The 55,534-nt window shown below is 63.8% G+C and carries 29 protein-coding genes; 18 read left to right on the plus strand and 11 right to left on the minus strand.

Annotated features, from left to right (window positions below; genetic code table 11):
• Window position 1: 1 nt before the first annotated feature.
• The 4 genes from IFO71_RS08490 to IFO71_RS08505 form a co-directional block, all read right to left on the minus strand.
• The gene (locus tag IFO71_RS08490) at window positions 2-2,512 is read right to left on the minus strand and encodes a putative peptide modification system cyclase (RefSeq protein ID WP_192029160.1); all 2,511 of its coding nucleotides are present in this window, start codon (window positions 2,510-2,512) and stop codon (window positions 2-4) included.
• A gap of 127 nt (window positions 2,513-2,639) precedes the next feature.
• Window positions 2,640-5,132, minus strand: coding sequence for a putative peptide modification system cyclase (locus IFO71_RS08495; RefSeq protein ID WP_225444493.1), 2,493 nt, complete (start codon window positions 5,130-5,132; stop codon window positions 2,640-2,642).
• A 63-nt stretch (window positions 5,133-5,195) separates the two neighbouring features.
• Complete coding sequence (locus IFO71_RS08500) at window positions 5,196-5,666, minus strand: acyl-CoA thioesterase (RefSeq protein ID WP_225444499.1); 471 nt, start codon at window positions 5,664-5,666, stop codon at window positions 5,196-5,198.
• Between the two features lie 35 nt (window positions 5,667-5,701).
• Window positions 5,702-6,469: a cupredoxin domain-containing protein gene (locus IFO71_RS08505; RefSeq protein WP_192029166.1), complete on the minus strand. Its 768-nt coding sequence runs from the start codon at window positions 6,467-6,469 to the stop codon at window positions 5,702-5,704.
• 166 nt (window positions 6,470-6,635) lie between these two features.
• Here IFO71_RS08505 and IFO71_RS08510 point away from each other — a divergent pair, with 166 nt between their 5' ends.
• Both IFO71_RS08510 and IFO71_RS08515 read left to right on the plus strand, forming a co-directional pair.
• A complete protein-coding gene (locus IFO71_RS08510; RefSeq protein WP_192029168.1) occupies window positions 6,636-7,301 on the plus strand; it encodes an MBL fold metallo-hydrolase in 666 nt (221 codons plus the stop codon).
• Between the two features lie 23 nt (window positions 7,302-7,324).
• Window positions 7,325-7,714 (plus strand): YchJ family protein, encoded by a 390-nt coding sequence (locus IFO71_RS08515; protein WP_192029169.1) that lies wholly within the window; start codon window positions 7,325-7,327, stop codon window positions 7,712-7,714.
• A 274-nt stretch (window positions 7,715-7,988) separates the two neighbouring features.
• Here IFO71_RS08515 and IFO71_RS08520 read toward each other — a convergent pair whose 3' ends face one another.
• Window positions 7,989-10,502, minus strand: a complete 2,514-nt coding sequence (locus IFO71_RS08520; RefSeq protein WP_192029171.1) for a DUF1631 family protein — start codon at window positions 10,500-10,502, stop codon at window positions 7,989-7,991.
• Window positions 10,503-10,712: 210 nt separating this feature from the next.
• Between IFO71_RS08520 and IFO71_RS08525 the strand changes: the two genes are divergently transcribed.
• From IFO71_RS08525 to IFO71_RS08535, 3 genes are all read left to right on the plus strand, one after another.
• On the plus strand, window positions 10,713-11,630 hold the full coding sequence (locus IFO71_RS08525; RefSeq protein WP_192029173.1) for a DUF808 domain-containing protein: 918 nt from the start codon (window positions 10,713-10,715) through the stop codon (window positions 11,628-11,630).
• 11 nt (window positions 11,631-11,641) lie between these two features.
• Window positions 11,642-12,412, plus strand: a complete 771-nt coding sequence (locus IFO71_RS08530; protein WP_192029175.1) for a hypothetical protein — start codon at window positions 11,642-11,644, stop codon at window positions 12,410-12,412.
• 150 nt (window positions 12,413-12,562) lie between these two features.
• Window positions 12,563-13,582: a phosphatase PAP2 family protein gene (locus IFO71_RS08535; RefSeq protein ID WP_192029177.1), complete on the plus strand. Its 1,020-nt coding sequence runs from the start codon at window positions 12,563-12,565 to the stop codon at window positions 13,580-13,582.
• Between the two features lie 435 nt (window positions 13,583-14,017).
• Here the strand turns inward: IFO71_RS08535 and IFO71_RS08540 are convergent, their stop codons facing one another.
• Complete coding sequence (locus IFO71_RS08540) at window positions 14,018-14,503, minus strand: hypothetical protein (RefSeq protein ID WP_192029178.1); 486 nt, start codon at window positions 14,501-14,503, stop codon at window positions 14,018-14,020.
• 297 nt (window positions 14,504-14,800) lie between these two features.
• Window positions 14,801-18,310: an indolepyruvate ferredoxin oxidoreductase family protein gene (locus tag IFO71_RS08545; protein ID WP_192029180.1), complete on the minus strand. Its 3,510-nt coding sequence runs from the start codon at window positions 18,308-18,310 to the stop codon at window positions 14,801-14,803.
• A gap of 139 nt (window positions 18,311-18,449) precedes the next feature.
• On the opposite strand from IFO71_RS08545, the gene IFO71_RS08550 reads away from it, so the two are divergent.
• The 3 genes from IFO71_RS08550 (at window position 18,450) to IFO71_RS08560 (ending at window position 22,015) form a co-directional block, all read left to right on the plus strand.
• On the plus strand, window positions 18,450-19,361 hold the full coding sequence (locus tag IFO71_RS08550; protein WP_192029182.1) for an AEC family transporter: 912 nt from the start codon (window positions 18,450-18,452) through the stop codon (window positions 19,359-19,361).
• Between the two features lie 10 nt (window positions 19,362-19,371).
• A complete protein-coding gene (ggt, locus tag IFO71_RS08555; RefSeq protein WP_425502885.1) occupies window positions 19,372-21,084 on the plus strand; it encodes a gamma-glutamyltransferase in 1,713 nt (570 codons plus the stop codon).
• 496 nt (window positions 21,085-21,580) lie between these two features.
• Window positions 21,581-22,015: a VanZ family protein gene (locus IFO71_RS08560; protein ID WP_484573325.1), complete on the plus strand. Its 435-nt coding sequence runs from the start codon at window positions 21,581-21,583 to the stop codon at window positions 22,013-22,015.
• 117 nt (window positions 22,016-22,132) lie between these two features.
• On the opposite strand, the gene IFO71_RS08565 is transcribed toward IFO71_RS08560, so the two are convergent.
• Window positions 22,133-23,842: a cyanophycinase gene (locus IFO71_RS08565; protein WP_192029185.1), complete on the minus strand. Its 1,710-nt coding sequence runs from the start codon at window positions 23,840-23,842 to the stop codon at window positions 22,133-22,135.
• A gap of 388 nt (window positions 23,843-24,230) precedes the next feature.
• Here IFO71_RS08565 and IFO71_RS08570 point away from each other — a divergent pair, with 388 nt between their 5' ends.
• The 3 genes from IFO71_RS08570 (at window position 24,231) to iadA (ending at window position 30,180) form a co-directional block, all read left to right on the plus strand.
• The gene (locus tag IFO71_RS08570; RefSeq protein WP_192029187.1) at window positions 24,231-27,020 is read left to right on the plus strand and encodes a TonB-dependent receptor plug domain-containing protein; all 2,790 of its coding nucleotides are present in this window, start codon (window positions 24,231-24,233) and stop codon (window positions 27,018-27,020) included.
• A gap of 595 nt (window positions 27,021-27,615) precedes the next feature.
• Window positions 27,616-29,031, plus strand: coding sequence for a putative basic amino acid antiporter YfcC (gene yfcC, locus IFO71_RS08575; protein WP_192029189.1), 1,416 nt, complete (start codon window positions 27,616-27,618; stop codon window positions 29,029-29,031).
• A gap of 12 nt (window positions 29,032-29,043) precedes the next feature.
• Window positions 29,044-30,180: a beta-aspartyl-peptidase gene (gene iadA / locus IFO71_RS08580; protein WP_192029191.1), complete on the plus strand. Its 1,137-nt coding sequence runs from the start codon at window positions 29,044-29,046 to the stop codon at window positions 30,178-30,180.
• Window positions 30,181-30,294: 114 nt separating this feature from the next.
• Here iadA and IFO71_RS08585 read toward each other — a convergent pair whose 3' ends face one another.
• Window positions 30,295-31,560 carry a cation:proton antiporter gene (locus IFO71_RS08585; protein ID WP_192029192.1) on the minus strand — a complete coding sequence of 422 codons (1,266 nt, stop codon included), beginning with the start codon at window positions 31,558-31,560 and terminating at the stop codon, window positions 30,295-30,297.
• A gap of 118 nt (window positions 31,561-31,678) precedes the next feature.
• On the opposite strand from IFO71_RS08585, the gene IFO71_RS08590 reads away from it, so the two are divergent.
• Genes IFO71_RS08590 through IFO71_RS08605 form a run of 4 tightly spaced genes read left to right on the plus strand, consistent with a single transcriptional unit; the run spans window position 31,679 to window position 38,506 of the window.
• Window positions 31,679-35,011: a sensor histidine kinase gene (locus IFO71_RS08590; protein WP_192029194.1), complete on the plus strand. Its 3,333-nt coding sequence runs from the start codon at window positions 31,679-31,681 to the stop codon at window positions 35,009-35,011.
• The gene (locus IFO71_RS08595; protein ID WP_192029196.1) at window positions 35,004-36,251 is read left to right on the plus strand and encodes an HD-GYP domain-containing protein; all 1,248 of its coding nucleotides are present in this window, start codon (window positions 35,004-35,006) and stop codon (window positions 36,249-36,251) included. The genes IFO71_RS08590 and IFO71_RS08595 overlap by 8 nt, the downstream gene beginning before the upstream one ends.
• Complete coding sequence (locus tag IFO71_RS08600) at window positions 36,251-37,579, plus strand: putative bifunctional diguanylate cyclase/phosphodiesterase (RefSeq protein ID WP_192029198.1); 1,329 nt, start codon at window positions 36,251-36,253, stop codon at window positions 37,577-37,579. Before IFO71_RS08595 ends, IFO71_RS08600 begins: the two co-directional genes overlap by 1 nt.
• Window positions 37,580-37,582: 3 nt before the next feature.
• A complete protein-coding gene (locus tag IFO71_RS08605; RefSeq protein WP_192029200.1) occupies window positions 37,583-38,506 on the plus strand; it encodes a glutaminase in 924 nt (307 codons plus the stop codon).
• 7 nt (window positions 38,507-38,513) lie between these two features.
• On the opposite strand, the gene IFO71_RS08610 is transcribed toward IFO71_RS08605, so the two are convergent.
• Window positions 38,514-40,217, minus strand: a complete 1,704-nt coding sequence (locus tag IFO71_RS08610) for a SulP family inorganic anion transporter (RefSeq protein WP_192029202.1) — start codon at window positions 40,215-40,217, stop codon at window positions 38,514-38,516.
• Between the two features lie 196 nt (window positions 40,218-40,413).
• On the minus strand, window positions 40,414-42,162 hold the full coding sequence (locus IFO71_RS08615; RefSeq protein WP_192029204.1) for an ABC transporter ATP-binding protein: 1,749 nt from the start codon (window positions 42,160-42,162) through the stop codon (window positions 40,414-40,416).
• A 262-nt stretch (window positions 42,163-42,424) separates the two neighbouring features.
• Here IFO71_RS08615 and IFO71_RS08620 point away from each other — a divergent pair, with 262 nt between their 5' ends.
• The 3 genes from IFO71_RS08620 to IFO71_RS08630 all read left to right on the plus strand — a co-directional run bounded on the left by IFO71_RS08620 (window position 42,425) and on the right by IFO71_RS08630 (window position 55,361).
• On the plus strand, window positions 42,425-42,985 hold the full coding sequence (locus IFO71_RS08620; protein WP_192029218.1) for a pseudouridine synthase: 561 nt from the start codon (window positions 42,425-42,427) through the stop codon (window positions 42,983-42,985).
• A 266-nt stretch (window positions 42,986-43,251) separates the two neighbouring features.
• Entirely contained in the window at window positions 43,252-51,510 is an 8,259-nt protein-coding gene (locus IFO71_RS08625) for a GEVED domain-containing protein (RefSeq protein WP_192029206.1), read from the plus strand.
• Window positions 51,511-51,863: 353 nt separating this feature from the next.
• Window positions 51,864-55,361 carry a Calx-beta domain-containing protein gene (locus IFO71_RS08630; protein ID WP_192029208.1) on the plus strand — a complete coding sequence of 1,166 codons (3,498 nt, stop codon included), beginning with the start codon at window positions 51,864-51,866 and terminating at the stop codon, window positions 55,359-55,361.
• The last annotated feature ends 173 nt before the right edge of the window (window positions 55,362-55,534 follow it).

The following is a 55,534-nucleotide window of genomic DNA, read 5'->3' on the forward strand; positions in this document are numbered from 1 at the left end:
GTCAAGGCGCCGGCATTGCCGTGGCTACCGGCGTCGCGCTTTCCAGTGTCGGCAGAACGCGCAGGGCGGCGTTAAGCACCGCCAAGCTATGCAGTCGTTCGTTGTACTCGACCAGGGATCGCCCGTGATGTCGACGCAGCCAGTCCGCTTCCACGGCGGCCGCGTCGCTATCTCCGGTAGCGAGAAGGGCGCGACGCCGCAGATCGCGTAGCAGGTACGGTTCTGCGTTGGCCTTGTCTGCATCGGTGCTTGATGCGCTCAGTGCCGCAGCGGCCTTGCCCTGTGCCAGCAGCTTTTCGCCTTCGTACCATTGGCGGAAATGCGTTGCCATCGGCGAATCGCCCGGCGGGGCCGCTGGTACTTCCACCTCCGCTTGGCCACAGCGAGTCGCAATGCCCGCTGCCAGCAGCCATCGGGTAGCGAGAATCTGCTGAGCGGCTGGGTTATCGGCGCTGGCGCGGAACGCAAGGTTGTGCCAGTCCGGCGCGTTCGGCTGGCCGCGCAGCAAGCATTGCACGGCGAAGCTCGACAGGCGGATATCGTCGCGCAGACCGTCGGACAGGCGCGGTGCCTGCTGCAAGGCCTGCAGTCGCGATAGCGCCTGATCCACCGCGCCAGCTTCAAGATCCAGCACTGCCAGACCAAGCAGATTCAGCGCCGCCAGCTCGGCTGGGAGTTCTTCCTGCTTGTCGGATAGCAGGTCGATGGCCGCTTGCCGTTGACCGGACAGCCAGCGGGCAAAGGCGGCGGCTCGCAGATCACCACCCGTGCCCTGGGCCATGGCTTGTTCAAACCGCTCATTGGCGGTCGATAGGTCGCCGAGCCCCAGTTCGAGCAATCCGGCTTGATAGTTGGCGCTGTTCAGTCCCGGATGCAGGGGGTTGAGCGCCGGCTCAAGCGCACGCCGAGCTTCCTGGTATAGGTTGTCCCGTGCCAGCACCACGGCGAGCAAGTGGTGGGCATAGTGTCGGTCCGGGTACTGGGTGACCAGGGCCAGCCACTTGTTGGCGGCATCGTCGTCGCCACGATAGAAGGCCAGCACAGCGGCAAGATGTGCGCGTTCAACGGCGCTCAAACGATCGCGCAATCGCAGTGCATCGGCTACCGTACTTGCTGCTGCGGCAGAATCTCCTTCCATATAGTTCAACGCAGCCATCAGCGACATGGCCATCGCAAACTCGGGATCCAGATCCAGTGCATGGCGAAGCAGCTCGCGGGCCAGGGGAATCTCTGAGCGGTTCTTTGCCTTCAGGGCCAGGGCATAGCCGCGCAGGGCATCGACGTTGTTGCTGGTGATTTTTCCGAGCGGCTCGGAGGCAGCGGTAATGGCGCTCATCGATTCGCCCAGCCGCGAACGAACGTTGTTCAGGCTGCTGTTGACAGCGGCCAGAATCTGCGATTCGTCTCTGGCATCGGCAAACTCCGCATACACTGTGGTGCCGGTGCGTGGATCGATCAGCTCAGCGGTGAAGCGCCAACGCCCGCCCAGCTCGACCAGATTCGGCAGCAGCAATGCACGTGCCCCTAGTCGCTGCGCGACTTCGCTGCCGTTGCTGCGTTGCACCGGCACATCCGCGGGCTGGCGCATCAGGCGCAAGGTGTCGCGCACCTTGGTGTGATTCACCAGGTTGACATGGCGGGACTGCTCCAGACCGAGTCGGATGGCGGTGTCCAGGGATTCGTTGAAGCGCGGGTCGCCGCTGTGATTGTTGAGATCAGCCACCACGATCCAGTCGCGCTCGGCAAACGCAATCGCCGGCTCTGGCTGCAGAAACACATAGGTCATGGCCGAAGCGATGGCGCCGAACAGCAGCAGATACAGGGGCTTCCACTGCCACCATGGAACAATGCGTTTGGCCTTGGCCTTGCTCTTCGGTGGGCTCAGTGGCGCAATCGGCGGAACGCCGACCTCGAACACCGACATTCGCCGGCTGACCCCATGCAATCGATACTCGCCGTGGCTGATCCAGCGCAGCGAACCCACCTCGGCCAGCTCTTCCCGGGCGCGGAAGGCCAACGAATAGGCCGATTCGGAGAGCAGGATCTGCCCCGACTTGGCCAGACCCATCAGTCGCGCGGCGATCGCCTTGGCCAGGCCTTCGATCTCGATCGGCTTGGCACCCTGAGCAATGTCTTCGGCCGAGTTGCGCCAACTGAGAATTTCACCGACATGGATGCCGACCCTGGCGGCAAGCGGATAGCCGGCTTCCTGACCCAACTCGCGCAGCAGGTTCTGGTAGGCCAGCGCAAACGACACCGCCTCGATCGGACGATCGAACAGCACCAGGAAACCGTCGGTCTTGTCGATTTCCTGGCCGTGAAAGCGATGCAAGGTGTCGCGCGCCAGCTGATCATGCCGGCGGATCAGCTGCGCCGCCCGCGAGTCGCCCAGCTGCTCGATCAGTCGGGTCGAGTTGGCCAGATCGCACAGCAGCAGACAGCCGAGGTGTGGAGTGGCCTTGATTGCCTTGGGTTCGGCGGCGGCCGGTGGCGAGGCGAGGCGGCTGTCCATGGCGTCTATTCTGTCGGGCCCACGATTGTCCTGCCAGCCGCTGCGCTTGGCAACCGCCTGAATTCTGCTGCAATTGGCGTCAAACGCCGGGTGGCGGCTCAGGCCGTTCGCGACTTAACGCTCTGATTCACTGCGGAGGTCCGCTGGTTTGCTCGTTGCTGTGTAATGCCATGCGGGGCTGGTGATCGCGTTGCAGGAACAGGCCATTGATCAGATCAAGCGCGGCATAGTGTTCGCTGAACTCGACCAGGCTGCGCGCAGCGTGCTGTTCAAGCCAGCGCGCTTCACGCTCGACGCCGGCCGGGTCGCCGAGCAGCTCAAACGCACGTCGGCGGGCATGACGAAGCAGCCATAGCTCGTTGCGGTCGAGCTTGGCGGCGCTTTCATCCAGCATCTGTCTGGCCTGCCCGGCCTGCAATCGTTGTTCGGCCTGCAGCCAATCCAGGGCAAGAACGGTGGCAAGACTGTCGTCGTCGGCTCGGGCGAGGGCAGGCGACGGCGCCGAGTCAGCGCAGTGCAGGGCGACGGCCTGCCGCAGCGCCTGTCGAAATCGCCAGCGTTGCTGTTCGCCGCGGTTGCTCGCGCCCGGCTCGGCCCGCGCCGGAGGCAGCGGCTTGCGCGCGATCAGACAGTCGTAGCTGGCCAGGGCCAGGGCGATCTCAACATTGAGTTCAGCCGACAGGTCGGCATGCTGTGCACTCAGCGCCGACAGGCCGGCACGTGCCGCAGCGAGCTCGCCGCGTTGAATCTGAATGCTGACTTCGGCCAGCGCATTGCGGGCGGCATGCTCGGCGGACTCGGCCTGCTTGCCGGCCTGCAGCAGTTGCAGGCCGCGCTCGGCATTGCCGGAGGCCAGTTCGGCCAGCGCATAGGCGGAGATATCGCCAGCCACACCGGCTTCTTCAGCGCTGCGAAAAAGGGCCAGTGCGGCCTCTACTCGACCGCGCCAGAGTTCGAATACCGCGGCCTGATACTGGCTGTTGCGATAGCCATGACTGATCGGATCGAGTGCCGGCTGGATCGCCTGCAAGGCCGATTCGATGGCGTTGTCTGCAGCCAGCGCCATCGACAGGGTGTGATGCGCCGAATGGCGATCGGGAAAACGGGCCGCCAGAGCGCGCCACTTGGTCACCGTGTCGGCACTGCCGGAGTACAGCGCGCTCACTGCATCGAGATGGTTCTGTTCCCATGGGCTGAGACGGCTGCTCAAGGATTTTGCCTCGTCTACCTTGGCCGCCGCGCCGGTCAGGTCGCCCTCCATGAAGCGCAACACCGCCTGCAGTGACATCGCCATGGCGAATTCCGGATCGAGTTTCAACGCCTGATTGAGCAGCTCACCGGCCAGCGCCATCTGCGATCGGCTCTTGGCCTCCTGGGCCAGCGCGTAGTCGCGTAGCGCATCGATGTTGCCACTGGTCAGCCGGTCCAGCGTCAGCGTGTCGCGTTCGATCGACTCGATCGATTCGCCAAGATCGCTGCGTACGCGATCCAGGGCGCTGTCGATGCCGCGCAGCAGCTGCGCTTCGTCGCTAGCGTCGACGAAATGGCTGTACACCGTGGTGCCGCTCAGTGGATCGACCAGTTCGGTGGTATAGCGCAGTTGTCCGCTCACCTCGGCCAAGGTCGGCAGCAGCAAGGCGCGGGCACCGCTGCGTCGGGTCAGCTGGCTGCCAAGTTCACGGTCGATCCTGGCATCGGCGGGCTGTCGCATCAGCTGCAGGGTCTGCCGCAGCTTGTGCGGCGAGACCAGGTTGATGTGGGGCGATTGCTCCAGACCGATTCGCACTGCGGTATCGAGCGCACGGTCAAAGCGCGGATCGCCGCTCTGGTTGTTGAGGTCGGCCAGCACCAGCCAGTCGCGTTCGGCAAACGCGATCGCCGGCTCGGGCCGCACGCTCCAGTACAGCAGGGCGATGCCGCAGATCGCCAGCAGGACCAGCGAGAGCGGCTGTCGCCAGCGACGCACCGGCCGTGCCTTCAGTGCAGCGATGGGCGCGCCCAGGGCCGTGCCGCTCCGGCGGCTGACTTCGAAAACGCACTGCGGGCGGGAAACGCCTTGCAGACGATAGTCGCCATGCCGAACCCAGCGCAGCTCATCGCTGCCACCGAGTTCAGTCGCTGCACGCATGGCCGGATGGTAGGCCGCTTCCGACAGCAGCACCTGCCCGGCGCGGGCCAGGCTCATCAATCGCGCGGCGATCGCCTTGGTCAGACCCTCGACCTCGAACGGCTTGGCGCCCTTGGCCACGTCGTTGGCGAGATTGCTCCAGGTCAGCACTTCGCCGACATGGATGCCGACGCGGGCGGCCAGAGTCTCTCCGACCTCCTGCCCGAGAGCGGTCAGCAGACCTTGGTACTCGAGCGCAAAGGCCACTGCTTGGATCGGGCGCTCGAACAGCAACAGGAAACCGTCGGTCTTGTCGATTTCCCGGCCCTGGTGCCTGTGCAGGGTGTCGCGGGCCAGCTGGTCGTGGCGGCGGATCAGCTCGGTGGCGCGGTGATCGCCAAGTCGCTCGATGAGGGCGGTGGACTCGGCCAGATCGCAGATCAACAAGCAGCCGAGCCGCGCCGTCGCGCAGGGTCTGAACGTTGTTTTCGCTGCGGACGCTTCGAGCGACATGGCACCTCACTGTCTGCCTCGATTGTCAGCCGGCGGTCTCGCGCTTGGCAACTCGGATCGTGCTCAGTCCGACTGAGCGGTCGACTCGGCGCGAATGGCGGCAAAGCGCGCCGGCAGTTCCTGGCGGAGCTGGCGGCGCAGCTGGGCGGCCTGGTAGCGGCGTTGTTCATCCTCGGTCTGCGGCTCAAGCGGCGGCACCGCGGTCGAGTGGCCGTGTGCGTCCACCGCCACCATGGTGAAGAAACAGCTGTTGACGTGACGTACACTCTGCTGGCGAATATCTTCGGCCAGCACCTTGATGCCGATCTCCATCGAGGTCGAGCCGGTGTAATTCACTGCCGCCAGGAAGGTGACCAACTCACCGACTTCCACCGGCTCGCGGAACATCACCTGATCGACCGACAGGGTGACGACATACAGTCCGGCGTAGCGACTGGCGCAGGCGTAGGCCACCTGGTCGAGCAGCTTGAGGATGGTGCCGCCGTGAACGTGGCCGGAGAAGTTGGCCATGTCCGGCGTCATCAGCACGGTCATGCTGAGCTGATGGCGTCGGCGTTCCAGCTGCTCGTTCACGGGTTTGGCTCGGGGTCTTGGCATTCTGGTCCCGACGGCAGAATGCGAGTGAGTTCGATCGTGCCGCTGCGCTGCGGATCGAACAGATCAAAGCTGAACAGGGCGGTGGTGCAGCTGGTTAAGGTGAAACTGCCCTGACCGGCCGCCGTAGTGTTGACGGGTGAGTTGGGGTCGTTGAAGCGACCTCCGCGGCTGCGGAACATCTCCAGCGTGGCCACATTGCCCTGAAACACTCCGCTGCCGGTCATCCAGTCGTAGTCCTGTTGATCGCTGTCGGCGTCATCCAGCCAGGTAAACCAGGCGAAGGTGAAGATGTTCTGCTCTGGATAGACCTCGACAAGCAGTCCCTGGCCATTGGTCGCTGGGTTGAACCAGGCGCCTGAGCTGCTGCGGGTCAGGGCGGGCCCAGCCGGAGGCGCGCTGCCTTCCACACTGATGGTGCCCGCCATGCCGATACCGCCGGCTGAGCCATGCACCGAACAGAAGTAGCCGAACTCGCCTGGGCTGTTGAAGGTGTGCTCGAAGACAAAGGCAGCCGAGCTCGGCGGGCCGGAGCTAAAGCTGTTGTCGTCGGCGACCACGTCGTGAAAGCCGCCCTGGTTGGTCCAGCGCACCTTATCGCCGACTTCGATCAGCAGGTCTCTGGGGCTGAAGCTGACACCCGACAGGGTCACGTCGTGGGTGGCTGCTGTTGCTGCGGCGCAGCCGATCAGCAGGGTGAATGCGCAACTCCATTGGCGACAGCGGATCGAGATTCCACGCATGGTGCTCTCCCGTTTGGCCGGTCCGGCGCCTATGGCACTGATGCTCGTGTTGGGGCGCGCCAGCGGATCACTATGCGCGCAACCGCTTGCCTCGGCAACAAGCGCTGTGGCGTGCCTGCTGCCAAGTCGGCAAAATGTGCCAGATCAAGCAGCCAGCAGCTCAATGATGTCACTTAGCTATGAAATCCATCCGGTTACCCCATTCCAGCAAAACTGCAGCCTGATATGGTGCAACGAAACTCAGCGCGCCGCCCTGGTTGACCCAGGTGGCGAGGTGGACAGGCTGCTGGCCGCGGTCGCTGCGCGTGGACTCATTCTCGAGAAGGTGCTGGTCACCCACGGCCATCTGGATCACGCCAGCGGCGTTCGCGACCTGCAGGAAGGGCAGGGGGTGACGGTGGAAGGCCCACATCCGGATGATCAATTCTGGATCGAGGCGCTGCCGCCGGTGGCGGCGCAGTACGGGTTTCCGCCGGCGCGCAGCTTCGTGCCCGAACGTTGGTTGGCGCAGGGCGACAGCGTGACGCTGGGCAATCAGCTGCTTGAGGTGTTGCACTGCCCTGGACACACGCCCGGGCACGTCGTGTTCTTTCACCGGCCGAGCAAGCTGGCCATGGTCGGCGACGTGCTGTTCCAGGGCTCGATTGGCCGCAGCGATTTTCCGCGCGGCAATCATGCTGACCTGATTCGTTCGATTCGCGGTCGGCTGTTTGCACTCGGCGATGAGGTTCAGTTCATTCCCGGTCATGGCCCGATGTCGACCCTGGGTCGCGAGCGGCGCAGCAATCCGTTCGTCTCCGATGCCGCAGTGGCGACGATGCGGCTCGATTGAAACCCGACATTGATGGGAGTGTCATGAGATCCAGCGAAGCCTGCCCGTGTGGCAATCCTTGGCCGTATGCGCAATGCTGTGGCCGCTACCACGATGGTGAGCCGGCGCCGAATGCCGAAGCCCTGATGCGCTCACGCTACAGCGCCTACGTGTTGCGCGATGCCGACTATCTGCTCGCCACCTGGCATCCGACCACCCGCCCCGACGCGATCGACTTTGACGCCGGCGTGAAGTGGCTGGGACTCGATGTTAAGCAGCGCTGGCAGGACGGCGCCGACCGCGCCGGGGTCGAGTTTGTGGCTCGCTACAAGGCCGGCGGAGAGCCAGCGCAGCGCCTGCACGAAAAGAGTCGCTTTGCGCTGGAAGAGGGGCGCTGGTACTACCTTGACGATGAGTTGGCAGAGCAGCGCTGAGCGTTGCTTCTCGCTCAAGTGGGGCCCACCACTTGGGCTCGTCGCGCCTTGCACTCGACGCAAAGTCCTCGGTGATCATCCGCGCCCCCTCAGGAAATATCCGGGCTGAGCCGCTCTTCTCGTGCGGCAGGGAAGTGTCATGCCGGCATGGGCGCGCGTAGCGGGAATGCAGAACTTGCGAAGGTCGAACGATGGCGGGTGACCCGAGCGCTGGCCCCCTGTCTGCGCGGGGGGTGACGAGCAAAGGGTCTCGTGCGGATGTCTCAGGCAGCCGCTACTCCTTGGGATGGGCCAGTTCGACGTTTTCGCGGATGCGTGCCATCACATTGACCAGGGCGCGATCGAACGGCTGGTCGGCGGTTTGCGAGCGCAGCTTGCCCTGGGTGATCAGGGCTGCCGCTTCCGGCGGCGATAACAGGCACAGGCGGGTGCCGCCGCGGTTCACAAACAGGATGCGTTGTGACAGCGGACTGATCCAGCTCAATTTCGCCGCGTGTTGCACGCCGTGAGCATCAATCAGATCGACCCACTGTCCCGGCTTCAAGCGGTTGACCCGCTCGATATCCGCAGGAGATACCTGGGTGGCGTCGATTTCCAGTGCCAGATCACCGTTCAATTCGGGGCTGCCACCGGCCACGACGGTGGCCGTTTCGACGATCTCAAAGGCAGGGTCTTGCGCACTGGCGGCTACCTGCTGGTCGATCGTGTTGACATTGCTTGAAGCCGCGACGGGCGCGGTCGGCTCGGCGCCTGCGCGGGCCGCTGGTGCGGCGGAGTCTGTTGTCGGCGCCCGCGGTGCCAGCCCGGCCGCTTTGGCACGTTGTTCGCGCATCGCCAGAAGGCGTCGCTGAATGGCCTGCTGATCGGCCGGGCTATCGCCACCGACCCGATCGATATTGGCCACGGTCGACGGTGGTGCGCCGTGCAGTGTCTGCATGGCCTGCAGAATATCGTCGACGCTATGACGGCCGGTGCTCTGCATGACCGGCTTGAGCTTGGCGCCCAGCTCCTGCGGTATTGGCGCGCCCAGGGCGCAGGCATGCACGGCGATCATCAGGTCGACCCCGATTCGCCGTGCATTGCGGAAGGCCTGGCTGTCCTCGCCCTCGCGCAGCAATACCATGGCCAGATGGTGACTCCAGTCGCGGCGGACGAATTGTTCGATCGCTTCCGGCACCTGATGTCCGCCCATCAGGCTGGAGACCTCCAGCGAGGCGGTCAGGCGGGCGTCTTCCAGTCGCTCGCGGCCCTGCAGGCTCTCTGCGGTTCGCCGCTCGACCAGCCGGCTGCGCTGCACCCGCTGTTCCATCACGCGGGCGAAGCGTTGTTCCAGCTCATTGAAGATCTCGGTGTCGCGATCAAATTCCTTGTTCAAGCGCTTGATCACCGCCTCGACGCGCATCAGCAGCTCGCGCTCGGTGCGGGTTTCGCCCTGGTTGCCGTCGCAGGCGTCGGCCAGCATGTTCAGCAGCCGCCGCGCCGGATGGGTGCGATGCGCGAACATCTGCTGATCGAGCAGGGCCACCTTGGTGTAGGGCACCGACACGGCGATCAGCTGGCGCCGTACAGCGTCGGAAAAATCGCCCTGATCGAGCAGGACATCGAACAGCATGCCGACCAGGGTCAGGCCCTGGGCATCGGCCTGACGCAGGCCGCCAGCGATCGACAGGCCGAGGGTGTCGCGGGCGCAGTGCAGCAGTTCGAACTTCAGCAGGTCGCCAAGCTCGGCGCTGCGGTCGTCAACCGCGCGGAACAGACCGGCGGGCGGGTGCTGCTGCATATAGGCCAGGGCGGCCAGCACCTGTTCGGCGGCCAGCGCTGCCGGACGATGGTCGAGCTGGGCGCCGCCGGGTGTCGAGCGTGCAGCTGCCGAGGTGGCCTCGCCCATGCGCGTCGTGGCGGCTGACACCGCTGCCGTTGCTTCGCCCTGCAGATGGCCGTTGCCATTGCTCTTGTCCGAGCCGCCGAAGTAGCTGGAGAACATATCGCGCAGGGCATGCAGGAGCATGATCGAACCGCTGGCCGCGACGTCCTCGGCAAGCTCGTTCTGATCACGACGTTCCACCGTCTCCGGGGTCCAGCTGTCGTCCTCGGATTCGCTATCCGCCGTGGTGGACACTGGGTCGGCCGACTCAGCGTCTGCTCTCGCGGCGGGTCGGCTGGCCGGGCGAACTGGCTGGCCGGCGCGCACGCCGTCGCGTGGCAGCTCTATCCCGTGTTCGCTCAGCTTCTTGATCAGCTGGTTAAGCAGGTTGCCAAACTCGCTGCCCAGCTGCCGCTCAAACAGCTTGAGGATCACCAGTTGTCCGGTGAGCGGGATGTGCAGACTGGACAATGCCCCGGTCAATCCCTTGGCCAGGGCCAGCGGGCTGAGCGGCGGGCGTGCCTGGCCGCTCACTTTCAGCATGGCCTGTGCCAGCCCATGCAGGCTGCGGCCATACTGCCGCTCGAGCGTCGCGGCCAGCCGCTCGCCAGCCAGCTGTAGCTCAAGGTCATCGACCGCCACCAGACTGAGCTGGTCGGGTGGCTGCTCGGCTGCCACCGGCTCGCTGGGGCCGCTGTCGAAATCGGCCAGCAAGCTTTCGCGCAAGCGCTGCGTCACCGCAGCACGCTCGCGGCGCAACTCGCGCATGGCGTCGAGGTAGTCCTGCTGATCGCGGCTGGCCGACGAGCGCGAGGCTAGATCGAACAAGGCGTCGTCGGCTTGATCGAGCAGGGCGGCGTGGATGCCGGCCATGCGCTGCGTTACCAGGGCTCGCAGTTCTGCGAGGACGGCAGGCAAAGTCATTGCACGTACCAAAGGAAGTTAGCTCCGATGATCGCAGAATTGCGGGCATAAGGCCCGTCCCAGGCTGCGAAGGGCTTGGCGGTTTCAGATCAGTCAGCGACGATCGGTGCCGCCGCGCGGCTCAGCGGTGTCGGCGTCGTGCCGGCAGCCCCCCGCACAATCCGGGTCACTGGGCATACAATCGAGCTCCCTTTCGCGGAACCCGATCACATGGCCGGCTCCAGCCTGTTCGCGCTGCTCGACGACATCGCCACCCTGCTCGATGACGTTTCGGTCATGACCAAGGTGGCGGCGAAGAAAACCGCCGGGGTACTGGGTGACGATCTGGCGCTGAATGCTCAGCAGGTGGCCGGGGTGAAGGCCGACCGCGAATTGCCGGTGGTGTGGGCGGTGGCCAAGGGCTCGATGATCAACAAGGCGATCCTGGTGCCGGCAGCACTGGCGATCAGCGTGTTTGCGCCGTTCCTGATTACCCCATTGCTGATGCTCGGTGGCCTGTTCCTGTGCTTCGAAGGCGTGGAGAAACTGGCTCATCGTTGGCTGCACTCGAAGAGCGAGGATCAGGCCCATCACGCCGAACTGGTGGAGGCGGTCGCCGATGAGAATGTCGATATCGTGGCCTTCGAGCGCGACAAGATCAAAGGCGCGATACGCACCGACTTCATTCTCTCGGCCGAGATCATCGTGATCAGTCTGGGTACCGTGGCGGCAGCGACATTCACCCAACAGCTCGGCGTGTTGGTCGGCATTTCCGTGCTGATGACCGTGGGTGTGTACGGTCTGGTGGCCGGTATCGTCAAACTGGATGACTTCGGCCTGTGGTTGCATGGTCGGCCGGGGGCGTTGAGCAAGCGCACGGGGCGGATGATCCTGTGGGCCGCTCCACTGCTGATGAAATTCCTCTCGGTGGCCGGCACTGCCGCCATGTTCCTGGTCGGCGGCGGCATTCTGATGCACGGGTTGCCAGCCCTGCATCACGCCGTTGAGCCGCTGCTGCAGGCGGCGGGCGGACTGAGCCTGCTGGTATCGCTGCTGGCCGATGCGCTGCTCGGCATTGTTGCCGGCATACTGGTGCTGCTCTTGGTGCAGCTGGGCGTCAAGATGCGCCGCAAGCAAGCGGTGGCCTGAGGAGGATCATCGTGACGCTGGATCTGCGCACCTTGCTGATTGATTGCCGCATCGCGCTGCGCACCCATCCGGGCGAACAAGTGGTCGACGCCCTGTCGCAGCGCCTGGAGGCGGCTATTCACGAAGTCACCCGCTCCGGCATGCCGGTGGCAACCGGCGAGATCAAGAGCAGTGCTACCCAGGTCGCCCTGGCCTGGCAGACGGCTTGTCGCGGCCTCAAGCTGACCCATCCCCAGCTGTACGCCGAGCTCAATCAGAAGGTAATGGACCTGCTGGATGAGCGTGAGCTGCACGAGCCGGTGGAAGAACTGCTCCACCTGCAAGGCGAAGTCGAGCGCCTGAAATCCGAGCAGGCGCCGATGCGAACCCGCATGGATCAGTTCCGCAGCAAGGCCGTGGAAGCGATCAGCTCGGTCACTGCCCTGCGCGAGGCCTTGGCCAAAGCAGTGCCCTACATGCACGAGCCAAGGGATCCGCAGCAGCTGGCCCTGGCGCAGATTGCCGAGCTGGAAAGCAAGGCGCAGGCTGTAGTCGACCAGCGCGCCACCGGCAATGCACCTGCCGCAGCAAAGCCGGCAGCGGAGGATCCAATACCCGGCGAAGCGGTGCTGAACGGCGTCGTCGCCGGCGAGCGCGGCTTTACCGAAGCTCAACGCGAGTGGGTGGTCGGCGAGGCGCTGGGTCTGACCGGCTGGAAATACACCCCGGTGGAGTTGCTGGCTAAGGGCGACGCCTGGCTCGCGCGCTGCATGCAGCTCAAGCGCGAGCCGCCGGGGGCGTAGGGCGGGCCCTGGCCCGCCATGCTGCATTCAAACTCGCTCGCCTAAGTTGCCGTTACCTCAGCAAGCCAGGGCCGGACCTACCGAGCCGGTCACGCTGTGCCGCCATCGGCGTCTGCCAATGTCTGAATCTGTTTCCTACTCGGAGCGCCCATGTTCCAGGTCGAACCCATACTGTGGTTGCAGCAGTTCTCCGGCACCTGGTTTGCCGATTTCATGTGGCTGATGAGTGAGATCGGGCGTGAGTGGGTTTACATGCCGGTGGTGTTGCTGTTGATGTTTGCCATTCGCCTTCGGCCCGGCCTTGGCGTTGTCCTGGCCTTGGTGTTATGTGGACTGCTGACGGCCAGCCTCAAGCACGGATTCGCCTTGCCGCGACCGGCCGACGTTGACCTGCGGGTGGTCGACAAGGGCGAAGAAGTGCGCGCCCTGGTAGCTGACGGCGCTGGCAAGGCCTTCTGGGACCTGCCCAGCAATGAGGCGATCGCTGCCGTGCGCGCCGAACCGGATCCCAGTTTCGGATTCGTCAGCGGTCACGTGGCCTCGGCCCTGACCCTGGTGCTGTCCCTGGCCCTGTTCTTCGGCGTGCGCAGTCGATGGGTCTGGGGCTTTGTGGTGATCTGGCCGTTGCTGATGGGTCTCTCGCGAATGTTTCTCGGCCGCCATTTTCTCGCCGATGTGCTGGGTGGGCTGCTGATCGGCACCCTGGCCTCGCTGCTGGCCTGGTGGCTGCTGCCGCGCCTGCAGCGCGTTGATGCCCAGGGCCGATGGCTGACGGCCGCGCTGGTCGGCGCTTGCGCGATCGGCGCTGGGTTAGGCACCCAGATCAGCTGGCTCAGCCCGGGCGGTCTGGGTCAGGTGGCCGGGGTCGTGCTGTGCATCGCCGTGCTGGCGCTTCGCGGCATGCCGCTCGATGCGGTCAGCCTGCCGCGTCGCATCGGCAGGCTGTTGTTGGCCCTGTTGATCGCGACATCGGTGGATATAGGTGTTAAATGGGTCTACGCTGGCACTGGCCTGGGTGATGATCACTTCGGCGCCTTTCTGGCTGCTGTCGTGGGCTACCTGCTGGGGTTGGGCGGTGCAGTGATGGCAGCGCAGGGCCTGCGCTTGTATGCGCCAGGAGACCAGGCATTGCACGTGCGTGGCGCGCCCGCCCCGTTGGCAGGGCGCTGAAATGAGTCTCAACAGTGGACGGGCCCTGGCCTGAGGTCTCCCCAGAAAACCATTAACAGTTTCAATCGTTTGCTGCAAGCAACAACGAAGAGCAGGATCTAGTGTCCTGTCGCAGAAATACGTTTCGCAAGGCGCGCGATCATTTGCAAGATTGAGTCGGCGGTGGCGATCCACTGGAGAGGGGTTGCGTCAGCGTTGTATCGGGTTACGAAGAGCTCAATCTCACCATCCGCGCGCAATCGGCCCATCAGCGTTTCCCGCAACCAAGCCCGGAAAAGTATACGTCATTTATGAGTGTTATTTATGCGACATGACACTAGCCCGGATATTTCATGAGGGGGCGCGGATGATCACCGAGGACTTTGTGCCGGTGGTATGGGAGCCCTGAGCGGCGCAATCCGCTCAGGGCGACCCGATCTCGATGGGGCGATGTGCTCAGTCGAAATCGGCTGAGAACACGTAGCTCCAATCAGCCGCGTTCAGTGACGGGCAGTCGGCGCGTCGAGCGAATGGAAAGCCAAGCCGCATTTGGCAATTGAGATCGCCATCGACACTGCGCACGAACATCACCACGGTGTCGTCGCAGGTAGCCAATCGCAGTTGCGCTGGTGTGCTGGCTTCTGCCGGTAGCAGCGGGGGGCTGCCGGTAGGGGGTTCGGGTTGCTGGTCGGCCGGCAAGTCGGACACGCTGAGCGCCGACTGGCCGATCAGCAGGGGGCTGGGCGGCAGACCGGATCCGCGCTCGCAGCCGCCGATATCCAGCACGGTCTTGAGATGAAAGCCACGTGCGCCCAGCGGGCTGAGCGTGGCTTCGGTCGCAGGATCGCCATCTCGTACGCCAAACCCGTACCAGGCATCGTCGATCACCAGATACCCTGGCTCTGGTATCTGCACCGAACTGGCCGGCAGCAATCCCGGCAAGCTTATCAGCAACGCGACTAGCGCGACTCGAACACAACACTTCACTCTGCAGCACCTCACGAACTGGTATTCGTTGGGCGGCAGGCCGCTCAACGCTTGTCACACGTCAATGGCCAAGGCCATGACGCGGTGCGCGGATAAGTCGACCCGGCGGCGAAACTGCTGCTGCCGAGCGACGAATCCGCACAGGTCTGCTGCCTGTGCGGAGCACGGTCACTAATCTAGAACGAAAAACCGCCGGGCGCACGCCGGCTGTCTGCCGACGGTGCCCGTTGATTCCCTGCGCTAACCCATCGTTCAGGCGGCAGCGCGGCCTGGTTCACGATCCTTCCAGCGCGCCAGCAGCTTGTCCTGCTCGGCGAGCGCGCTCTTCAGGTGCGCTTCCTTGACGTGGCCATAGCCGCGAATCTGCCCCGGAATCGAGGCGATCTCCGCCGCCAGCTCGATCCTGTCGGCGCTGAGCTCGCCCAGCAGCGAACGGATCGTCTTCTGGTAGTCGCTGATCAGCTGCCGCTCCATCTTGCGCTCGGCGGCGTAGCCGAACACATCGAAGGCGCTGCCGCGCAGGCCCTTGAACTTGGCCAGCAGTTGGAACGCGCGGTACACCCAGCCGCCGTATTCGGCCTTGACCAGATGGCCTTCGCTGTCCTTCTTGGCCAGCAACGGCGGTGCCAGATGGAAGTGCAGCTGGTACTTGCCCTCGAAGGTCGACTCCAACTGGCGGCGGAATTCCTTGCTGGTGTGCAGTCGGGCGACTTCGTACTCGTCCTTGTAGGCCATCAGCTTGAAGTAGTAGCGGGCCACCGCCTCGGTCAACTCCGTGGAGCCGGGCGCCTTGGCCTGCTCGGCGCGGCGCACCTCGTCGACCAGGGTCTGGTACTGCGCGGCATAGGCAGCGTTCTGGTAGTCGGTGAGGAAGGCCATCCGGCGCTGGATGATTTCGTCCAGCGACTTCGACAGCCGCTCGTCATCCAGCGGCATGGCCACCACCTTGCCGTCATCGGCCTGCTTCATGCCGGCCGCATCCAGCACCGCATCGAGGTTGTCCGCGGCCAGTCGACCCCAGGCGAAAGCCTGCTGGTTCATCTTCACCGCGGCGCCATTCAGTTCGATCGCGCGGTGGATCGATTCCAGACTCAGCGGCACCAGGCCTTTCTGCCAGGCATAGCCGAGCATGAACAGGTTGCTGGCGATCGAGTCACCGAGCAGGGCGGTGGCAATCTCGGTGGCGTCGACCTGCATCGGCTCGCGCCCGCCCAGGGCCAATTTGACCGCATTGACGATGCCTTCATGCGGGAACTGCATGTTCGGCTGGGTGGTGAAGGTGCCGGGCATCGCCTCGTAGCCGTTCAACACCACCTGGGTGCGCTCGGCGCGGATCTTCGACAGCGCCCAGTAGTCATTCACCACCACCATGTCGCAGCCCAGCACCAGATCGGCTTCACCGGCGGCGATACGCACGGCATGGATGTCGCTGGGCTGGGCGGAAATGCGGATATGAGTGGTGACCGCACCGCCCTTCTGTGCCAGACCGGTTTGATCCAGCACAGTGGCACCCTTGCCTTCGAGATGGCCAGCCATGCCGAGCAGGGCGCCGATGGTGACCACGCCGGTGCCGCCGACGCCGGTGATCAGAATGTTCCAGGGCTGCTGCAGCGACGGCAGGCTCGGCTGCGGCAGATTGGCGATCAGGGTTTGCGGGTCGGTGGCCTTGCGCTTCTTCAGCTGACCACCGTGGACAGTGACAAAGCTGGGGCAGAAGCCCTTGACGCAGCTGTAATCCTTGTTGCAACTGGATTGATCGATATCGCGCTTGCGGCCAAACTCGGTGTCTTTCGGCAGCACCGAGACGCAGAAGCTCTTCTTGCCGCAGTCGCCACAGCCTTCGCAGACCAGGGAGTTGATCATCACCCGCTTCTGCGGATCGACCATCTTGCCGCGCTTGCGTCGACGGCGCTTCTCGGTGGCGCAGGTCTGATCGAAGATCAGCACCGAGGTGCCCTTCACTTCGCGCAATTGCTTCTGCACCGCATCGAGTTCGTCGCGGTCGCGGAACTGCACGCCTTCCGGGAAGATCTCCGGCTTCGACCACTTCTCGATATCGTCACTTAACACGAAGATCGTATCGACGCCCTCGGAGCGCACCTGCCAGGCGATGTCCGGTACCGTGAGGGTGCCGTCGACCGGTTGGCCGCCGGTCATGGCGACGGCATCGTTGTAGAGAATCTTGTAGGTGATATTCACCTTGGCCGCGATCGCCTGGCGAATGGCCAGCGAACCGGAATGGAAATAGGTGCCATCGCCGAGGTTCTGGAACACGTGTTCGGTATCGGTAAACGGCGCCTGGCCGCACCAGGTCACGCCTTCGCCGCCCATCTGGGTGAAGGTGTCGGTGCTGCGATTCATCCAGGTGACCATGTAGTGGCAGCCGATGCCACCCAGGGCGCGTGAGCCCTCCGGCACCTTGGTCGAGGTGTTGTGCGGGCAGCCCGAGCAGTAATGCGGCACGCGCGGGAAATTGGCCCGCGGCACGGTCAGCTCTTGCTCCTTGGCGGCGATCCACTTCAGCCGGTCGTCAATCTTCTCGCTGTTGAAGAATTTCTGTACCCGCGAGGCGATCACCTGGGCGATCATCGCCGGGGTCAGCTCGGCAGTGCTGGGCAGAATCCAGTCGCCCTGCTCGTTGTACTTGCCGACGATGCTCGGCCGGGTGTGATGATCCCAGTTGTACATCAGCTCCTTCATCTGCGATTCGATGAACGAGCGCTTTTCTTCCACCACGATGATGTCTTCCAGCCCACGCGCGAACTCGCGCATGCCGATCGGCTCCAGCGGCCAGGTCATGCCGACCTTGTACACTCGGATGCCGATGTCCTCACAGGCTTTGCGATCGAGGCCGAGGTATTCCAGTGCCTGCAGCACATCGAGATAGCTCTTGCCGGTGGTAATGATGCCGAGCCGTGCGCGTGGCGAGTCGATCACCGTCTTGTCGATCTTGTTGGCCCGGGCGAATGCCGTCGCGGCGCGCACCGCATACTGGTGCAGGCGCATCTCCTGGTTAAGGGGCGGATCGGGCCAGCGAATATTCAAGCCGCCCGGCGGCACTTCAAAGTCCTCCGGCAGGATGATGTCGAGCTGGTGCGGATTGACATTCACCGAGGCCGAGCTTTCCACCGTTTCGGCAATCGTCTTGAAGCCCACCCAGCGACCGGTGAAGCGGCTCATCGCCCAACCGAGCATGCCCATGTCGAGGATGTCCTGCACCCCGGCCGGATTGAGGATCGGCATCATCGCCGAGACGAACTCCAGCTCCGAGCCGTGCGGCAGGGTGGAACTGCGGCAGGCATGATCGTCGGCCGCCAGGGCCAGCACGCCGCCATGCTTATGGGTGCCGGCGGCATTGCCGTGCTTGAACACGTCGCCGCAGCGATCGACACCGGGACCCTTGCCGTACCACATGGCGAACACACCATCCTGCTTGGCCCCCGGCCACAGCCCGACCTGCTGGGTGCCCCAGACCATGGTGGCGCCCAGATCCTCATTCAGGCCCGGGGTGAACTTGATCTGGCTGCCTTCCAGGTGCTTGCGCGCCTTCCACAGCTCCAGATCGAAGCCGCCCAGCGGGCTGCCGCGATAGCCGGAGATGAAGCCGGCGGTATTCAGGCCGGCCGCGCGGTCGCGCATCTGCTGCATCAGCGGCAGGCGCACCAGGGCCTGAACCCCGGACAGGTAGATCCGCCCTTCTGAGCGGGTGTACTTGTCTTCCAGGGTGTAGGTGGCGTCGAAGGCGGTCGCGGGCACGGCCATGCGAGGAGCTTCCTTAGCTAGAGCAAAGACTCGGAATTGTAGCAGGGGCGCGGTTTCACCTCGCTGACGGATGGTTCAGGATGGGGGCGCCGGGCCTCGGTTGTTATAGTCAACCGCCCTCCCACCGACGATCGACGACGTGGCCATCGACGCCTTCTTCCTGATTGGTCTGATGATGGCGCTCGGCTATGCCTTCGGTCGCTGGCGCCTGCTGCCTGCCAACAGTGCAGAGGCGCTGAACCAGTTCGCCTTGAACGTCTGCCTGCCGGCGGCGGTGTTGCGCTTTGCCTCCCAGCTCAGTCTGGATAGCAGCTTGCTGGCCCTGATTGCGGTGCCCTGGTTGTTGTTGCTGGCCAGTGTGCCCCTGGTGGCCCTGATCGCACGCTGCTTGAAGCTGGATGACAGCGAGCGCGCGGTCCTGCTGCTCTGCGTTCCGCTCGGCAATACGTCCTTTCTCGGCTATCCCCTGGTCGAGGCCTTTCTCGGCAAGCAGGGGCTGCCGTTTGCCGTGGCCTATGACCAGTTCGGTAGCTTCATTGCGCTCAGTACCTATGGGCTGTGGATACTGGCGCGCTACGCCGGCAGTGAGCGTCCAAGCACCGCCCTGGTGCTGGGCAAGATGCTGCGTTTTCCGCCCTTTCTGACCTTGATTGTCGCGCTGACCGTGATGCCGGCCGAGCCGCCGTCCATGGTGGCTAATCTGCTGGAGCGGCTGAGTGACGCTCTGTTGCCGATCGTCACCTTGGCGATCGGCCTGCAGCTGCGCTTTCGGGTGCCGGCGCGCGAACGCGCGCCACTGCTGCTTGGCCTCACAGCCAAACTGCTGGTGTTGCCCTTGCTGGCCCTGCTGTTGGCTGCCCTGTTCGGCATGGACAGCCTGATGCGCAATGCCGTGGTGCTGGAAGCAGCGATGGCGCCGATGATCACGGCCAGTGCACTGGCCATCTCGCATCGTTTGGCACCGGGCCTGGCAGCGGCTATGGTGGGTTTTGGCATTCCGGCCTCGCTGGTCACCTTGCTCGGCTGGCGGGCCCTGCTCAACGTGTTGTAGGAGATCTGCGATGAAACCGACTGTGTTGGGTGCGAGCCTGCTGGTATTGGCCGCTACCATCAGCTTCAGCGTGGAGGGAGTCGCCATGGATCGTGTTACCGGCCGTGAGTTTGCTACCCGCTCGGAAGTGATTGCGCCGCATGCCATGGCGGCCACTTCGCACCCGCTCGCCACCCAGATCGCCCTCGATGTACTGAAGGCCGGCGGCAGCGCAGTGGATGCGGCGATTGCCGCCAATGCGGCCCTGGGTCTGATGGAGCCGACCGGCAATGGCATCGGCGGTGATCTGTTTGCCATCGTCTGGGATCCGAAAACCCAGAAGCTGCATGCTTATAACGGCTCCGGGCGCTCGCCGCAGGCGCTTAGCCTGCAGTGGTTTCAGGACAACGGCTATCAGGACATTCCGCCACATGGTCCGCTGCCGGTCACCGTGCCCGGTGCGGTCGATGGCTGGTTTGCCCTGCACGACAAGTTCGGCAAGCGCAAGATGTCCGACAACCTGGCGCCGACCATCCGCTATGCCCGCGAAGGACATCCGGTGCACGAGTTGATCGCCTACTACTGGAATCGCTCGGTGCCGGTGCTGTCGAAGTGGCCGGGCTTTGCCGAGCAATTCACCGTCGACGGCCGCGCCCCGCGCAAGGGTGAGCTGTGGAAGAACCCGAATCTGGCCCGCACTCTGGAGAAGATTGCCAAGGGCGGCCGCGATGCCTTCTACAAGGGCGAGATTGCCAGGCAGATCGATGCCTACTTCAAGGCCAATGATGGATTTCTGAGTTATGAGGATCTGGCCGCTCACCAGGGCGAATGGGTGGCGCCGGTCAGCGTCAACTACCGCGGGGTCGACGTCTGGGAGCTGCCGCCGAACGGGCAGGGCATCGCTGCGCTGCAGATGCTGAACATTCTTGAAGGCTTCGATTTCAGCCGGATTGCCTTTGGCAGTGCCGAGCACGTGCATCTGTTCGTTGAGGCAAAGAAGCTGGCTTTCGCCGATCGGGCGCGCTGGTATGCCGATCCGGCTTTTGCTCCGGCGCCGCTGGAACAGCTGTTAAGTGAACGCTACGCCAGTGAGCGCCGTGCATTGATCAATCCGACTCGGGCCGCCAAGGCGGTGGATGCCGGAGCTAAGTTGAATCAGGGCGACACCATCTACCTGACCGTCGCCGATGGCGAGGGCATGATGGTGAGTCTGATCCAATCCAACTACCGCGGCATGGGCTCGGGCATGGCGGTGCCGGGACTTGGCTTTATCTTTCAGGATCGCGGCGAACAATTCGTGCTGAAGGCAGGTCACCCGAACAGCTTCGCGCCCGGCAAGCGGCCCTTCCACACCATCATCCCCGCCTTTATTACCAAGGACGGCAAGCCTTGGGTGAGCTTTGGCCTGATGGGCGGTGCGATGCAGCCGCAGGGCCATGTGCAGATCGTGATGAACCTGGTCGATTTCGGCATGAACCTGCAGGAGGCCGGCGACGCCCCGCGCATCCACCACGACGGCAGCACCGAGCCGGCCGGCCAGTTGGCCGAAATGCAGGACGGCGGCGTGCTCAACCTCGAAACCGGCTTTGGCTGGGAAGTGATTCGCGACCTGCAGCGTCGCGGCCATAACATCGAGTTTGCCGACGGCGTGTTCGGCGGCTATCAGGCCATCATGCGCGGCGACAATGGGGTGTACTACGGTGCCTCGGAGAGCCGTAAGGATGGACAGGCGGCGGGGTATTGAGTAGCCGGGGTTCGGGATTCGGAGAAGCGTGCTTGCGTCCGCCGATGCAAAGCTGACTCTGAGCAAATCGACCTTCAGCAAGGGGCATCGTGGGGCAAAGCCGCGCCACCCATGCCGGAAATCAACCACTTGCGTGTTCGTTTTCCGCGCGCGCCGTCCGTGGCGCGCAAAATCAGGCTGCTGAAATGAGTCTCAGCAGTCTGCTAACCCGGATATTTCATCAGGGGCGCGGATGATCACCGAGGACTTTGCGTCGAGTGCAAGGCGCGACGAGCCGCGCAGCGGCCGAATGAGGGCCGTGCCAGCGCCGAAAGATCGCCAACACTCTGTTATCTCAACACCATCGGTCGAAACTCTCGCCCCGCTTGGAATTGCCGGATCTTTCGGCGCGACCTCATGAAATATCCCGGCTAGACCTGTGTCGCCGCGGCAGGGCCGGAGCGCTGCAGCCTACTGACACAATCCCTGGTCGAAATCGGCGAATTCCGGCAGGCTTGTGCCGATGAATTCAGTCCCTGACACCCGCCCTGGTCTTCATTTTGCTCGCCTGTGGCAATCACTTGGTCTGCTATGGCTGCTCAGCGGCCTGGTGCTGGCCCTCGTCAAGATGCCGGAGATCGAGTGGACGCCGAACTACTTCGACAAGATCGAACATGCGCTCGGCTTCTGCCTGATGATGCTGTATGCCGGCATGCTGTTTCCGCAGGGACGTCGCTGGGCAGCGCTGGGCCTGCTGTTGTACGGAATCAAGATCGAGTTGCTGCAGATGCTGGTGCCCTGGCGCGGCGCGGAATGGCTCGACCTGGCGGCGGATGTGCTCGGCATTCTGGCGGCATGGTTGCTTCTTAGCACGCCATTGCAGCGGGCGTTGGCGCTGCTGGACGCTGGTTTGGCTCTGCTGTGGCATAGGGTGCTTCGGTCGGGGCGTTAGTCGGCTGGCGTGCGGCGCGAAGGCTGCGCTGTAGGGTTATCCAGAACAATCAATAGGCTCAGCCGGTCGAAGCCCTACAGGCCGGTTGGATGCGTTATAGCTTCCGCTACATGCGCCCTACTGTCCGACCTGCACCTGTTCCTCATCGCACATCGCCGCGAAACTCAGTTCCGCGCCGAGTCGCAGCAGGGTGGGTGGCCGACCCGGTGAATCCCTATGTTGAGTGTCGGCTCGCTGGCTGAAGCTCAGCAGGGCGCCTTCGGCGCGCCAGCTCCAGGCGCGGGCGCCGCTGGCCAGGGGTTGCAGAGCAAGGCGGATGGCGCCTTCGCCAAAGGACGGGTGATCGTTGGCCGGTAGCGGGGCAGCGCTGCTGGGCGGCAGCGGCTGAGTGATGTCGGTCGGCTGCAGGCTGACCGAGTCGGCGGTCCAGCGCAGGCGGGTTCCGGCAGAGAGGTAGTGAGCGCGGCCCTGCCAACGGCCGCAACTGGTGGCTTCGGTTTCGAACAGCCAGGCGCCGGAGCGACCCAATGCGTTCAGCGTCCACGACTGATCAGCGTGTTGAGTCATGGCCACAGCGCTGGTTTCATCGACGCCTATCGCGGCTCGCGCCGGGCCATCGGCCAACGCGCGCATCAGTCGCCATTCGCGTGCGCGTTCGGAGAAGTGGGTGTCCATCAGGAACGGGGCGGCCAGGCCGAGTCCGCCGGCCGGCCAGACCGTAAAGGAATCCTCGTGGAGATCGCCGCAGGCCTTGCTGCGACTGCATCCTGGCTTTGGTGGACGCGCCTGTTGTGGGCCGCGGATCAGGGCCTGCTGCGGGCTGCCGTTGCTGAGCATGCCAGGGCCGGCTTGCACCGCGGTGCCGGCGCTGGTGCCGGCGATCACCAGCTCGCCGCTGGCATGCCGGCGGCGCAGCTCCCTTAGCCATGCGTTTGGTTGGTCGCCTGGTCCAAAGAATGCCGAGCGTAGCTTCCACTGATCGCCGCCGGCGAAGAATACTCCGTGAATATTGGCCGGCACCGAAGCGGCCTGTTCAGATCTGCACCAGGCGTGCTGTTCGGCGACGCGGTCAGGAAACACCGCCGAACGATCCGGCAAACCCAGCAGAGCGGCATGCCGAAGGCCGAGTTGGTCGCAGTCGCGGTCACCGAACACCCGTTCGGCCAGCGCTGCGTCGATCGGCCACCACATCGGTTCGGCGCCGGCTTGAGCCAGGGCGCCCAGGTAGTAGTCGACGGCATCAAACGGGTCGAAGCCGGATGCGGTGACCACCGCGACCCGCGGCGCCTGCTCACCACTGCGCTGTCCTGCGCGGGCGACGAAATCGCGCAGGATTGCCGCTCCCGAGGGGTCGCGGCTGGCCGCCAGCGAAACCCTCTCGGGGATGCGTTTGCCAGCAGCGTCGAACTGACCAAGTTCCAGGCTGGCCAGTACCGCGGCCCGCTGATCGTCATTCATGCGCCGCCAGGCGCAGCGCGGTTCGCGGCAGGCCTGCCACAGCGCCTCATCCAAGGCGGTTGCGTCATGCGGGCCGACGCCGATCGATTGTCGAACGCGGCTCAGCTCCGATTCTAGCGCGCGGTATTGGGTCTCATTGAGTATGGACTTCAGTGCACTTAGCGATGACTTGCGTTGTGTTCTGCTCAGCGAGTAGAGCGAGGCGACGCGACCTGCTGGAGTACTTTTGTCAGCGCAATGGCGTGTTGAGAGGCTGCTGCACAGGTTGAGTGAGCCGCCGGCCAGCACCAGCTCGGGCGGATGCGCCTGTGCATAGGTGAACCAGATAGCTAAGAAGGAACAGTACAGGGTGATTCTTGACGGCGACATGGCAGGCAGGGGTCAGGGGCTCTTTTTCAGGGTTGCCGGAAAACCGCCGAAATTGCCAGTGCCGCTTCGAACAGGCACAAGCGGTCGGTTTCGAGTGCAAGCTCACGAACCGATGACCGGCACTTGACAGGCGACATGGCTCGTTGCAGCTTGTTTACCGCCTCAGTCAGGCACCGTGCTCGACTGGGTTCTCAATCTCGCAAGCCAAAAAGCATGAGCCTTTTCAACGCCAACGAGAACTTCGCGGAGAGCTTCTACCTCTCCGAGTGGTGGGACGAATAAGCCTCCCGCGCTGAGCATTCGCTCGGCTTGCCGGCGTCCGCCGGTTTCCACAACACCTGTTTTCGTTCTCGCCCTCGCGGGTGGGTGCTTGGTATTGGAGTCTCTCATGCGCACCGTGCTTCGTCGCCGGCCGTTGGCCGCTGCCCTTGTGTTTTGTCTTTCCTCTCCACTCCTGCTCGGCTCGGCGCTGGCGCAGTCTTCGTCCGAATCGGATCAGGACAACGCCGCCGAGCTGGACACCATCGTCGTCACCGGCTCGAACCTGAAAGGCATCGATCTGCAGGACGCCCAGCCGGTCAAGGTGTTCGATATCGAAGACATCAAGGCCAGCGGCGCCGTCACCGTGGCTGATCTGCTGGCCGAGGTCAGCCAGGCCGGCGGCGGCACCGGCAATTTTTCCACCGCCAACTCCGGTGCCAAGCAAGGCGATTCACCGGCCGGATTCGCAGGCGTGTCGCTACGCGGTCTGGGTACCGCCAGCACCCTGACCCTGGTCAATGGACGGCGCGTGGCGGTTGCTTCATTCGCCAATGGCTCGGAGAACTTTGTCGACATCAATGCCATTCCACTGGCCGCGGTCGACCGGGTCGAAGTGCTCACCACCGGCGCATCAGCGGTGTACGGCGCCGATGCCGTGGCCGGGGTGGTGAACTTCGTGCTGCGCAAGGATTTCGAGGGGCTGCGTCTGTCCGGCAGCTATGCCGACTCGGCGGCCAGCAGCGATGAAGGTCGCTACAACGCCAACCTGGTCTGGGGTCGCAGCGGCGAACAGAGTCGTGCGATGTTGATCGTCGATGCCTACAAGCGCAACGCGTTGTACGACCGCGATCGGCCGATTTCCGCGGTCGAGCCGCGACCCTCACAGCAGGGCATCTACCCCAGCTTTAACGATCTGTTTGCCCAGGATATCGATTTTGTCGAGGCCAGCTGCCCCGATGGGCAGCGCTACGACGGCCGTCCCGGCTTTCCCGCCAGCCGTTTCGGCGAGTATTGCGAGCTGAATCGCAATGCCTTTACTGCCAGCAATCCGGAGGAGGAGCGGTTGGGTCTGTATGCCACCTTTGGTTATCACTTCAATGAGCAACTGGAGTGGTTCGGCGAGTTGGCCGTGCAACGCAATGAGTCGCGGGCCAACTCAGAGCCGGCGCCGTGGAGCCAGGAAGAAATCGATTTCCATCACCCGGGCATGCCCACGGCCCTGCGTCAGCGCCTGCTCGATGCCGGTGTCGACCCGGATTTCAGCATCTTTGGATGGGGGCGCTTTCCCGATCCGCGCACGATTGAAGTCGAGACCCGCAACTGGCGACTGGTCAGTGGCCTATCCGGTGTGGTCGGCGATTGGACCTGGGACAGCGCGCTGAATGTCGCCCGCAGCGATTCCGAGCAGCGGGCGATCGCCGGCATCTACAATGTCGAGCGCTTCCGCGCCGCCCTGCTTGGCCAGCTCTGCGCCGATGGCTCGATAAATTGTTCGCCGGACAATGGCGGCGTGTACTACAACCCGTTCAATGGCCAGACCGAGAACAGCGCCGAGGTTCTGGGCCTGCTACGCGAGCGGGTGCCGCGCGCGGGTGAGTCCAAGCTCTATGGTTGGGATATGAAGTTCGCCGGTGATCTGGGTGAAGCGCCGGCCGGCCCGATCGCCTGGGCCTTCGGTGCCGAGCTGCGACGCGAGGAAGTGCGCGACGACCCCTCGCCGCTGGCCACCGCTGACCCGATCAGCGGCGAGGTGCCGGTGTACGGATTCGGCTCGACCGCCGTGGCGGCCAGCCGCAATCAATGGGCGGTGTTTGCCGAAACCCTGATTCCCCTGCATGACAGCTTCGATCTGCGCCTGGCCGGGCGCTACGACCACTACGATGATTTCGGCGGTGACTTCAATCCAGCCGCCAGTTTCCGCTGGCAGGCGCATGAGTCGATCGTGGTGCGCGGTGGCTGGAACAGTTCGTTCCGCGCTCCCTCGCTGGCGCAGAGCGGCGCCGGCACCACCCTCAGTTCCGGCGCCTTGCCCTGTGCTGACGGCAGCGAATTCTTCGACAGTTTCTGCGATGGCTTTGCCGAGGATGATTTCTACCTCAGCGAGATCTATGGCAATCCGGATCTCAAGGCGGAAACCTCGGAGGCCTGGAATCTGGGCGCGGTATTCCAGTTGGGTGACTCCACCACCCTGACCTTCGATTGGTTCAACTTCGAGCACGAAAATCTGGTCGATATCGACGCCAATGAGCTGTTCCGCCGGGCCCTGCTCGACCCTTCCCTGGTCGTGGCGCGTGGAGAGCTCGGGCCCGGCCAGATCGGTATCGAAACCCGCAACGGCACGATCGGTAGCCCGATCGAGGAAATCCATCTCAATCTGATCAATGTCGGCGTACAGAAGACCGATGGCCTCGACATTTCGCTGGAGCACCGCCTGGAACCTGCCGAGCTCGGCGCTTTCACCCTGTTCTTCGACGCCACCTGGACACACAGCTTCCAGCGCTCGGAAAGCTGCGGTGATGATGTCAGCGGCGGCCGACGTGGCGTGGGCCTCTGCCGCAACGGTGTTCGCCTGGTGGAACGGGTAGATGAGTTCCGTTATCCCGAATGGCTGGCGGTGGCCGGAATCAAGTGGCGCTATCAGGATTACACCACGCGCCTGTGGGCCGACTACACCGATAGTTACTACGATGACGATCAGCGTGACGGCGTGCCGGCAGGGCGGCGGATTTCCTCCTGGACCGTGCTGCATGCCAGCCTGACCTGGGATATTGGCGAGAATGCGTTCACCAGCCTCACCGTGCGCAATCTGGCTGATCGCGATCCGCCGCGGGCGCTGGGCTCGGCGACCAACTTCGACGAGTTCAACCACGACAGCCTGGGGCGCTGGTTCCAACTCAGCTATACGCATCGGTTCTGATGGGTGAGTCCTTCATCAGTGGATGGGTGACCTATCGATTCGCCGAGGCCGCGCCTTGCTCCCCTGCCCAGGGGCCTCGCATAGCGAGGTTCCTGGGTAGATCGATGCGCACTGATTTTCGCGCGCCGGCGGGTGCCCCGGAACTCCCTCCCCGATGTTCGGGGAGGGCCGGGGTGGGGTTAGGGAGCCGATCTTCTACTGCCCAGGGGCCTCGCATGGCGAGGTTCCTGGGTAGATCGATTCGCACTGGTTTTCGCGCGCCGACTGGTGCCCCGGAACTCCCTCCCCGATGTTCGGGGAGGGCCGGGGTGGGGTTAGGGAGCCAGTCTTTGCCTGCCCAGGGGCCTCGCATAGCGAGGTTCCTGGGTAGATCGATGCGCACTGATTTTCGCGCGCCGGCTGGTGCCCCGGAACTCCCTCCCCGATGTTCGGGGAGGGCCGGGGTGGGGTTAGGGAGCCGATCTTCTACTGCCCAGGGGCCTCGCATGGCGAGGTTCCTGGGTAGGGGCTTCAAATCGCTATTCCACCGACATCGGGCTGTCGCCATGCGTCACCATTGTGTCGAACTCCGTGTTCGACCACCGAGGACTAGTTGATGAATACGTCCGACCAAGCCTCCAAGACGCCGCACACCTTGCTGATTCTGCTGGCAGGCTGTCTGCTGGTGGCCTTGCTAGCGCCGTGGCTTCCGGCCGGTGAGTTCTTGCCCGATCAGCCGATTGCGCTGGAGAGTTATCGCCACAGCGGGCAGCGCGTTGCCACCACCCTGTTTGCCGCCGACGACAGCCAGGCCGGCCTGATCAATGCCCTGTTTGAGGGTTTCACCTCGGGCGACCGCTCCAGCGCCGCGATCGGGGTAATTGCCTTTGTGCTGCTGGTCGGTGGCGCGTTTGGCGTGGTCCGTGCCAGTGGCGCGATGGATCGCGCGGTGTTGCGGCTGGCTGATCGCGCCGAGCGTTCGCCGCGCCTGCTGCTGGCCGCCTTGTTCATTGCCTTTTCCCTTGGCGGTGCGGTGTTTGGCATGGGCGAGGAAACGATTGCGTTTCTTGCGCTGCTATTGCCCCTGTTGCTGCGCCTTGGCCTTCCGGCGGAAGTCGGTGTCATGGTGACCTATATGGCGAGTCAGATCGGCTTTGCCACCTCCTGGATGAACCCGTTCAGCGTCGCTGTGGCGCAGGGCATTGCCGGACTGCCGCTGCTCTCCGGTGCGCCGCTGCGGATAGTCATGTATGTCTGCTTCGTCGCCATCTCACTCGGCTTTGTACTGTGGTATGCCAGTCGGCACCGCCAGACGATTGCAAGTGCGCAGCAGGAGATCAGCGAACAGCGGGGCTTGCCGCTTCAGGGCTGCGACTGGATCATCCTGTTAAGTGTGCTGGCCACCGTGATCTGGATCATCTGGGGTGTGGTGGCGGGTGGCTACTATATCCCGCAGATTGCCAGCCAGTTCGTCGCACTCGGCCTGGTGGCCGGTCTGGTGGCGGTGCTGAGTGGACGGATTCGCGCCAACGAGGCGGCCGAGGCCTTCGTGCGTGGAGTGCAGGATCTGATCCCCGCCGCCCTGGTGATCGCCATGGCCAAGGGCCTGCTGTATCTGCTTGGCGGCAGCGATCCGCATCAGCCCTCCCTGCTTAACAGTCTGCTTCACAGCATGGGCAGCCTGCTGCAGGGCTGGCCAGAGCTGGCCGCTGCCGAGGGCATGCTGCTGGTGCAGAGCATATTCAATTTCTTCGTCACCTCGGGCAGTGCTCAGGCGGCGATCACCATGCCCTTGATGGCCGGGTTGGGTGATCTGGTCGGGGTCAGTCGTCAGGTATCGGTGCTGGCCTTTCAGCTCGGCGACGGCCTGACCAACCTGGTGGTGCCGACCTCGGCGGCGTTGATGGGCGCGCTCGGCGTAGCCGGCGTGCCCTGGCCGCGCTGGGTTGCGCTGATCTGGCGTTTTCAACTGCTGTTGATGGGCCTGGCCGCCAGCGCCGTGGCGATCGCCGTACTGACTGGATTTCAATGAATGGACGCAAGCATGCATCTGATTCGTGGCGCCGAGCTGTTCGCGCCCGGACCCTTGGGGAAACGCGATGTGTTGATCGGCGGCGGCAAGATCCTGGCCATCGACCAGCGGTTGGATAGCGCTGCCCTGGGTCGGCGAGTGGCGCTGATCGAGGCCGAAGGCCTGCGCCTCCTGCCCGGTCTGGTCGACAGCCTGGTGCATATCTCCGGCGGCGGAGGTGAGGGCGGCTTTGCCAGTCGCAGCCGGCCACTGCAGGCCGAGCATGCCTTGCGCGGCGGCGTTACCAGCTTGATCGGCGCGCTGGGCACCGATGATGTGACCCGCAGTCTGGCTGATCTGCTGGCCTGTTGCCGCAGCCTCACCGAGCACGGGCTGAGTGCCTATGCCCTGAGCGGTTCCTATCATCTGCCCTTGCGCACATTGACCGGACGTTTGCGCGACGATCTGGTGCTGATTCCGGATCTGATCGGGGTCGGCGAGATCGCCATTGCTGATCATCGTGGCTCGCAGCCCACGGTGGCCGAACTGGCGCGGATTGCCGCCGAAGCCCGGGTCGGCGGCATGCTGGCCGGCAAAGCCGGCACGGTGTTGATCCACCTCGGTGATGCCGAGGATCGGCTGACCCTGCTCGAGGCGGTGGTGGAACAGCATGCGGTGAGCCGTACACAGTTTCTGCCGACCCACTGCAATCGATCGCGCGCACTGCTGGATCACAGCAAGGACTGGCTGTGTGCCGGCGGCTACGTCGACCTGACCTGCTCGACCACCGAGCAATTGCTGGCTGACGGTGAAGTGCCGGCCGCGCAGGCCTTGTTGGAACTGCTGGATCAGTGCGACGGCGCCGGGCAGGTTAGTCTCAGTTCGGACGCCCAGGCCAGTCTGCCGCAGTTCGACGCCGAAGGTCGCCTGCTGCATATGGCCGAGGCCGACATCGGCAGTCTGCTGGCGACGCTGCAGCACGCCTGGCAGCTACGACCGGAACGGTTCAGTGAGATCCTGGCTGCAGCCACCTCAACGCCGGCGACGATCTGGGGTCTGTCGAGCAAGGGCAGGATTCGGGTGGGCGGCGATGCCGATCTGCTCTTGCTCGATGGAAGGGACAATACGCTGCGCGCGGTGGTTGCCGGCGGGCGTTATTCTCGGTTCTAGCCCGGATATTTCCTGCGGTCGCGCCGAAAGACACCGCCGGCCCAGGCACAGCAACGACAGGCTGCATGCTGGGTTGTGGGCGCACCCTATGGTTAAGTACGCGCCCGCGCGTCTTCAATGCGTTCGCTGGCCGTCGTCGCTGGCCTTCGCGGCCCCACTCATCGCCACCACCTTGCCCAGTGTCAGGCCCTGCACCAGGATCGAGAACACCACCACGCAATAGGTCACGGTGACGATCAGGTTGCGTTCCGGGCCGGGCGGCAGGCTGAGGGCGAGGGCAACCGAAATGCCGCCGCGCAGGCCACCCCAGACCAGCACCTTGAGCGTGCCGGGAGGGAAACTACGAGTTAGCGCCAGCAACTTGATCGCCGGGCCGACGCTGAGCAGGCGGCCGAGCAGGACGATCGGGATGGCCAGCAGGCCGGCGGCAAGATAGCCGGGTTCGGCGGTGATCAGCAGGATCTCGACGCCGATCAGCACGAACAATACCGCGTTGAGGATCTCGTCGATCAACTCCCAGAATTTGTCGACATGCTCTTCGGTGACCTTGCTCATGGCGCTGGCGCGGCCCTGGTTGCCGATCAACAGGCCGGCAATCACAATGGCGATCGGTGCCGACAGATGCAGGGCCGCCGCCGCGGCATAGCCGCCCATGGCCGCGGCCAAGGTGAGCAGCACTTCGACCTGATAATTGTCGACCTGGCGCATCATCCAGTTCACCAGCAGGCCAAGGGCAAACCCGAACAGAGCGCCGCCGATTGCCTCCTTGGCAAACAGGCCGAGCGCATGGCCGACACTGAGCTCCTCGCCACCTGCATAGACGCCGAGCAGGAGTAGGAATACCACCACGCCGACTCCGTCGTTGAACAGCGATTCGCCGGTGATCTTGGTTTCCACCTCTTTGTCGATACCGGCCTTGCGCAGAATGGCCAGCACCGCGATCGGATCGGTGGGCGAGATCAGCGCACCGAACAGCAGGGCCGCCATCCACGGCAGTTCCAGACCGAACAGGCCAAAGCCAAACTTGGTCAGGCAGCCGATGATCAGGGTCGATGCGATCACCCCAATGGTGGCCAGGGTGCCGATCACCCAGCGCTGCTTGGCCAGATCATCCAGTTTCACGTGCAGGGCGCCGGCAAACAACAGCACGCTGAGCATGCCCTGCATCAACAAGGTGTTGAAGTCGATCCCGGCCAGCGCACGCTCGACTCGGAAGGCCATGTCGACGCCAAGTTTTTCCAGCCCGATCAGCAGCAGCGAGGCCAGCATGCCCATCACCATGACGCCGATCGTGGTCGGCAGCTTGAAGAAGCGCAGGTTGATCCAGGCGAACACCGCGGTCAGGGTGATCAGCAGGGCGAGCAGGTCGAGTACGAGCATGGGCTGGCCTTTGCGGAATGAGGGCCTGAGCATACCCGAGTCGTGGCGGGGCGCCGCGACTCCCCAATGGCGGGCGATCGCGCTAGCATGAGTTGGCTGTTGGGGGAGCGTCATCGACGTGATCAGAGCCGGTGGATTGGCCGCCAAGATGTGCCGTGCCTTGCTGGGCTGCCTGCTTCTGGCCCCGGCATGGCTGTTGGCCGCTGAGGTGGCTGGTCCGAGCATGGCGCGTTTCATCCGCCTCGATTCACGCAGCGGCCTGAGCCAGGACACGCCGCTGGCCCTGGTGCAGGATCGCCACGGCTTTGTCTGGATCGGCACCCAGGACGGCCTGAATCGCTTTGATGGTCAGCAGGTGCGCGTGCTGCGCGCCGAGCCGGACCAGCCCGGTGGACTGAAATCGAGCTGGATCACTGCGCTGGTCTACGATCGGCAACAACGGCTATGGGTTGGCAGTCATCGCGGTGTGCATCGCTACGACGAAGCGCAGGACCGTTTTCAGCACTACGATCTGGCACCCGGCCATTCGGGCGGCGACACCATCTATACGCTGTACCTTGATGTTCAGGGCGAACTGTGGGTGGGCAGTGACGCTGGGCTGTCGCGCTATCAAAGGGATAGCGATACCTTCACCACCTATTCCGCCACAGGTGAAACGCTGGCCGACTTTGGTGCGGGTCAGGTTCGCGCCATTGTTCGTCATGGCGAAGACCTGTGGGTGGGCACCACCGCTGGATTGTTCCGCTTTAACATAGAGCTTGAGCAGTTCAATGCGGTCGATTCGCTGGGCTCGCTGGTGATCAATGCGCTGAGCGTGGATCGGTCCGGTGTGTTGTGGGTTGGCTCAGACCAGCAAGGCCTGTTGCGCTTTGCGCCGGATCGCGCCGAGGCGCAGAAGGTGGAACTCGAACACCCGCGGGTGCATGCCCTGTTACTCGATAGTTCGGGGAGTCTATGGGTGGGGGGCGAGCAGGCGGCCTATCGGCTGCGGCCTGAGCGGCCGCTGACTCAGCCAATAGAGCGCTATGCCCACCGCGAGCGCGACCCCTTCAGTATCGGCCGCGGACGGGTACCTAGTTTTCTCGAAGCCAGGGACGGCAGCTTCTGGATCGGCGCCTGGGAGGGCGGGGTCAGTTGGACCGATGCGCGTTTCAATACGGTACGCAGCCTGACGCTGGAGAACCAAGGGCTGGGCGCACTGAGCGATCCGCGGGTGCTTGCCGTGGCCAGCGAAGGCGAGAATTTCTGGCTCGGCACCGCCGATGCGGTGGCACGCTACGAGCCCGGCAGCGGCGAACTGCAGCCCCTGCCGTCGACCCGTGGCATGTTCACCTTCACCCTCTTGGTAAGGCCTGATGCGCTGTGGATCGGCAGTGGTCTTGGCGTGTACCGCTTCGATCGCCAGACCGAACAATTGAGCCGGCAGGATCTTCACCCGGACGTCAATCAGGCACGTATTCGCCGCATGATGCTGGACGGCGATCGCTTGTGGGTTTTTGCCGAGCTGGCCGGTCTGTACGTATTCGATCTGAGCAGTGGCGAGCTGATCCAGCGGCATCGCTTTGTTGGCAACGTCTACTACATCAATCGGCTCGATCAGGAGCGAGTACTGGCCACCGCCAGCGATGGGCTGCACTGGTTCAGTCGCGATGGCAGGCAGCGCCTGCATCAACAGGAGATCGGCAATGGCTCGGGGCTGCAGCGGCTGCCGGCGCCGATCAGCGGTTATGTGCGGGATTCGCGCGGCCGACTGTGGCTGGCGAGCTATGGCGCCGGTGGTTTCGAGATGCGTGAACCACGCGCGGGCGATGCCGCCAGCGCTGAGTTTCATCCGATCCCGGCACTGCAGAGCCTCAGCAACCAGGGTGTCAACAGCCTGCAGGTTGACGCTCAGGATCGTCTCTGGCTGGCCACCGACCGGGGCATCTCCCTGTTCGATCCGGCGCTGGATGAGGTGCGCAATCTAGATGATGTGGATGGTGCCCTGGTGCGCGGTTACTACTTCTCCGCATCAGCGCAGGCCCCGGCGGGACTGCTGGCCTTTGGCAGCAAGGAAGGGCTCAGCTTGCTCGACACCCGCGACTCGATTGAACATGTACGTCCACCGTCACCCTTGCTCACCGGGGTATCGATCAGCAATCAGTGGCAGCAGGTGCAATCGCGCATGCCGGAATCGGTGCTGCCGCAGGCGCCGTTCCTGCTCGATCAGATCGGGCTCAGGCCCGGCATGGGCCGTAGCATTGGCTTTCGCTTTGCCAGCCCGGCCTATACCGAAGGCCGTCGACTTCGCTACCTGTATCGGCTCGATGGCTTCGACACCGAGTGGGTCAAGCTGGAGGTCGGGCGGCGCGAAACCGGCTACACCAATCTGCCGCCCGGCGACTATCGCTTGCGCATCAAGGCTGAAAGCGGGTGGGGCGAGCGCAGCGCCGAAACCGCCGTGTCGTTCAACATCGCCCCGTATTGGTGGCAGACCTGGTGGAGCCGGGTGTTGTGGGTCTTGCTATCGGTTGGCGTGATACTCGGCCTGCTGCGCTGGCGCATGGCCCGATTGCGGGCGGTGCGCGTCCTGCTCGAACAGCAGGTCAGGGAACGCACGTTGGATCTGGAACGCGCTCGTCAGCAGGCCGAACGTTCCCTGCGTGATCTGGAGGTTACGCAGGAGGAGCTGGTGCGTTCAGAAAAGCTCTCCGCCCTGGGCGGCCTGGTGGCCAGCGTGGCGCATGAGGTCAATACGCCGCTGGGCGTGGCCCTGACCGCCAACAGCCATCTGGGCGACCGCGTGCGGCAGCTGGAAAAGGCCTACCTCGGCGGTCAAATGGCGCGTAGCGATCTGTCGCGCTACATCGATGCGGCAAAGGAAGGCGCGGATATGATCCAGCGAAACCTGGAGCGTGCCGCCGGTCTGATCAGCAGTTTCAAACGGGTGTCGGCCGACCGCAGTTCTGATGAGCGGCGCCGCTTTGATCTGGCTCAGGTGCTCGATGAGCTGCTGCAAAGCCTGAAGCTGCTGTGGAAGCGGCGTTCCATCGTGTTGGAGATCGACTGTCCGCCGGGCATCCAGATGGACAGTTTTCCCGGCGCACTGGGGCAGATTCTGACCAATCTGGCGCAAAACGCGGTACTGCATGCGTTTTCCGGGCGTGACGCCGGCCTGATGCAGATCAAGGTGGTGAAGGTAGATGATAAGAACATCGAGCTGCGCTTCAGCGACAACGGCATCGGCATCGCCGACGAGCACCTGAAGCACATCTTCGAGCCGTTCTATACCACCCGCCGCGATCAAGGTGGCACCGGCCTTGGACTGCACATCGTGCACAATCTGGTCAAGCAGGTGCTGGCCGGGCGTGTCACGGTGTCGAGCGAGCTCGGCAAGGGCACCGAGTTCGTGATCGAGTTGCCGACCGTTGCCCCGCACAGCGAGTCCCTTTCGGAGCCGAGCCATGGCTGAGGGATTGCATGAAATCAGAGTCAGCGTGCAGGGCTTGAAGCTGGGCATGTTCGTCTGTCGACTCGATCGCCCCTGGCTGGAGGCCAAGGTGCTGATGCAGGGTCTGATGGTTGCCGACGAGGCAACCCTGCGCCATCTGCAGCAGGTCTGCCGCTATGTCTATGTCGATATCTTGCGCGGCGAGGCGCCGGATCTGCGCTACGTTGAGTACGGCGAGTCCGACCTGGTGCAGAACGAGCGCGGCAAGCAGGAGGTGGCGGCGCTACGCAAGACCACCTGGGAAGTGCAACAAAGTGTTGCGCAGGAGCAGAAGCAGGCCGAACAGGCGTTTGTCGATGCCCAATCCAGTGTCGATCAGATGATGCTCGATCTGCAGCAGGGCAATCGGCTCGATCTGAAGAAGTTGCGGCATGGTGTCACCGCCATGGTCGATTCCATTCTGCGCAATCCTTCGGCCTTGATCTGGGTGCGCGAGATTCGGCGCAGCAACGAGTACGCCTATCAACACGCCATGGGCTGCGCGATCTGGGCCGCCAGCTTTGGCCGCCACCTCGGCCTTGAGCGTGAAGAGCTGCATAACCTGGCCTTGGGTGGCTTGCTGTCTGATGTCGGCAAGACCCGCCTGCCGATGGACCTGCTCTCCAAGCCGCCACCGCTGACCGAGCAGGAGGCCAAATTGGTGCGTGCCCATGTACGGCACAGCCTGGATATCGTGGAATCGATCCCCGGCCTGCATCCGAAAGTGATCGAGATGGTCGCCACCCACCATGAGCGTCACGACGGCAGCGGCTATCCGACCGGCTTGCGGGCCAGCGAAATTCCGATCTTTGGCCGCATCATGGGTATCGTCGACAGTTATGACGCGATGACCTGCGTGCGGCCCTATGCCGAAAGCCGCGCCCCGCATCAGGCCGTGGCTGAGCTGTATACCCACCGCGGCAGTCTGTTCCAGTCCGAACTGGTCGAACAGTTCATACAGAACTGCGGCATTTATCCCACCGGATCCCTGGTCGAGCTAAGCAATGGCGAGGTCGGTGTGATCACTGCGGTACACAGTCTCAAGCGGTTGCGCCCCTGCGTGATGGTGTTGCTGGACAGCGGCAAGCGTCCGCTGGCCAAGTTTCGTTCGGTTGATCTTGAGAAGGTGGAGCTCGATGCTGAGGGGCAGCCGCTTTCGATCCGAAGCGGACTGGCCGCCGGTGCCTATGGCATCGATCCGCACGAGTTGTTTCTCGACTGATGGCCGAACTGGGGCTGCAGGATGAACTGACCGGACTGGCCGCGCGGCGCAGCTTCATTGCCACCGTGCGTCGCCAGGTCACCCTGGCCAATGAGCACCAGCTAGTGCTCGGGCTACTGGTGATCGATATCGACGGATTCGCGTTGATCAACAGCGCCTATGGTTTTGAATTCGGCGATGCGGTGCTGCGGCATGTCGCCGAGCAATTGCGCAAGGTGACACGCAAGCGCGACTACGTCGCGCGCATCGGCGACAACCGCTTCGCGCTGTTGCTGACCCAACTGATGAACCAGGGACACGCCGAGCTGGCGGCGCAGAAAGTGCAGCGTCTGCTTGACCTGCCGTTCGAGCGTGGTGGACAGCGTTTGCGTATCGCCGTCACTGTCGGCGCTGCCCTGTGCCCCGGTCATGCCACCGAATCCGAGCACCTGCTGCGCGTTGCCGAGCGCTACCTGCACGAAGCGCGGCAGCGCGGTCTGCGTTTGCTGTTCCCGCCAGAGCAGATCGAGCTGGAAACGTTGTCGGAGTTCTGGGATATCGAGATCGAGCTGGGCGGCGCCTCGCATCGCGGCGAGCTGCAGATGCACTACCAGCCCAAGTTGTCGCTGCGCGATCTGCGCCCGGTTGGCGCCGAGGCGCTGATGCGCTGGCAGCATCGCAGTCGTGGCATGGTGCCGCCCTCGCTGTTCATTCCGATTGCCGAGAAGACCGGGCAGATCAAGCCGCTCACCCTATGGGCGATGAATACCGCTTTGCGTCATGCCAGCGAATGGCATCATCCGGCCGGCAGCGTATCGGTGGCGGTGAATGTGCCGGCCGAGATGGTGGCGCAGCATGATCTTCCCGACCTGGTCGAGAACGCGCTCTCGCTCTGGGGGAAACCGCATGTTCAGCTGGTGCTGGAGATTACCGAGCGCTCGCTGGTAGCTGACCCGAAGCACAGTTTCAAGATCCTGTCGAGCATTCGCGACATGGGGGTTAAGATATCGATCGACGACTTTGGTACCGGCTATTCCTGCCTGGCCTATTTCAAGGACATGCAAGTGGACGAATTGAAAATCGATCGCAGCTTCGTCGCCAATCTGCTTACCGATCGCGCAGCGGCGGACATCACCAACCTGATCATCGATCTGGCGCATCGCTTTCAGCTCTCGGTGGTGGCCGAGGGCATTGAGGATATGCCGACCCTGGAGGCGCTGAGCGCCGTCCAATGCGACGTGGCGCAAGGCTATCTGTTCGGCAAGGCGATGCGCTCGGAACGATTTGACCAATGGCTGCAGCAGGTCGGCACGCATTGGTCGGCCGATGGCACCGCTGGCGTCGAGTGAACCATGCGCGCGCACGCCGACTTCGATCAGCTGCTGCAGACCATCGTCGACGATCTGGCGCCCGAGCGCGGCGCCGGTGAGCTGGCCGACTACATCGAGCCTCTGCGCCGGGTCGATCCGTTGTCCTTCGGCATGGCGCTGTGCACGGTAGAGGGCGAACTTTACTGCGCTGGCGATGCGACGCAGCGCTTCTCGATCCAGAGCGTGTCCAAGGTGCTGTCGCTGACCCTGGCCATGCAACACGGGCGGCATGATCTTTGGCGCCGCGTGGGTCGAGAACCGTCGGGCAATCGCTTCAATTCCCTGGTGCAGCTGGAGCACGAACGCGGTATTCCGCGCAATCCGTTCATCAATGCCGGTGCCCTGGTGGTCACCGATGTCATCCTGGAGATGCTCAGCGATGCCAAGGCGACCTTGCTCGATCTGGTGCGTGGCGTCGCTGGTGCCGCCGATATCGAATTTGATCGCGAGGTGGCGCGCGCCGAACATGAGACCGGCCATACCAATCGAGCCATGGCCTGGTTCATGAAGAGTTTTGGCAATCTGCAAGGCGACCCCGAAGCCGTGCTGGATGCCTATTTTCACCACTGCGCCCTGTCGATGAGCTGCGTCGAGCTGGCGCGGGCCGGCGTCTATCTGGCCAACGGCGGTTGCACGCCAGAAGGCATGTGTATGTTAAGTCCGGCGCAAACAAAGCAGGTCAATTCGCTGATGTTGACCTGCGGTGCCTACGATGCGGTGGGTGAGTTCGCGTTCAGGGTCGGGTTGCCGGCCAAGTCGGGTGTCGGCGGCGGCATCCTGGCCATCCTGCCAGGACGTTTCAGCGTGGCTGTCTGGTCGCCCGGCCTGGATCGTGCGGGAAACTCGGTGTTGGGTACGATGGCACTGGAGCAGCTGAGCTCGCGTACCGGATGGTCGATATTCTGAGCGCACCTTATTCGAAGCCAGCATCGGGCCGGCCCGCCTGATCCGCCAGTGCCAGGGCGTGCTCAAAATCGTCGGCAAATCCCAGTAGGGCCGGATGCTGATTGATATGCATCGAACCCAGCACGGCGATCGGTTGCGGCGCTGCGCCGCTGAGAATGACCTTGATCGACGAGCGCTGGCAGCGATCGAGGAACTGGCCGATGGCGGTGGCGCCAGAGGCATCGACCAGGGGTACCTGACGCATGCGCAGGATGAACACCCGGGGCGTGTCGGGATACTGATTCAGCACATCGTCGAGTCGGTTGGCAACGGCAAAGAACAATGGGCCGGAGATGCGAAAGGCCGCCACGCCGGGCGGTAGTCGCGCCTGCTGATTGTCGCTGGGGGCACGGCTCAGATCGTCGACATCCTGCTCGACCCAGCGATGCTCGGACTCCATCGATACCACGCCGCTCATGCGATGCATGAACAGGAAGGCCGCCATCACCACACCGACTTCAATCGCCACCGTGAGATCAACTGCGACGGTGAGGGCAAACGTCACCAGCAGCACCGCCGCATCGCCCTTTGGCGACTTCAGCAGCTGGCGGAAGCGATGAATCTCACTCATGTTCCAGGCTACCATCAGCAGCACGGCGGCCAGGGCCGCCAGCGGCACGTAGCGCATCAGTGGTGCCAGCAGCAGCATGAACAGCAGCAGGAACAGCGCGTGCAGCACGCCGGCCATCGGCGTGCGTGCGCCACTGCGGATATTGGTCGCGGTGCGGGCAATGGCGCCGGTGGCCGGCAGGCCGCCGAACAGGGCCGACCCGCAATTGGCCACGCCCTGCGCCACCAGTTCGGCGTTCGAGCGATGCTTGCCACCGGTCATGCCGTCGGCGACCACCGCCGAAAGCAAGGATTCCACCCCGGCCAGAAAGGCGATGGTCAGCGAGGCCGGTAACAGCTCGGCGGTGCGATCGAATGGGATGTGTGGAAATTCAAAGCTCGGCAGCGCTGATGGGATGCTGCCAAACTGGCTACCGATCGTGGCCAGCGGCATATCGAACAGGCTGCATGCCAGCGCGCCGGCCACTACCGCGATCAGCAGGCCTGGCCAATGCGGTCGCCAGCGGCGCAGCAACACGATCAATAGCAGGCAGGCGCCGCAGGTGATCGCCGCCCAGACATTCAGTGAAGGCAGGTGTTCGGCATACACTTCTACACGCTGGATGAACTCGCCCGGCAGCTGGGTGATCGGTAAGCCCAGGGCATCCTTGACCTGGCTCATGAAAATGCTGACCGCGATGCCGGCAGTAAACCCAGTGATCACCGGCTGCGGCATGTACTTCATCAAGGTGCCGAGACGCAGCAGTCCGGCGGCGATCAGCATCAAGCCGGCCAACAGGGTGCACAGGATCAGGCCGCCGTAGCCGTGCTGCTGGATGACGACGAATACGACCGGAATAAAGGCCGCGGTTGGGCCGCCGATCTGCACTCGCGATCCGCCCAGCGCCGAAATCAGAAACCCGGCAATGATGGCGGTATGCAGGCCTTTCTCCGGCGTGGTGCCCGAAGCAATGGCCAGCGCCATCGCCAGCGGCAAGGCCACCACGGCGACGGTGAGTCCGGCCAGGGCATCGGTTTTCAGGCTGTCGACGCTATAGCCACGACGCAGGGTGGTAAACAGTTTGGGAACGAACAAATGCCAGACCGGCGGGTTTGAACTCATAGCGGTAGTGCGCCGATACGAACGCGGCGAAGATCGGATAACACAGCGATTCACTCCTGGCCCGCCCGATGGCGGGTGATTCGATCATCGCGCTGGCCAGGCGCGGCCGCAAGCCTGTTCAGAGCAGGGCGACGGCAGCAGGCAAGCCGTGAGCGGCAGGTCCACGGCAATGCTGGGCCTGGCCCCCCGTCGCAGGTCAGGCCTCGCCGGTCTGTAATCGCCACAACGCCGCGTACTGGCCTTGGCGTGCCAGCAGCGCATCATGAGTGCCGGATTCGACAATCCGGCCCTGTTCCATCACATGGATACAGTCGGCATGGCGCACCGTGGACAAACGGTGCGCTACCACCAGGGTGGTACGCTGACCCGCCGATTGCCGCAGCGAATGCTGGATTGCTGCCTCGGTTTCGTTGTCTACCGCTGAGGTCGCTTCATCCAGCACCAACAGGGACAGCTGGCGATGCAGGGCGCGAGCCAGGGCGATGCGTTGACGCTGGCCGCCACTCAACTCGCTGCCGCGCTCGCCAACCGGCTGCTGATAGCCCTGCGGCAGGGTGCGGATAAAGCGATCGGCCTCCGCCGCGCGCGCCGCGGCTTCGATCCGGGCCGGCTCGGGCTCCGGGTCTCCGTAGGCGATATTGTCGGCCACACTGCCGTCGGTGAGAAAGGCATCCTGCGCCACATAGCCAATGGTTTGCCTGAGCGCGGCGGGGTCGAGCTCGGCGCAATCGATGCCATTGAACAGGACCCGGCCCTGGTCCGGCCTGGCAAAGCCCAGCAGCAATTTGATCAGGCTGGATTTGCCGCTGCCGGTGGCACCGACCAGGGCAATGGTCTGACCAGCTGACACTTCCAGGCTGACCCGATCGACCGCCAGCACTTCGCCATAGCGCAGGCTGATGTGTTCAAAGCGCACTGCCGCTTGAGCTTGCGCCGGCAGCGCTTGCTGGCCGCGGCGCGGCGGCTCGGCATTGAGCAGATCCATCACCCGATTCACCGAGGCCATGGCGCGCTGGTAGAGATCGGTCATATCGGCCAGCCGGGTCAGTGGCCACAGCAAACGCTGGGTTAAGTAGACCAGGGCCGAGTAGCTGCCGACCCCGAGCTCGCCTTGCAGTGTCTTCCAGCCGCCATACAGCAAGGTGGCGACAAAGCCGGCCAGGATGGCCATGCGGATCACCGGGGTGATGGCGGCGGAGAAGCGGATCGCCTCGGCATTGCGCTCGCGGTAGCGGTCGGAGGCCTCGGTCACATGGTTGAGTTCGAACGCTTCGGCGGTGTAGGCCTGAATCGTCGCCATTCCACCAAGATTGTTGTTAAGTCGATCGGATACCGTGGCCGCCGCCTCGCGCGCGGCAGCATAGCGTGGTGCCAATCGCTTCTGGAACCAGAAGGCACCGATCAGGATCAGCGGGATCGGCAGGAAGGCCAGGGCGGCGAGATCGGCGGTGAGCAGGAAGAAGACGGCGCCGACCAGCAGGGATGACACGAACACCTGGATCAGGTCGTTGGCGCCGGTGTTGAGGAAGCGCTCGATCTGGTGCACGTCCTCATTCAACACTGCCAGCAAGCGTCCGCTGCGTGAGCGCGACACGAAGTCGGGCGGCAACTGCTGGATATGGGCGTAGGCGGCGAGGCGCAACTCGTGCTGCAGATCCTGCGCCAGTCCACGCCAGCGCAATGCGTACAGATATTCGAAGCTGCTCTCCAGCACCCAGACCACGATGGTCAGGGCAGTCAGCACCAGCAGCTGGTGCAAGGGGTCGGGCAGGCCGAAACTAGCCAGGAAGCTATCCTGCCGATTCACCACGACATCGACAGCCACGCCGATCAGGATCTCCGGCAGGATGTCGAACACCTTGTTCAGCACTGAATACAGACTGCCGGCCCAGATCTTGCGCCGATGCGGGCGGGCGTAGTTGAGCAGGCGGGAAAGTGGGTGCATGGGGGTTCTCATCGGCAGCCGCCGCGAGAGAATAGCGGATGGTGCATGTCGCGTGAAAATCGTGGCTGCATCCCCCTCTCCCCAACCCCTCCCCCGCCAGGGGGGAGGGGCTATGCTTGGCGAATCACCCATCACCCATCACCCATCACCCATCACCCATCACCCATCACCCATCACCCATCACCCATCACCCATCACCCATCACCCATCACCCATCACCCATCACCCATCACCCATCACCCATCACCCATCCCGGCTCTCCATGCTTATCGCTTTCAACAAGCCGTTCAATGTGCTGTGCCAGTTCACCGATCGCAGCGATCCGCCGCGTCGGACCTTGGCCGAGTTTGGACTGCCGGCCAATGTGTACGCCGCCGGCCGCCTGGATTACGACTCCGAGGGCTTGCTGCTGCTGACCGATGAGGGGGGGCTGGCGCATCGCCTGACCGATCCGAAGCACAAGATCGAAAAGACCTATTGGGTGCAGGTCGAGGGGGCGCCTTCTTCTGAACAGATCGATTCGCTGCGACGTGGCGTGCAGCTGAAAGATGGAATGACGCGGCCGGCCCAGGCGCGGCCGATGGAGGTGCCGGCACTGTGGCCGCGCGATCCGCCGGTGCGTTTTCGCAAGTCGGTGCCCGACGCCTGGTTGGAAATGCGCATCGCCGAGGGTCGCAATCGGCAGGTGCGCCGGATGACTGCGGCGGTTGGGCTGCCGACCCTGCGACTGGTGCGGGTGGCGATTGGCGACTGGGTGCTGGATGAGTTGCAGCCAGGCCGTTGGCGATCGGTCGTCTCCTTGCCAGGGCGGCCGCGGTGCTGATCGCGGCCAGCCGCTCGGGTTCGCTGGCGAAGTCATCACGATCAGCATATTTGGCAGGCTGCTGAGACTCCACCTGTAACTCGTTGATCCTACGCGCCAAACAACTTGTTTGTTCAACGACAGCGGTACGCCGCAGGCGTTCTGACGGCTGTTAGCGTCTTGATGCCCCGCTCACTCGGCCGTCACCCAGGCTTCGCATAGAATCCGCGCCCACTCGGCGCGCTGTATGCCGCGCTCTGACTTCCCTGCTTAACCGGAGAGCGTCCGTGAAGAACGGCATCGGCTTCGTTCGTGCTTTGTTGTTGTTCGTCCTGATCGGCATTGCGTTGCCTGTGCTGGCCCAGGACCCCAATGTCTCGCTGCAGAAGCAGTTGGTCAGCCCCGCTGCCAATGCCACGGTGCCGCCGGGGACTGATGTGCGCTATCGCATCACGTATGCCTGCAACGGGGTGTCGGTGGCGAGCTGCGGCACCTTGACCATCACCGATACCTTGCCGCCGGAGCTGGAGATCGTCAGCTGCGATTTCCCTGGTTTCACGGTGGCCAGCTGCGCGGTCGGCACAAATGCGGTGTCGATCAATCGAACAATTAACTCTGGCGTGACTGGCGAGGGCTTTATCAATGCCCGGGTGCGCCCCAGCGCCGGACCGGCGACCAATGTCGTCAATACGGCCAATGCCAGCTTCAGCAACAATCCCGGCGGCCAGACCTTGCCGGTGGTCGCCGTCAGTCCGCCAATCAACATCAGCGCCGCCTCGCAGCGTAACTACACGATCAGCAAGACCCGCATCGATCCCATTGCCGCCCTGGTGATTTCCGACCAGGCCACTTTCGTCACCGATCGGGTGCAGTTCTGTGCCACCAGCGGTATCGACCTGGTAGAGCTGCAGGGAGTGAGCATCTACGACGACACGCCGGCCATCGCGAGCAATATCCGCACCACCATCCCCGCTGGCGTGCCGGCAATCAGCGAGAGCATCGTCGGCAATCGCATCACCTGGACCATTCCTGCCGCGCGCCTGGACATCGATGCCCTGTACCCGCCGGGTTCGAATCTTGGCGCGCCGTCCTGTTTCAGTTTCTTGGTTACCTATGATCTGCCTGCGGGTGCCGCCCTGGTCCAGGACCGCGCGCATGTGCGCAGCACCGACAGCGTGTATTGCCCGGAAATCGGTCTGGGTGTGCCGCCGATCGGCAGCACCGACGAAGCACAGTGTTATGGGGAGACCGATGGTGTGCGTGGCGGCCCGGCGTCGATCGGCTCGGTGAGCAAGAGCGGCAATGACGCCACCCCCAGCGATGCTCCGGACGACTTCGGCATTGGCCGAATCAACTGGAATGTGGGCGGATCATTCGAGTCGAATGTCGGTCTGCGCGACGTCGAGTACTTCGATGTGCTGCCCACCGAGAACACCGGCAACCCGGCCCAGCTGCAGGTCAGCAGTTTTACTCTGGGACAATGGGTGCAGGGTGCGCCGATCTATGACGTGGTGGCCGATGTCTACACCACCACGATCACGCCAGCGCCCGTCGCCAACTGCGGTGATGCGAACTGGACCCTGGCTGCCGCCGGCGCTGCGTTCAACGCTAACACTCAGATCAGCTCTGGCCTGGCCGGTATCACCGGCATCTGCTGGGCCTTTCGCAACGCCTCGGCTGCCGCGCCGGTCAATGAGCTACCGCGCGACTTTGCCTTCACCAGCTCGCCGCGTATCACCCAGCCGGTACCAAGCACGATCACTCCGCCGGCCCTGCCCGGCGCGATCCTGGTGCAGAACTGCTTCCAGGTGAACTGGGACGCCGGTGGGCCGCAAACCCAGAACACCTGCCGCACCCAGCGCATCGAAGATCCGCGCGCCGGTGTCGATCCGATCAAGGTGGTGCAGGCGGCGCCGAGTCAGCTGCGGCCGTTGGACGAGATCGTCTATCGCGTTGGCGTGAATCACGCGGTCGGCGACTCGACGGGCGATATCGTCAATCCGGTAGTGGTTGACGTGTTGCCGGCCGAGCTGGAGTTCATCAGCGCGACGCCGGTGTCACCGGGTTCGCCGGTACCGACGATCGTCGTGTTGTCCGACACGCCGGCGGCCGACCAGACCCTGGTGCGAATCAGCTACACCGGAACCTTCCCGCGCAACACGCCGGTCGCCAATATGCCGCGTGTCGACATCCGTACCCGTATTGCCGCCGGCACCGCCGACGGTGTCTATAGCAACCGGGTGGCGGTGTTCGAGAACGGCAATCCCGACACCACCTGTGCCGGCAGCGAAGTCGTCGACGCCGAGGACTATGACGGCGATAGCAACAGCACCGAGAATCGCTGTCAGCGCGATGTCAGCTTCACCATCATTCAGGCGGCGGTGCTGGACGGCACCAAGTGGGTCAGCGGGCCCGGTCCGTTCGACAACCCGTCCAATCGGATTGTCGATGACGCCATCGAAGCACCGGTCACCGCCCATGCCGATTGCCCGGTCTATCACACCGAGTTTGCCGGTCAGCTTGGCATCGGCGTGGACACCAACCCCTACACCCGCTTCCCCTGCGTGGCACGCACCGAGTTCGGCGGCGCCTTCAGCTACCGCATCCGGGTGCAGAACGCCGGCAATGTGGCATTTGACAATTACGTGATCTACGACGTGCTGCCCTTCGTCGGCGACACCGGCGTCGGCGAGCCGCAGGCCATGGTCACTCGTAACACTCGGTTCCGTCCGTTCATGACCGCTGCGCCGACCGTGCTTGGCGCACAGACCGATGCCCCGATTGCCGGCAAGTTCACTGTAGAGTATTCGGCGTCGACCAACCCGTGCCGAGATGAGGTGTCCGACGATCAGGATACCGCAGGCTGGCAGGGCGGAAGTTGTACAGATGACTGGAGCGCCACGCCACCGGGTGGCGACTTCGCCAATGTGCGCGCCTTCCGCATTCTTGCCTTCACCGATGACGATGGCAGCGATCCGGTGAACTGGGGGCGTCTGGAAACCGTGGTGTTTGAAATCCCGATGCAGGCGCCGCCGTTTGTCGCCCAGCCGGGCAGCAACGATGCCCTGCCCAGCATCGTCGACAGCACCAGCATTTTCAATCCGTCCTACGGTTCGTTTGCTCATCGCGCCTACCGCGCGGTGAACGGCGCTTCGCTCGATCCGCTCAATTTGCTGCCGACCGCAGAGCCGGTGAAAGTCGGTGTTATCCTGCCCGAGCGCTACCGCATCGGTAACCTGGTTTGGCGCGACACCAATAATGACGGTGACGTCGACCAGGGTGAGCCGGGCTTGAACGGCATCGACGTCTACCTGTGCCGTGATGATGACGGAAATGCCGGGCCGACAGTGGGCGATACCCAGGTGGCGATGACCACCACAGCGACCATTGGCGGTCGATTGGGCAAGTACCGTTTCAGCAATCTTCAGCGGCAGAGTGACTACTACGTGGCCATCCCTGATGGCCAGACGCCTCTGGCTGGCCTCGTGGTCTCCACCAGCAACAATGGCCGCGATCCAAACAACGACATTGACAACGATAACAACGCCCAGGCCAGCGCCGCCCCGGCAAGCTGCGCCGGCGCCTCGGCCTACGTCACCTCGCCCAACTGGATCGTTGGCATCAACAGCGGTCTGGAGCCCAACAACGAGCGCACCCACACCAGTTCGGGCAATCAGGACGATGATCCGATGCAGGGCGGCGGCACCGATCTGTGGCCGGATCGGATGTCGAACTTCAGCGCCGATTTTGGCTTCGCCGCCGGCAGCAACAATGCCGACCTCGGCGACTTGCCGGATAGCGGCAACAACACCGGAACGGGCAACTACCGCACGGTGCTGGCCGACAACGGCCCCAGCCATCTGCAAACGGCAAACCTGAGCCTTGGTTTGCTCTGGGATGCCGAACTCGAAGGGGTGCCGAGTGCGACCGCGCTGGGCGACGATCTCGCCTTCAGTGATGACGAAGACGGCGTTGTCGATGTCGCGCAGCTGCAGTTCTTCCGCGGCCAGCCGGCCCAGGTGCAGGTGCGGGTGGTGAACGATAGCGGCAGCACCGCGCGCCTGTGCAGCTACGTCGACTGGAATGCCGACGGTGACTTCAGCGACACCGTCAATGGTGTCGCCGAAATGGCGCCAACGCTGACCATTCCGACTGGCACCGGTGGCACTGGCAGCGTGGTGATCGCGAACTGGGGCAATGCGCCGTATCCGGGTTCGACCATCGACCCGACCTACGCCCGTTTCCGCCTCAGCCTGGACAGCGGCAATTGCACTACGGGTTTCGCCAATGGGCCTTCCAACAGCGGTGAGGTCGAGGACTATCAGGCCGCGGTGATCGCCATCGATCGCGGCGATCTGCCCGACACCACGGCGGCCACCGGCGTCGGCGATTACCAGACCCTGATTGCCAATGCCGGCCCCAGCCATACCATCCGTTCCACCCTGCGTCTGGGCAGTGAGAACGACGCCGACATCGAAGGCCAGCCGAATGCGGCGGCCAACGGCGACGACGCCGCACCCGGCAGCCAGCCCGATGACGAGGACGGCATTACCACGGCCGACCTGTCGCTGATTGCCGGCGCCGCCGAAACCGTGCGTTACACGGTCACCAACACGACCGGCCATCCTGCCACGGTTTGCGGCTATATCGACTTCAATGGCGACGGCGACTTCCTCGATGCCGGCGAGCTGGCCACTGACAGCGTGGCGACCGGCGCCAACAACGCCAGTCGTTCACTCAGCTTCAACGTGCCGGCCGATGCAGTCAGCAGCAGCTATGCCCGATTCCGCTTGTTCACCGCCGCGGCCAACGGCGGCGCAAGTTGCGACCCCGACGGCGATCTGCTTGATGGCGAGGTCGAGGACTATCCGGTCAGCGTCGCCGCCTTCGATCTGGGCGACCTGCCGGATACCGCCAACGGTGTCGGCACTGGCAACTACCAGACCCTGCTCAGCGATAGCGCTGCGCGCCATCCGATTCTGCCCGGCTTCCCGACCGCGCCGAATCTGTACATGGGTACCGGCGTCGACGCCGAAGCCGACGGCCAGCCCAATGCCGGTGCGAATGGCGATGATGGCGTGTTCAGCGACGACGAAGATGGCGTTAGTCCGGCCGAACTCGGCCTGATCGTCAATATCCCGGCGACGGTCAATGTCAGCGTGACCAACAACGCCGGGGCAACAGCCCGGTTGTGCGGCTTTATCGACTTCACCGGCGATGGCGACTTTGCCGATCCGGGCGAAACCGCTTCGGCCAGCATCGCCAGTGGTTTCAGCGGCAGCACGGCACTGAACTTCGGTCCGCCCCTGGTCGGCGCGGCTAGCAGCACCTACGCCCGCTTCCGTCTCAGCACCGACACTGGCGGCAACTGCACGGCCAGTGGAGACGCCAGCGACGGCGAGGTGGAAGACTATGTGGTGAGCATTGCCGAGCCCTCCGATCTGGGGGATCTGCCGGACAGCGGCGCCGGCACGGCCAGCGGCAACTACGAGACCCTGCGTGCGTCCAACGGCGCCCGCCATCCGCTGCGTCCGGGCCTGCGCTTAGGCGCCCTGGTCGACGATGAAACCGATGGTTTCCCGAGCAATGCCACCGATGGTGACGACCTCGACAACAGCGATGACGAAGATGGCATAGTCATCGACGACCTTGGCGCCAGCAACCTGGTTGCCGGTCGTGCGGCCGCCGTGCGCTTCAACGCCACCAATTCCACTGGCGTCGCTGCGCGTGCCTGTGCCTACATCGACTTCAATGGCGATGGCGATTTTGCCGACAGCGGCGAAGTGGCGCAGACCGCGGTGCCTGACGGCAGCACCGATGCGGCACTGAGCTTCAGCTTCAATGTGCCGACGGCGGGAACGGTGAATAACACGTTTGCCCGATTCCGCCTCAGCACGCAGGCCGGCGCCTGCAGCGGGGCGACGGCCAACGGCGTCGAGCCGGACGGCGAGGTCGAGGACTATCAGGCGGCGATCAGCATTCAGGATTGGGGCGATTTGCCCGATACCGCGGCCGGCGTGGCCAGCGGCGATTATCAGACCCTGGCCAGCGACAACGGCGCGGTGCATCCGATCGTCGCCGGCCTGCGGCTGGGTGCCAGTGTCGATCCGGAAGGCGATGGTCAGCCCGGCACCGGCGCCAATGGCGATGACAACAATCAGTCCGGCCTGCCAGCCCTCGATGACGAAGACGGCATCGACATCGGAACACTGAGTTTCACCGCCGGCATCGCCAGCGATGTGGCGCTGACTGCCACCAATACTACTGGCCTGCCGGCGCGGGTCTGTGGCTTCATCGACTTCAATCGCGACGGTGTGTTCGCCGGGCCGGAAGTGCAGGAGGTGGCGGTCCCCGATGGCAGTGCCGACGCCGCCTTGGCGCTGTCCTTCACCGCCCCGGTCGACACCTTGTTCGGCGAGGTGTTTGCCCGCTTCCGTCTCAGTACCGATGTGGCGGGCGCCTGCGCGTCCGCAGGCCCGGCCAGCAACGGCGAGGTGGAGGACTACGTCGCCTTCGTCGGCAACGTCGACCTCGGTGACCTGCCCGACGCCAGCATCGGCACCGGTGCTGGCAACTACAACACCTTGCGTTCCGACAGCGGCGCCGAGCATCAGATCGTCGATGGCCTGTTTATCGGCGCCCGGGTCGATCACGAGGTAGACGGTCAGCCCTCAGTCGGCGCCGATGGCGACGATAACGCCGCGCCGCTGTCACCGGTGGTGGACGACGAAGATGGTGTCAATCCGAGTGACCTGGTCTTCATCGCCACCACCCCGGGCATCGTGCCCGTAGTCGTCACCAATACCCAGACCACGCCAGCGGCAGCCAATCTCTGCGGCTATGTCGATTTCAACGGTGACGGCGATTTCCTCGATGCCGGCGAGTCGGCTTCGGCGGTGGTGCCCGATGGCAGCAGCAATGCCACGGTCAATCTGAGTTTCGGTACGGTGCTGGCGACCTCGGCACGTTCGACCTACGCCCGCTTCCGGCTGACTACCGACGCCTGTTCGCCGACCGGCTTTGCCAGCAATGGTGAGGTCGAGGACTACCCGGTGACGGTGCGGGTGTTTGATCTCGGTGATCTGCCTGACAGCGTGGCCGGCGTGGCTGCCAATGACTATCAGACGCGTCTTGCCGACGGCGGTGCCCGGCACGAGATCGTCACCGGCCTGTTCCTGGGCAATCAGGTCGATCCAGAGGGCGATGGTCAGCCCAGCGCCAATGCGCGCGGCGATGACATGGCCGGGCTGGACGACGAAGACGGTGTCACCTTCCAGACCCCCTATGAGCTGGGCAGCCCGGCGCGCGTCACTGTGCGTGCGACCAACTTAACCGGTACATCCGCCCTGGTCTGCGGGTACATCGACTGGAATGGCGATGGTGATTTTGCCGACAGTAATGAGTTCCTCTCGCAGGCCGTGCCGGCCGGCAGCAACAACGCCAGTTTCCTGATGAACTTCGGCCTGGCGCCGATCCAGGCGGGCCTGTTGCCCTACGCGCGCTTCCGTCTCAGTACCCATGGCGTGTGCTCGGTGACCGGTGAAGCCAGCGACGGTGAGGTCGAGGACTATCAGATCGACACTACCGGCAACGGCGCGTTGGAGCTCGGTGATCATGTCTGGCACGACCGCAACAACAACTGTCACTTCGACCCGGGTGAGCAGGGTATCGCTGGCGTCACCGTGCGGCTGTTCCTCGACAGCAACCACGACGGCGAGCCCGATGCGGCGGCAATCGACACCACCACCACCGACGGTGACGGGCGCTATCGTTTTGTCGATCTGCTGCCGGATCACTATGTGGTGGAGATTGATCGCCCTGGTCGCTATCTCGGCAGCAGCGGTTCGGGCTGGCCGTATCAGCCACACGGCAGCTGCATGAACGGCGTCAACCCCAATGACGATGCCGACGAGGACGACAATGGCTTCGAGATGGGCGACCTCACCCGCTCGCCGTCGATCACCCTGGTAGCCGAGGATGAGCCGGGCCCACCCAACTCAGATACCAATCCGACTGTCGATTTCGGCTTGGTCTACAACTTTGATCTGGCGTTGGACAAGCAGTTGGACCCGGCACAGCCGGCCAATGTGGTGAGTGGTGAGATCGTCGACTACGTGGTGACGGTGCGCAATGAAGGCGCGGTGCCGGCGCGCAATATCTGGGTGCGCGATCGCTTCCCGCCGGGCTTTGCTTACGTCGGCGATGATTGGATCGAAGCGCTGGACGGACGCTCGGCAACCTACATGTTTGCCGGCCCCTTGTTGCCGGGCGAGAGTCTGAGCGTGGCAATTCGACTGCGGGCGCTGAACGGCAGCGGCGGCACGCTGTACAACGATGCCGAGATCATCGATGCCGATGACGACCTGGGCAGCGACCCGGTCGACATCGACTCGGTGCCGGACAACGACACACCGCCCGAAGACGACCAGCGCGGCGTGCCTGTATTGCTGCCGATTCTGCAGATTCCGGCCACCGATCTTTGGGCCTTGGCGCTATTGGCGGTGCTTGCGTTGGGCATCGGATGGCGGCGCCGAAAGCTGATCTGAGTCGTGTGCCCCGGCCCGCCTCTCGAGGGCGGGTCCGGGGGCGTTCGCTGTCGACCCATTCGTGAAATCCTTCACAAAAGCCTTGACATTCTTCACGATCCCTTGCCGTCTGTCGGTTGGTGGTTCAGCTTTCGTATAACTGTCATTTATCCCGGGTATCATGCCCGTCCCTCGTGCACTGGCAGCGGTCAGGCGACCGCAACGGGGGCTGCGTCCTCGGGCTATGACTTCGCGGTGACGGATCGTCGCCAACGGCGGGTTTTGCTCCGGACGCCCTACTACCTGCTCTGTCCAGCGCCGATTCGGTGGTGGCGGGTGGTCTTTTGCGTCCCAAATCCGAACAAGGTTGAGTTATGTCTAATCCGCAGTTGAAGCGCGCATGTCTGCTCGGGGCCCTGCTGGGTGCCGGGCTGGCAAGCCAGGACGTGGCCGCGCAGGCCGCCGATCTGTTCTTCTCCGAGTACGTTGAAGGCAGTTCCAATAACAAGGCGATCGAGATCTACAACGGCACCGGAGCGGCCGTTGATCTGAGTGTCTACACGGTCGAGCTGTACGCCAATGGCGCCGCGTCGCCGGGCAATACGCAGGCCCTCAGCGGTACCTTGGCCGACGGCGATGTATTCGTCATCACCAACTCCGGCGCTGCGCTGACCGAGATCACCAGCAACTCCGATCTGACCAGTTCGGTGACCTTCTTCAACGGTGACGACGCCCTGGTGCTGAAGAAGTCCGGCGTGGTCATCGACCGCCTTGGTCAGGTGGGTTTTGATCCCGGCTCCGAATGGGGCACGGGCAATGCCAGCACCCTGGACAACACCATTCGCCGCAAGTCGGATATCTGCGAAGGCGACACCGCGCACCTCAGTGCGTTCGATCCTTCAGTGCAGTGGGACGGCTACCCGAACAACACGGTTGAAGGTATCGGTGCGCATACGGCCAACTGCACCACCACGCCGGAGCTGTCGATTGCCGATGTCAGCCAACTGGAAGGTGACAGCGATAGCAGCACCTTTACCTTCACCATCAGTTTGAGCGCGCCGGCCGCTGCCGGTGGCGTGACCTTTGATATCGCCACCGCGGACGACAGCGCGACGGCCGGTGAGGACTACGTGGCCAGCTCGGCAAACGGCCTCAGCATCGCCGAAGGCGAGTCCAGCACAACCTTTGCGGTCACCGTCAACGGCGACACGGCGGTTGAAGGCAATGAGCGCTTCTTCGTCAACGTCAGCAATGTAGTCGGCGCCAATGTCGCCGATGATCAGGCTGACGGCACCATCCAGAATGACGACGCTTCCAGCCTGCCGGGCTTGAGTATCAGCGACGCAAGCATCGCTGAAGGCAATGGCGGTACCACCACCTTGAGTTTCACTGTGAGCCTCAACGCGCCGGCCGGCGTGGGAGGCGTCAGCTTCGATGTCGACAGCAGCGACGCCCTGGTCGACGATAGCGCCACCGCCGGCATCGACTATGTCGCGCTGTCGCAGGATGGACTCAGCATTGCCGAAGGCGAGACCCAGACCACGGTCGATGTCAGCATCAATGGCGATGTCAGCTTCGAAGCCGACGAGCAGTTCGTGCTCACCGTCAGCAATGTCAGTGGCGCCGATCTGATCGGTGCCCAGGCGACCGGCACCATTCTCAACGATGATGTCAGCCTGTCGCTGGCCGACGCCAACCTGACCGAGGGTGATCAGGGCAGCAGCCCGCTGAACTTTGTCGCCACTCTCAGCGGCCCCTTGGGCAGTGACCTGACCATCACGGCCAACACCAGCAATGGCAGCGCCACTGCCGGTGATGCCTCGCCGGCGGACTATCAGGCGATCAGCAACGGCGAGTTCGTGATTGCGGCGGGCCAGACCAGCGTACAGATTCCGGTCACCGTGTTCGGCGATATCAGCGACGAGAACGACGAGACCTTCAATCTGAGCATCGCCGCCAGTGGCGTCGATCTGTTGGATGGCGAGGCCATCGGCACCATCACCGACAACGATTCGGCCGCGGTTGAAATTCATGCCATCCAAGGCAATGGCCTGCGTTCTCCGTTCGCTCCGGCCAGCGGCAACACCAGCGGTCAAGCGGTGACCACGAGTGGCAATATCGTGACCGCGGTGCTGAGCAATGGCTTCACCATGCAGACCCCGGACGGTCGCATCGACGGAGACCTGCAGACCTCACAGGGACTGTTCGTGTTCACCGGTTTGGCCCCTGGTGTCAGTGTCGGTCAGACCGTGACAGTGAAAGGCGCGGTCGCCGAGTATTACAACTTCACCCAGCTCACTTCGGCCACCGTGGTAATCGACAACGCCGGTGCCAGCGCGTTGCCGACCGCCATCGTGTGGGATCAGAACACCCCGTCGCCCGATCCGACCAACCTGAGCTGCGGCGCCACTCTGGGCAACTTCGAATGCTTCGAAGGCATGCGGGTCAGCGTGCCGGTCGGCGTGGTGGCCACCGGCAACCAGACCTTTGGCACCGATCCCTATGCCGAAGCCTATGTGTCGGCGGTCGGTACCCGCAGCCGTCGTGAGGCCGGTGTGCGCTTCGGCCTGTCCGGTACCAATGGCCAGGCGGTATGGGACGGCAATCCGGAAATCTTCGAGCTGGATGCCGATCGCATCATCAGCGCCAATGCCAACCTGGAGCTGCGTGGCGGCGCCAGTTTCGAGGCGACCGGCGTGGTGGGCTACGACTTCGGGAACCACGAGCTGTGGCCGACCGAGATGACCGTGCTGGACGACGTGCAACGCGGTGTGCCGGCCAACCTGCGTGCCTCGGCCTTCACCATCGGTTCGTTCAACGTGCTGCGTCTGTGCTCGACGGCCAACTGCGCCAGCACCTCAGGCGACCCCACCGAGCAGGAGATTGCTGCCAAGCAAGCGCGTCTGTCGGCCTATGTCCGCGACGTACTGCGCTCGCCGGCGGTACTGGGTGTTCAGGAGGTCGAGACCCTGGAACTGCTGCAGCAGCTGGCCACTCAGATCGCCAGCGATGGCGGCCCGACCTATACCGCTTACCTGGCAGAAGGTAACGACGTCGGCGGCATCGACAATGGTTTCCTGGTCAACGAAGCGCTGATCAGCAATGTCAGCCTGCGCCAGCTAGGCCTCACCGATCAGATCACCGATGCCAATGGCTGCAGCGGTGGCGCGGCGCCCTGCACACTGCACGATCGCCCGCCCTACATGCTGCGCGGCGTGTTCAGCGCGGCTGGTGTGTCGCAGCCATTCGCTGTGGTCAATAACCACACCCGTTCGCGTGGCTCGGTGGATAGCGGCAGCGAGAGCGGCCGTGTGCGCCTGAAGCGCTATTATCAGGCCCTGGCGATTGCTCAGATCGCGCAGCGTTTCCAGTCCGGCGAAGAGCTGGAGCCGACCGCGCCGACGGGTGATACCGCCACTGCCGACATCCCGCTGTTCCTGGTCGGCGACTACAACGCCTTCGAAGTCACTGACGGCTGGGTAGACGTGGTCGGCCTGATCGCTGGCAGCTACGACAATGCCGAGAACGAGATCAGCCTGTCCGGCGGCCAGGTGGTCAATCCGCCGCTGCTGCAGACCTCGTCGCTGGTGGATATCGAAGCGCGCTACTCCTACACCTATGCCGAGAACTACGGCAACATCCAGGCGCAGGAACCGCGTCGCGCCGGTCAGGCACAGATCCTCGATCACGGCTTTGCCAATGCCGTGGCCGCCCCGCTGGTGCGCGGCATGGCCTATGGTCGTCTCAATGCCGATGCGCCGGCGCGTCTGATCAGCGCCGGCAGTGGCGCCGAAGGCAGCTCCGATCACGATGGTTTCGTGATCTACGTGGATGTCTCGCCGATGATCTTCAACTCCAGCTTTGAAGATTGATTGAGGCGTTAAGTAGAGAACAAAAGGGCGCCTTCGGGCGCCCTTTTTCTTAGCCCGGATATTTCATGAGGGGGCGCGGATGATCACCGAGGACTTTGCGTCGAGTGCAAGGCGCGACGAGCCCAAGTGGTGGGCCCACTTGGGCGAGATCGGGACGCAGTCCCGCGTAGCTG

The sequence above is a fragment of the Pseudomarimonas arenosa genome (assembly GCF_014841215.1).
Lineage (GTDB): Bacteria > Pseudomonadota > Gammaproteobacteria > Xanthomonadales > Xanthomonadaceae > Pseudomarimonas > Pseudomarimonas arenosa.

Bases quoted from the DNA above. Each gene is read 5' to 3' on its own strand.
- IFO71_RS08570 (WP_192029187.1), top strand. From the start codon at position 24,231: ATGCGCACCGTGCTTCGTCGCCGGCCGTTGGCCGCTGCCCTTGTGTTT.
- IFO71_RS08615 (WP_192029204.1), bottom strand. From the start codon at position 42,162: ATGCACCCACTTTCCCGCCTGCTCAACTACGCCCGCCCGCATCGGCGC.
- IFO71_RS08605 (WP_192029200.1), top strand. From the start codon at position 37,583: ATGCGCGCGCACGCCGACTTCGATCAGCTGCTGCAGACCATCGTCGAC.
- IFO71_RS08600 (WP_192029198.1), top strand. From the start codon at position 36,251: ATGGCCGAACTGGGGCTGCAGGATGAACTGACCGGACTGGCCGCGCGG.
- yfcC (WP_192029189.1), top strand. From the start codon at position 27,616: ATGAATACGTCCGACCAAGCCTCCAAGACGCCGCACACCTTGCTGATT.
- IFO71_RS08610 (WP_192029202.1), bottom strand. From the start codon at position 40,217: ATGAGTTCAAACCCGCCGGTCTGGCATTTGTTCGTTCCCAAACTGTTT.
- IFO71_RS08495 (WP_225444493.1), bottom strand. From the start codon at position 5,132: ATGTCGCTCGAAGCGTCCGCAGCGAAAACAACGTTCAGACCCTGCGCG.
- IFO71_RS08510 (WP_192029168.1), top strand. From the start codon at position 6,636: ATGTCACTTAGCTATGAAATCCATCCGGTTACCCCATTCCAGCAAAAC.
- IFO71_RS08520 (WP_192029171.1), bottom strand. From the start codon at position 10,502: ATGACTTTGCCTGCCGTCCTCGCAGAACTGCGAGCCCTGGTAACGCAG.
- iadA (WP_192029191.1), top strand. From the start codon at position 29,044: ATGCATCTGATTCGTGGCGCCGAGCTGTTCGCGCCCGGACCCTTGGGG.
- IFO71_RS08515 (WP_192029169.1), top strand. From the start codon at position 7,325: ATGAGATCCAGCGAAGCCTGCCCGTGTGGCAATCCTTGGCCGTATGCG.
- IFO71_RS08585 (WP_192029192.1), bottom strand. From the start codon at position 31,560: ATGCTCGTACTCGACCTGCTCGCCCTGCTGATCACCCTGACCGCGGTG.
- IFO71_RS08545 (WP_192029180.1), bottom strand. From the start codon at position 18,310: ATGGCCGTGCCCGCGACCGCCTTCGACGCCACCTACACCCTGGAAGAC.
- IFO71_RS08595 (WP_192029196.1), top strand. From the start codon at position 35,004: ATGGCTGAGGGATTGCATGAAATCAGAGTCAGCGTGCAGGGCTTGAAG.
- IFO71_RS08565 (WP_192029185.1), bottom strand. From the start codon at position 23,842: ATGTCGCCGTCAAGAATCACCCTGTACTGTTCCTTCTTAGCTATCTGG.
- IFO71_RS08525 (WP_192029173.1), top strand. From the start codon at position 10,713: ATGGCCGGCTCCAGCCTGTTCGCGCTGCTCGACGACATCGCCACCCTG.
- IFO71_RS08490 (WP_192029160.1), bottom strand. From the start codon at position 2,512: ATGGACAGCCGCCTCGCCTCGCCACCGGCCGCCGCCGAACCCAAGGCA.
- IFO71_RS08505 (WP_192029166.1), bottom strand. From the start codon at position 6,469: ATGCGTGGAATCTCGATCCGCTGTCGCCAATGGAGTTGCGCATTCACC.
- IFO71_RS08500 (WP_225444499.1), bottom strand. From the start codon at position 5,666: ATGACCGTGCTGATGACGCCGGACATGGCCAACTTCTCCGGCCACGTT.
- IFO71_RS08620 (WP_192029218.1), top strand. From the start codon at position 42,425: ATGCTTATCGCTTTCAACAAGCCGTTCAATGTGCTGTGCCAGTTCACC.
- ggt (WP_425502885.1), top strand. From the start codon at position 19,372: ATGAAACCGACTGTGTTGGGTGCGAGCCTGCTGGTATTGGCCGCTACC.
- IFO71_RS08630 (WP_192029208.1), top strand. From the start codon at position 51,864: ATGTCTAATCCGCAGTTGAAGCGCGCATGTCTGCTCGGGGCCCTGCTG.
- IFO71_RS08535 (WP_192029177.1), top strand. From the start codon at position 12,563: ATGTTCCAGGTCGAACCCATACTGTGGTTGCAGCAGTTCTCCGGCACC.